Origin of the sequence: Dialister sp., from assembly GCF_051885895.1 — a bacterium.
GTDB lineage: Bacteria > Bacillota > Negativicutes > Veillonellales > Dialisteraceae > Dialister.
Genome location: NZ_JBJEXP010000034.1, coordinates 115,343 through 165,971 on the forward strand (window position 1 = coordinate 115,343; position 50,629 = coordinate 165,971).

The window sequence follows — 50,629 nt, forward strand, 5'->3', positions numbered from 1 at the left end:
TCAGAATCCTCACGGCTGTCCAGTTTCCGTTCACATCTTTTTCCATAAGTACCTGCCAGGTAAAGTCTCTATCCAGTTTCTTGTCATGGACTTTGACACGGACCACAGCCTTTCCGTCTGTTTCTTTCACGTCCAGTATATCCGTCAGGGAAAGGGCAGCTGACCCAAGGGAGGCTGACATGATTTTTCCGGCTCTGCCGGCATTATCTTTTTCGCTGCCTTCCGTAAAACGGATTTCCGTCTGCCGCACCATTTCATCCACTGCCTGTTTTTTCAGCATTTTCAGAATGGAGGACGCCAGTGCATGCTCCGGCCTGCCGTCGGAAGCAAGGTAGGAAGCAGTGTCATCCACGGCAGAGGAGTAGACCTTGTCCATGTCTACTCTTTCCTTAAAAAGCTGCAGATCTTTTTTCCTGACTGCCTGCTGGATTTCCGCGGCTGCATAGGCTGGTGTTTTTGACCAGTAAAGAAAGTACCAGCCGCCGGCAGCGGCCAGGATCAGAATAAGAATGATGGCGATTTTCTTTAAGATGGAATGATTCATAGCTCCTCCTTTTTTATATTATATCGAAAAAAGAAGGAACAGGAAACCTGTCAGCAGCAGGAAATACCGGGCAGAAGATGCCTTGTGGGCATTTATTTTCCTGAGTCGAAGAGGGCTTTCTGCTGAGTAAACTCAATCATCCCATAAATGCCGCCTTCGCGGCCCAGCCCGCTTTCCTTATAGCCGCCGAAAGGAGCTTCCGTATCCCTGGGGCTGGCATTGATATATACATTGCCTGCCTGAATCCTGTGGGCCAGGGCGATAGCCTTTTCCTTGGGACCGAATACGCCTGCATTCAGTCCGTAGCGTACGTCATTGGCAATCCGGACGGCATCATCTTCATCCTTGTACGGAATGACGCAGAGCACCGGCCCGAAAATTTCGTCCTGGGCAATGGTCATATCATTTTTCACGTCGGTAAAGATTGTGGGAGCAATATAATACCCCTTGTCCGGTGACTGGGGCAGGCCGCCGAGGAGAAGACGGGCACCTTCATCCATGCCCTTTTGAATGTATTCGGAAATCTTTTTATACTGCTGCAGGGAAGATACAGGTCCCAGCTTTACGGTATGGTCTGTGGGATCACCTACGGTATATTCGGCGGCAATTTTTACCAGCTGCTTTTCTATGGTCTCTTTTTCGTTTTCCGGAACGAGGAGACGGGAGAAGGCGGTGCAGGTCTGCCCGGAATTCAGGAAGATACTGTTGAAGCAGATATGAATAGGATCGGTGTAGTCATGACTGGCAGCCGGTAGAATGACATAGGGGGATTTGCCGCCCAGTTCCAGGCTGATGTGCTTGACCGATTCCAGTGCCCTTTTACCTACGGTAATACCGCCGGAGGTGGATCCGGTAAAGGAAATCATGTCCACCAGAGGATGGGAAGACAAAGCATCTCCCACTTCACCGCCTCTTCCGGTAACCAGGTTGAATACTCCTTTAGGAAAATCTGCTTTTTCAAAGGCGTCAGCCAGGTAATAGGAAGAAAGAGGAGTATGCTGGCTTGGTTTCAGGATGACTGTATTTCCCATCAGCAGGGCCGGTATGATTTTCTGAATAACCTGGCCAAGGGGATAGTTCCAGGGGGTAATGCAGCCGATAACGCCTACCGGTTCCCTGTAGGTAGTGGAGCAGGCCATTTTTTCTACCATAGGAACCTTCGGTGCCAGATCAATGTAAGAACGGGTACGTACGTACTGATATTCCACCTGGGAAGATTTTGTAAAAGAATAGGGGGAGCCCAGTTCTTTTATGGTAATGTCAATCAGGTCATCTTCCTGGCTTTTGAAAATAGTCAGAAATTTTTCCATCAGAGCAATCCGCTGTGCAAGGGGAAGGGCAGACCATGCAGGAAGCGCTTTGTGAGCTGCTTTGGCTGCCTTATCTACATCCTCTGCATTTCCTCGGGGAACCCGGGCAAAGATTCGGCGTTCAGCCGGATTTTCTACCTCAATAAACTGGCCTGATGCACCGGGAACCCACTGTCCATCAATATACAGTTTTTCAAAATCCACTGGTAAAACCTCCTTTACCTGCTGCAAAGAGAAAAGGAACGGCTCCATAGCCTATTCCCGTCTTTGGCTTTATTCAATTCAATTGAATTTTCCTTGGAACACCGGCTGGAAATAGGAAAGATTTTGTAATCTTTTGACAAGCCATACTTCATCAAATGGTGCTTCCTTAGACTATCCTACTCTATTATAATGATTTTCCCTAAAACATACAACGGCGCAGGAAGAGGGCACTGCCTGTCCATTCATGATATAATAAATGTGAATCTGACCTGTTTAGATTTAATAAGAATATAATATAAATATAATCAGGAGGCATGAATGGGTTTACTGGATGAAACACTGAATCAAATTCAACCGCTGGATGAAGATGCTATGGAGCAGGCGGCAGCCCGCTGGAAAGATTTATACCTTGGCATGGGGGACCTTGGAAAGATGGAAGATATGGTCGTCCAGTTTGCCGGTGCCACAGGGGAGGCCATGCCGGCCATTCCGAAATGCTGTACTGTCATCGCCTGCGCGGATCATGGAGTGTATAAGGAAGGTGTTTCCGCCTATCCACAGTCCACAACAGTGGGTATGACCCGGGCTTATGTGGAGACAAAGGGAGCAGCAGCCAATGCCATGGCTTACTACTCTCACTCCGACATGGTAGTAGTGGATATGGGGATCAATGCAGATATGAGCGGCGTGCCGGACCTGCTGGATCGTAAGATTGCCTGGGGAACAAAGGACATTGCAGAGGGACCTGCCATGACAAGAGGAGAGGCTGTCCGTTCCATTGAAACAGGCATAGAGATTGCGGAAGAAAAAGCAAAAGAGGGGTATAAGGTATTTACCATTGGTGAGATGGGGATTTCCAATACCACATCATCTGCCTGCATCCTGGGGGCTTTCAATGGGTGGAATGCACTGGAAGTAACCGGACGGGGAACAAACATTTCTGATGAAAGACTTCGTCATAAAGTGGAAGTAGTGCAGAAAGCCATGGATATAAACCGTCCGGATCCACGGGATGGCCTGGATGTGCTTTCCAAGGTGGGAGGCTTTGAATACGGCTGTATGACCGGGGTTATTCTGGGAGCAGCTGCCAATCATGCACTGACCATTATTGATGGCTTCAATACCACTGCCAGCGCTTTTATTGCAAAAGCGCTCTGCCCTGAGGCCGTGCATTATCTTATGGCATCTCATCTGTCTCTGGAGCAGGCCCATAAAAAATCGCTGGCTGCTCTGGGGCTGACGGAGTATATTGACCTGGATTTCCGTCTGGGTGAAGCCATCGGTGCCGGCATTCAGACCAGAATGCTGGACTATGCTCTTTCCGTATATCGGGAATGCGTTACGAAAGAAGAAGCGGGGGTGAAAGCATGAGTTCTATTCCTTCCCTGAATGAAGAAATGATGAAAGCCTGCCAGCTGTATGTAGATAATCTGATTAAACCCATCCATTCCCTGGGAAAACTGGAGGAAATGGCAGTACGTATGGCGGGAATTACCGGTGTGGTCAAACCGTCCTATCTCAGCAAGGCTGTCGTTATCTTCGGCGGCGATACGGCAGTGGACGGGGGAAACAAAACCAAAGGACAGCTGTCCCATGATGAAATGAAGCTGGTAGCACAGGGAGGCGGCCCGGTGAACAGCATTGCCAGACAGCTGGAAGCTCCGGTATATCTGATTGATGCAGGCCTTGAGAAAGATACATCCGATATCGAAGGGGTTCTTACCAGGAAAATGATCCACGGCACCCATCATGGAAGGCCGGCCATGGATGATGAGGTGGTAGAAAATGCCATTTCCCTGGGTATGTCAGTGGCCAAAACGCTCTACTCCCAGGGCGTGGAAGCGGCAGGACTGGGCAATATAGGCGAGAGATCCCTCCTGTCAGCCTTGGCGGTGACAGCTGCCATTATGAAGGAGGATCTGATGAAGGCCTCTTCTGCAGGCGGACTGAGGCTGTCTCTTTCCGGTGTGGGGCAGTTTGCAAAAGATCCGGTGGGAAATCTGGCAGAAGTAGGGTCTGCGGAAATTGCGGCGCTCTTTGGATTTGTGGTAGAAGCAGCCAGAAAAGGCATGATTGTGGTCTTTGACAATGCGGTGACCGGTGCGGCTGTACTGGCGGCAGTAACCGTATATCCGGAAATCAGGAATTTTGTTTTCCCTTCTGTATACTACAATGAACCGGTCCATCAGATGCAGATGCAGAAACTGCAGATGAAGGCGTTTCTCCATTATGATTTTACCGAGGCGGAAGGCTTTGGATCAGCTCTGGGGCTTTCTCTTCTGGATGCGGCCATTGATATGCTGAACCAGATGAAAACCTTTGGCAGTGCTGATGTGGATGTGGCTATTGACGGCGCAGGAAGTGGAAGGCAGAGAAAGGAGATTAAATAATGAAAGCTCTTTTTATCAGATGCTACGGTAAACTGACAGCGGACATGATGATTGGCGGGCTCATTGATATGGGCGTACCGCCGGTATACCTGAAGGCAAGGCTCAGGGATGCAGGTCTTTCAGAAGAGTTTATTGAAAAACCGAATCCCAAAGCCCGTATTTCAGCTCATTATTTTCATATCCCACCTCAGGGGAAAAAGCCTCTTCTTTTGAAACAGGCGGATATTTTCCGCTTGTGGAAAGATATCTGCTCTAAAGGAGCACCGGAATGGGAAGAAACAGGATGGAAGGTTTTTTCCGTGCTGACAGCCGGCGCATCGGACGCAGTGGATGATATACCGGCCAACATTGTGGATCTGCGGAGAGTAGGCGTGTCAGAGGAAAATCTGGCTTCTCTGTATCTGTTTCTCTCGGCCCTGGATTACCTGGAGGTAGAAACCCTCTTTACATGCCCCTTCTCGATTACGGAGGGACGGACAGAAGCAGGCAGAGCATCGGCAGCTATACTTACCGATGCAGTATCAACTGTAGGCAATCCGGTGGCAGTCGAGGACATTCATCCCTTTGCTGCTGCCATGCTGGAAGGGCTTTCTGCAGCCTTTATGCCTATGGACGGGAGGTTCCTGGCTGACCGCACCGCCTATGGAAGCTCCAGCGCCGAAAAACCGGAGGGAGAAAATACAGTGGCGGAATACCTTGGCTACTTTACCGACCGGGGCGATTCCATTTTCAGCAGGCATATGAAGGTATTCGGTATGGACTCGGGGCTGGACCTGTAGCTCCGGCCGGAAAGAAAAGCATTTATCCTGCAGAACAGGCACGGCAGCTGCCGGTTTCGGAATCATTTCTGACCGGCAGCTTTTTTCTGCATCTGTGCGTTTTGATTCTATGGTAGAAAATATTTTTCAAAAAGTACTTGCGAAAAAAGGTGAGATAGGATATAATCATTTTCGTCGCACGGCGGAAGTCCTGCAGACAGGAAGTCAAATCTTGACTGATTCAAAACTTCCTGTTGACAGAAATATCACAATGTGATAAAGTATAGGACGTGACGTTGAGGGTCAAAACATTGAAGAAAATAAAATTTCAACAGTGACTTGACAAAAGACGAAGTAATGATATAATAATATCGTTGCTAACACATGCGGAAGTAGCTCAGTGGTAGAGCACAACCTTGCCAAGGTTGGGGTCGCGGGTTCGAGTCCCGTTTTCCGCTCCATTGCTAGTATCATCCGAAAGGATGTTGCTATAAATTCCTGAATAGCTCAGCCGGTAGAGCGCGTGACTGTTAATCACGATGTCGCAGGTTCGAACCCTGCTTCAGGAGCCATAGGGGTATCGCCAAGCGGTAAGGCAACGGACTCTGACTCCGTCATGCGTAGGTTCGAATCCTACTACCCCTGCCAAATGATCCATTAGCTCAGTCGGTAGAGCACTTGACTTTTAATCAAGGTGTCCCGCGTTCGAGTCGCGGATGGATCACCATATGTGGCCTGTTCGTCAAGTGGTTAAGACACCGCCCTTTCACGGCGGGTTCGCGAGTTCGAATCTCGCACAGGTCACCAATGTGGGCGATTAGCTCAGCTGGGAGAGCGTCTGCCTTACAAGCAGAATGTCAGCAGTTCGATCCTGTTATCGCCCACCAAACGGCCCGGTGGTGTAGTGGTCTAACATGCCGCCCTGTCACGGCGGAGATCGTCAGTTCAAATCTGATCCGGGTCGCCACAATTTTGCCTCGGTAGCTCAGTTGGTAGAGCAAAGGACTGAAAATCCTTGTGTCAACGGTTCGATTCCGTTCTGAGGCACCATATATGCGGCTGTGGCGGAATGGCAGACGCGCTACTTTGAGGGGGTAGTGATCTTTCGATCGTGTGAGTTCAAGTCTCACCAGCCGCACCACAATCTTTATTCCTACTTGTTGTTTAATTTCATATGCGGTCGTGGCGGAACTGGCAGACGCGCTATCTTCAGGCGGTAGTGGAGTAATCCGTGAGAGTTCAAATCTCTCCGACCGCACCACTCAAAATCAAAGCTTCAGGACAATATCCTGAAGCTTTTTTGTTTTCTGAATGCCAATAGAAAAACAGAAAAGGAAAGTCTTCTCTTTTTCCCTGCTTTATCATACAATTAGGAAAAAAGAAGGGAGCCTTCCATGAATCTATCGGTTTATTTCTTCGCCTTCGGTCATTTGGCGGTAGACTGGTCCCAGGGGGCTATTCCTGCGCTTCTGCCTTATTTTATAGCCCATTATGGCCTGTCCTATAAGGAAGCCGGCCTGCTCGTCTTTGCCAATGTGCTCATTGCATCTGTCATGCAGCCCCTTTTCGGCTATTATTCCGACAGGATTTCCAAGCCCTGGTTCATTTCACTGGGCTGTCTTCTCTGCGGTCTGGCCATTTCCTCTGTAGGCTTTACTTCAAGCTTCGGTGCAGTCTTCGCGGCTGCCCTCTGCTGCGGTGTAGGCAGTGCTCTTTTTCATCCGGAAGCAGCCCTGATGGTGAACCGGATTTCCGGAAATCAGAAGGGCAGGGCCATGGGAATTTTTTCAGTGGGAGGCAATGCAGGCTTTGCGGCAGGCCCGCTGCTGGCAGGCCTCTGCGCATATCAGCTGGGGATACATTCTCTTCTGATTTTCGGTGTGCTCAATACTCTGATTGCGCTGGCTATTTTTCTCCGTATGCCTTCTGTCCTGCGGGATGCGGCGTTGGAAGAGAAGAAGGAATCAGCGGCAGGTGGAAACGGGCCCAAACGCAATGACTGGGTCTCTTTCGGCAAGCTGTCGATTCTGATCCTTGCCAGATCTCTGGGATTTACATTAAGCAATACCTTTATCCCTCTGCTCTGGATCCATGTGCTTGGATCTACGGAGGGAGAAGGAACGATGGCTCTTTCCATTCTCTTTGGACTGGGGGCCTGCTTTACCTATCTTGGCGGCGTGCTGGCAGATAAAATCGGATTTCTTAAAATCATCCGCGCCGCTTTCCTGTGCATGATTCCCGCCTATTTCCTTATGACCCGTACTGAGAGCCTTTCTCTGGCCTATATTCTTCTTATACCGGCTGCTCTTTCCGTCTTTATGCCCTACAGCCCTATTGTTATTCTGGGGCAGACCTATCTTGGGAAAAATGCGGGATTTGCATCCGGAGTCACACTGGGGCTTTCCACTACCCTGGGAGGCATGTTTGCTCCCCTGGTAGGCTGGGCGGCAGATCTGTGGGGACTGCAGGAAGCACTCAGTATCCTTTGGATAGCCGGTATCCTGGGGACGGCGGCAGCTTTTGCGCTGCCTGCGGTGAAAAGACAGGGATGAACGCATTGGCCGGATTCCCGGCTGTGATATAATAAAAGAAATTCTATGCACATTTCGCAGTAACAGGAGGAAATATGAACGCATTCGCAGCACTTGGTGTAGGAGAGTCCCTGATCTCTCTTTTAAAACTGCAGGGAATCAAGGTGCCCACACCTATTCAGCAGGCTTCCATTCCCACTATTTTCAAGGGAAAGGACCTGATTGGCCGCGCCCAGACAGGAACCGGAAAAACACTGGCTTACCTGCTTCCGGTAATTCAGAGAGTAGATAAGGAAAAGGGAGCCACCCAGGTCCTCATTATGACGCCTACCCGGGAACTTTCCAAACAGGTCTTTGACGTTTTCCGGCCCTTTGCCCTGGAACTCGGCATTGACGGAGTGGACATCATCGGCGGGAGAACCATTGAAAATCAGCTCCAGAAACTGAAAAGAGATCCTCAGGTCATTATTGGTACTCCAGGACGGCTTCTTGATCATATTCGAAGAAAAAGCATGGATCTGTCCCAGGTCAAGACGGTGATTCTGGATGAAGCAGACCAGATGCTGGCGAACGGATTCCGGGAAGATATCGAGGCGCTGGTGGATGAAACGCCCAAAAAGAGGCAGCTGCTCCTGTTTTCCGCTACCATGCCCGATGAAGCGGTAAGGCTTGCCAGGAAGTATATGAAACATCCAGCTGTGGTGGATGTGGCAGAAAAGGCAGCAGCTTCCACGGTGGAACAGAGAGTCTATGAAACAACGAAACCCAGAAAATTCAAGCTTCTGGTACGCCACCTGACGGAAATGAACCCCTATATGGCTGTGGTTTTCTGCAATACCAGGGAAGAAGCCCATGAAATTGCAGGAAAGCTGCAGGAAGAAACGGACTTCGTGGTTGATGAAATCCATGGCGATATGAGCCAGGGCCAGAGAAACCAGGTAATCCGGGAATTTGAAAAAGCAAAGATCCAGGTCCTGGTGGCTTCGGACATTGCCGCCCGCGGGCTGGATGTGGAAGGCATCACCCACGTATTCAACTATGACATTCCCAGAAATCTGGAATACTATGTACACCGCATTGGCCGTACAGGAAGGGCAGGCACCAAAGGCATCGCCATTACCTATGCCACACCGGAAGACGGAAGTCTCCTTCGGAAGCTGGAGAAATCTATTTCCGAAACTATTACCCGTTATGATGAAAAGGGAAATGTACGGAGAGTGAGACAGGGAAAACCGAAGAAAAAAACGGTTACTCCCGGTATGTATAAACCTACCAAGAAAAAGGAGCATAAGGCTCTTGGGCATAAAGGAAAGAATATGCGCCAGAAGCGGAAGAAAGAAAAAACAGATAAAAAGGGAAAGAAGAAATAAGGAAAGCCGCCCGGACAGCCGGGCGGCTTTTTAATGGGCCGGCGCACTGGCAGGCCGGCTGGAATCACTATCGGCATGCACCAGAATCCCTCACTTCATTCGGAATAGCGGCAGTAGAGGGAAGGCAGGCACGTAACACTGACTATAATAATCATCAATAATCATCGCCTTAAAGGGGCAATACTACCACCCTCGGCCCGCAGGACCGTCAAACCTAAGAACCTTTCCCACCACCCTCTGAACCTGTCCCTGTTTCCATGCACGGATGTGGTACAATAGAGCCATTGAGGTGATAGAATGCTTAAAAATAAAGATCTGATCAAACAGCTGCTCTGGCTTCTGGCTCTTACCATTCCCTGGGGACTGGGCGGCTTTGTGGTGCATACAGCTTTTTCCCTGTCTGTGGGACTGACAGCCTACTGGGCAGCGGGACTGCTGGTGCCTTTTATTTTTTATCTTCTGCAGAAAAAAGGATGGGGCAGTGAACTGGGACCCTGGAGGGCAGCCGTGCATCTGCCGGTCTGGGTATCTCTGGTAATTGTAGAAATGGTGGTTTTCTGGAATTATCTGCCCCGGATTGACCGGGAATGGAAAACGGTTCCTGCCCTGACGGGAATCGGTGCGTTCCTGATTCTTTCTTTTTTTGTCCTGCTGTCTTTCTTCCTGGATCGAAAGCTGGCACTGCTGTATGATTCCCTGAAACGGAAGGATTCCATGATCAGCCTCTGGCTGGGATGTTCTTTTTTCAGCGGACTCATTCCGGGAACAGCCATGGCTGCTTTCCTCGGCCTTTACTATGCTGGCGGTATGCGGCTGGATCCTTTTACGGCTTCTTTTTTCCTGATGGAGATTTTCGGTATTGTCTTTTATGGGAAAATCTTTCTGGCCATGATGACCTTTGGCATTTTTCTTTTCCTGGCACTCAATGGGCCTAAGGCGCATCGGGCTGTAACCTCTGTTTTCTCTGCCATTTTCTGGCTTTTCCTGCTTTTCATTCCGGTGGTTATTTCTTCCCGTATAACCGGGAGCGGACTGTGGCGGGCCTATCTGGATCCGTCCTATCTTTCCGTATTTCCCTATCTGTCCGATCTGTGGCTTACGGGACTGGCACTGATGGGAGCCATGAAGCTGACCGGATGGATTTTTAAAGAGTAAACTGTTGACAAATAAAATCTGTTCATTATAATAACAGTTGGCAGATAAAGGGGCTCCGCTTTGCCGGTATCAGAAGAAAGGAACCGGACCGCGGGGTGAGTATATCGCTGCATTTACGGCTTATATCTCAAAGAGAGTAAGAACGGAGGTTTCAAAATGGAAAAAGTTAATCATGTACCCCAGGCAAATCACGCATTTTTGAGTATTCGACAGCTTACGGTGTCCGGACTTCTGGCAGGAATTACCATTTTCCTCGGACTCACAGGCTACGGGTTCATTCCCCTGATTGTCATGAATGCCACCATCCTTCACATTCCCACCATTATCGGTGCGCTGGTGGCAGGCCCCAAGGTAGGGGCGCTGGTAGGGTTCCTCTTCGGGCTCTTTTCCTTCATACAGACGCTCAGGGCGCCCAGCCTTCTGCTGCAGTTTGCTCTGCAGTACAATCCCTTTTATGATGCGTTCATCTGCATTGTACCGAGAGTGTGCATCGGACTCTTTGCCTGGTTCCTGTATAAACATATGCCCGGCCGGGAAGGCCTCCGCGTAGGCATAGCAGCCGTCGGCGGTTCCCTCTGCAATACGATCCTTTTCCTTGGCTCCTTCTTCCTTCTGGTGGGCGCTCCCTATGCAGCATCCAAGGGAATTTCCGTGGAAGCCGTAGGCGCTACGATCATGGGTATCGTTGCTATGAACGGTGTACCGGAAGCCATCGTTTCCGCCGTCATCATCGTACCGGTAGTCACCATGCTGAAGAAATCGGGCTGGAAAATGAAATAAGAAATCAGAAGCTGCAGGTGCCAAAGCCTGCAGTTTTTTATTGCCATGACAGGAGTCATATGAAAGTATTGATTGATGGGGACGGCTGTCCTGTGATAAGGGAAACAGAAAGAGCATGCGCTCTGTTTGGAATTGAAGTACTGATTTTATGCGATACCAGTCATCTGATTCATTCGGAGACAAGCCGGGTTATTCTCGTGGATCAGGGACGGGATGCGGCGGATCTGGCTCTGATATCCCGTATCCGGCCGGGGGATGTGGTGATTACCCAGGATTATGGATTGGCAGCGCTGGCGCTCACAGAAAAGGCCTATGCCTTTCATCAGGATGGATGGCAGTATAATGAGGAAAATATAGAAGGCCTCCTCTGGCAGCGGTATGAAGCAGGGAAGGCAAGGCGCTCCTCCAGAAATCACATGAAGGGACCGCCCAAACGGGACAAGAAACAGAATGAACTGTTTTTCCATAAGCTCTGCAGCTTTTTGAAGGAGAAGACAGAGGGCACATAAAAAAACGATGCAGCATTTGGGCTGCATCGTTTTTATTTTCATAAAATCAGGCTTCTTCCTTGCCTCTCAGCCGTTCATCGCATTTGGCAATGAGGGCAGCAGAATCGACTCCTGCGTCACGGCACATGGTGCCGATGGATGTCTTCATGTCGGAGGGCATGGCAATCTTTTCATCCTGGAAAACAGGCAGGAGCTGGGGATACATGGTAAGGATGGTTTCCATAGGCGTATCATCGGTAAGAAGGGGCTTCTTATATTTGTCGGCGATGAATTCGTTCATTTCCCCGATGATTTCAAATACATCCATACCATGGGACTGGGCTGCCTGCCAGAGGTTTTCATCATAGGATACAAAGCAGCCTACGCAGGACATGCCGTATTCCATGAGGAAGGGGCCCATTTCCGGATAGACTTCAATGATCTGCATGATATTGTTTTCCGGGCGGACAAAATCCCCTTCCTTTAACGGCGGTACATCAGGGGAGCCGAAGCCGCCGTAATAGTTGCCGGCATCAGCTTCTGAGGATCCGGGCATGGTATTGCCCAGTACAGCGTCGCGGAAAGCTTCATAGCCCATTTTATCAATAAATTCTTCCATGGACTGGTAATTTTCGTGTTCCAGATAATAGGTGCAGGCCTTTGTCATGATGGAGAGGGCATCGGACGGGAACTGGGCAAAAGCAAAGAATGTCTTTTTGCCGGTGTAAATATCCCAGCCGTCGGACATACCTACGGAACGGATGGGAAGAGGCGTGGTCATGGTGCAGGTCAGAATGCAGGAAGGCCAGGAACCGAAAGCCAGGAGGCCCAGGTCTTTCAGCGTATCTTCCACATCATCCTTAACCAGACCGGAAATAATGGGACGGCCTTTGGGATCAAGAATATAGGTGCCGTCGTGTTTGTCGGCCACCTGTTTCATCTTGGCCTTGAGTTCGTCGCGTCCTTCTGTAATATCGGGGATGAAATCAATTTCAAGAGAAAACGTAAGATTATCGGCTGTCATAAAAAAACTCCTTTCAAGAGGTGGGATTCACTTCACATATTTATACTTTTCTATTATATCAAATAGACGCAAATAAATCGAGAGAAATCGAATGAAAACTACAGGGAAAGGCAGCCCATATGACAGGAAAGCAGGCACAAGTTTTCTAAACATGGTACAATATATCAAATCAGTGGGTATCATTGATCAGGAGGCAGAAATATGAAGGGATGGAAGAAAAAAATAGCCGCTGCCATGCTGGCTGCGGTTTGTCTCACGGGAGCGGCCGCTCCGGTTACGGTAGAAGCGGCAACGACGACCCAGAAAATTCTGTATGGGGCGGCAGCACTCCTTTTCGTTTCCAGTTATTATTCCCGCATGGATGATCATGACGGATTAAAGCTTTTGGATCAGTGCCAGCAGCAGACCGGCGTGTATGAATCAGCGGAAGCGGATAACCGGGTCCAGTCCATTTATGAAAATATCCGGAATACCGGTGCGGTGGAGCGCAATTACAATGTCTATGTATCGCCTAATGAGGAGATCAATGCATTCATGAGCCTTGGCGGCGTGCTCTGCGTCAATAAGGGCTCCCTGGATGCCTTTGACGATGATGAGCTGGCTTACGTCATGGCCCATGAAATTTCCCATGGAGAGAAAAGGCACAGCGTGAGCGGCGTGAAGAAGAGAGTGGGCCTCATTACGGCTCTGGATGTGTACCTGGGCGGCAGTGCTACCTACGGAGAGTACATTCTTGGCAATATTGCGGCCAACTATGTATCCAATGCCTTCTTTACAAAAGATCAGGAAAAAGAAGCGGATGCGCTGGGCTTCCAGTATCTGGTAGAAGCGGGCTATAATCCCGGCGGCGGAGCAGCTTCCATGCAGGTGCTGAAGGATAAATACGGAGAAAGCTCTCCCTCCGGCATCAAGGCGGTGCTGGCACCGGGAAACCATCCGAAAACGAGCGACCGCATCAATAAAAACCTGAAATGGATGAAACAGTATTCCGGTGGACATGTGGATGTAAAAGACGGATGGATTATGGTCAACGGAGAAAAGACTTTCCAGCCCATTGCTGCCGGACGGTATACGGACAAGGAAAGAACTTTCCTTACGGCCGGAAAGCTGGATAAGCTTTACCATGCAGGCAATGTACCTGATGCAGTAATAGAAGATGATACCATTTACTGCGGAAATACAGCCGTTTACAATCTTTCTTCCTCGGAAAACGGGAAACTCTATGTGGAAAACCTGAACAAGGGTATAGCAAAGGACCGCGGCGAAGCGGTGAAGAGCGATTTCGAGATTGATTCCCGCAGGGAGAAACTGGAAAAGAAAGCAAAAGCGGCGGAGAAGGATAACGGAAACGGTGCGGAGACGGAGACAGGCGCCATTCCGGAAGCCTGATTTCTCTCCCGCATAGAAATAGAAAGGAATGAATTCATCAGATTATGAAAAAATTATTGGCTCTCCTTGTACTGGCGGTTGTATTTGCGGGCATAGCTTTTGGCATTCTGGCACTCATCACTCCTGAGCCGCCGAAGAAACCGGAGCTTCCGCCTCCTCCGCCATCGGGAGCCGTATCGGCAGCCCTGCTGGATGGAAATACCGGGGACATTCTGGCGGAAAAGGAAGGTACTCTGAAGGTCTATCCGGCCAGCACCACCAAGATTCTTACCTGCATCATTGCACTGGAGGAAGGAAAGGATAAGCTGGAACAGAATGCAGTCATTACACCACGGGCCATGAAGCAGGACGGCACGAATCTGGGCATTCGTCCTGATATGCCTCTTTCCCTTCACCAGATGCTTTACGGCATGATGCTCATTTCCGGAAATGATGCCGCCGTATCGACAGCAGAAACGGTGGGAGGCTCCTATGACCGTTTCATAGAGATGATGAATGAAAAGGCTGCGGCCATTGGTGCAAAAAATTCCCATTTTGCCAACCCTAATGGTCTGACAAATCCGAACCACTACACCACAGCTGAAGATATGGCCAGGATTGCGGCCTATGCCATGAAGAATCCGGATTTCAGAGATATCGTGAAGAGAAAGACCTATCCCATGACCTACAGGAACGGCATTTACAGAAATGTGGAAAACCGCAATGAATTCCTTTCCAGCGGCTATGCCGGCGCCAACGGCATAAAGACCGGCATGACGGAAGCTGCGGGAGACTGTCTTGTGGCATCGGCGGAAAGGGACGGCCGCCTTATGATTGCCGCTTTCTATAATGATCCCAAACGGTGGGTTGATGTAAAGAGCTGGCTCGATTACGGATTTGCAGCTGCTAAAGCGGAAGAGGAGTATCAGGCGCAGCTGGCGGCAGAACCGGCTATTTATAAATTTATGAACCGGATGCTGGGAAAGGAGCCGAAAGAAGTGCATGCGTAAAAAAAGAAAACCTCCCTTTCTGAAGCGTCTTTTTCCCACCAGTCCCATGCTGCGGATCATCTTTGTGGTGGTGACCCTGATTACGGCCTTTGTGGTCGTGCAGAATGTATATCATTTTGTCCAGGTCAAGGAGCAGGAGGCAGAGCTTTTTCAGGAGAGAGACCGGCTGGAAAAGGAAAAAGAGGAACTGGAAACCAAGAAGGAAGATCTGGAAGATCCGGCCAAGCTGGAAAAGAAGGCTCGGGATGATCTGGGGCTGGTGAAACCGGGAGAAGTGCCTTACGTACGCTGAGAAGGCAGTGCTTTCTTGAAATGGCAGCATCCAACTGCATAGGTATTGGAATTCCATATTTTTTCGTGGGATTCTTAAAAAGCTGAAAATGCCTTCCCGAAAGGGAAGGCATTTTCAGAAAAGCAGGGATTCACCGGCTGTATTACAGTTTATAATTTTAATGTGCCGTTTTTTTCCGCAGGGAGCGGAGTGCATCCATAAGTCTTTCCGCATGGCTGATGGAAAGATCAGTGACCCGGTTCCTGTCTTCTTCACTGCTGACGCCGGGAATATAGGCCATTCCAAAGCTGTAAACGGGCTTTTCATACTTCATCTGGCATAAGGAGGCCATCTGCTCGAAGCTGTAAAGGAATTCTTCTATGGGATGACGGTTCTGTCCGTCTTTTCTGTAGTGATCGGCACCGCCGCCTACGGTAAACGAGAGAAGGAGATGCTTTCCCTTCAGCGCATTTCCGGTGGATCCGTAAGCAAATCCATGGGCGAAAACCTTTTCAACCCAGTTTTTGATGATGGCAGGGAAGGAGTACCAGTAAAGGGGAAACTGGAATACGATTATATCCGCCTGCTTTACATATTCCTGCTCCCGGGCGATGTCGAAGTCCCAGCCCAGAAGGTCCATACGGCGGAGGGTGAAGGGAAGATCGGATTCTTCCATTTTAGTAAGAATGGTTTTATTTGCTAAAGAGTGGTTTAAATCCGGGTGTCCGGATACAAGTAAAATATTGGCCATAATGGGCTCCTTTCTTAAGACAATGCGGAGAACAGAACACTCTGCTTCATGCCGCTTTTTCCCTCTTCATACCGGGGAATGGATATATCATAGTGTATAACTGCATCTTGTGAAAGAATGCACTTTAAAGACACTCCATTACCTTTAGGAAAGCATGGGGCATGGAATGGGCAGCCTTATCAAGCGGTTCGGCATTCAGTCTGTATCTCTTTGGTCCTGATCTTTTGAAGAACTGTCATGCTATAGAAAAAGTAAGTGACTCACTTGAAAGTACATTCTTACATGAAAGCCGGTTTTAGCTTACAATGTATCTGGTAAGAAAAAGGAGAGTAACTCCGGAAAGGAAAATTTCTATGGATGAAATATGGAATAGAGTCAGTGTCCGCCGGTTTGAAAAAAGACCGGTGGAAAAAGAAAAAATAGAAAAAGTGCTTCGGGCAGCCATGCAGGCTCCTTCGGCAGGAGATGAAGAAGCCTGGCGCTTTTATGTTATAGAGGATAAGGAGCTTTTGAAAAAGCTTGCCCGGGTCAGCCCCTATGCTTCACCGGCGGCTATGGCTCCCGCCGTGCTGGCAGTTTCTTACGACAGAAAAGCTCTTCGCTTTCCTGAATTCGGCGAGATTGACTGTGCCATTGCTTCGGAAAATGTCCTGCTTGAGCTGGAAAGTCTGGGGCTTGGCGGCGTGATGCTGGGTATTGCACCCATCCGGGAAAGAATGGATGCCGTGCATTCCCTGCTGCAGCTTCCCGAAGAGGAAGAGGCTTTTACGCTCATTCCTTTCGGCTATCCCCTGGGGAAAGGCAGCAGCCGGGACCGCTTTGACAGCCAGAAGGTTCATTACAGATAAAGGAAAGGATTTTCTATGGATGAAAAGAAAGTTTTTAACTGCCCGGTGGAAGCTACCCTTTCCATTATCGGCGGTAAATACAAATGCGTGATTCTTTACCATTTGTCTCATGAAGTGCTGCGGTTCAGTCAGCTGCAGCGGATGATTCCCAATGTGACCGCAAAAATGCTGTCCCAGCAGCTCCATGATCTGGAAAATTTCGGGCTGATTCATAAAACCATCTATCCTGTGGTGCCGCCGAAGACAGAATACAGGCTGACAGATTTCGGGAAAACCCTTTCTCCCATTGTGACGGCCATGTGTGACTGGGGAAATGAATATATGGGAGACCGTATCCTTCACCGGGGTGAAGGGCACCCTTCCCATGAAGAGTAATAAAAAAGAGAGACTTGCGAACTGTTTCATAGGTCTCTCTTTTTGTTTTTCCGGAAAGGGAAGCATTCGCTACCCTTTTGGTAACTATATGACTTTAAAGTGCATTCTTACGAAAAAGCAGGTACTGCGCTATAATACATCCATCATTGAGAACCGGTTCATGGGAAGGACGCTTCCCGGAGTTTGCAGTTTGGATAGAAAATCAATCATTACAAAAGGAGTTTTATCATGTTAAACGAAATCAACTGGCCGGAAGAATACCTGCCCGGCTTTACAGACAATTTTGCTTCCAATGAAATTATTGTTCCCGGCATTACTGCGGAAGAAGTATTTGCCAATCTGCTGGATACATCCATCTGGCCAAGCTACTATGACAATGTGGCAGATGTGTACTTCTATAACCATGACGGTCCCATGCTGAAAAAGGACACCCGCTTCCGTTTCAAAACCTTCGGGTTCCCCATTGAAGCTGAAGTCATTGAACTGGAAAAGCCCTCCCAGGGCAAGCCGGGTAGACTGGCCTGGCATGGGTGGGCCGAAGGGGATGCAGACCATCGCCTTGACGTGGTCCATGCCTGGCTGATTGAAGATATGCCAAAAGGAAGAGTGCGCATCCTGACCCAGGAATCTCAAAAAGGCAAGCCGGCGAAGGATCTGTTTAATACCCATCCGGATACCATGAACATGGGCCATCAGGACTGGGTCAAAGGACTGGCACAGACCGTGCTGAAATCCCATAAAAAATAAGGAGGTTATTCCATGAAAAAAGCATTTGCATTTCTGTTCATGATTATTTCTGCACTGCTGGGCATGGTTCCTGCTCAGGCTGCAGAGACAAAGGGAAAAATTCTTGTTATCGCATCCGGTGAAGATACGATGACACTGAAAAACGGTTCTACCATGAATGTGGGTTTCTTTCTGAATGAATTTGCCGTTCCTTCCCAGTATCTGGCAGGAGAAGGCTATGAAATCGTGCTGGCTACACCGGAAGGAAAGAAACCGGTGATGGATAAGAGTTCCAATGATAAGAATTTCTTTAATGGCAGTGAAGAAAGAAGAGCTTCTGCGGAAGCTTTCATCAACGGTCTTTCTCCCATTTCCTTCAAGGAAGCTCTTCGCCATCTGGATGAATACAAAGCAATCTTTATCCCCGGCGGCCATGCACCTATGACTGATCTGATGCAGAGCCGGGATCTGGGGGAAATGCTCCGCTATTTCCATGAATCCGGAAAACCAACAGCCATGATCTGCCATGGCCCGGTAGCTTCTCTGGCAGCTCTTCCTCAGGCAGAAGCCTACAGGAAGGCACTGGTGGACGGCGATTTCGCCAAAGCCCAGGAAGCTTCTCAGAACTGGATTTATAAAGGATATCATATGACCGTTCTTTCCGATGCGGAAGAATGGCCCGGTGAACTGAAGAAGGGCACGGAAATGCCTTTCCATGTAGAACAGGCACTTCAGATCGCAGGCGGCTATATGGAAGAGGGAGCCCTTTACCAGAGCCATGTAGTCAAAGATCATGAACTGATTACAGGACAGAACCCTGCTTCTGATATTGCGCTGGCTCAGGCACTGGCAGCAGCCATTGAAGGCCGGTAATCTCTGAAGGCGGCTTATGAATCCGGGGCAGGGATGCCCGTAAAATCAGATGCTGTCATGGCGTCAGCAGGTTCTATAGCAGAAAGAGCGCCGGGTGATGATCATCATCACCCGGCGCTCTTTTTTATTATGCAGGACAGCCTCTGCTGCGGCATGGATTTCCCTGCTTCAGAAACGGCACACAGTCTGTGTCAGGCCTGTTTTTCTTACCATTCCGCTTCGTGATCCAGAAGCCATCCGCCGGCTGTGCAGGCGGGGCAGATGCAGTATTTTACGCCCTTTTCCTTAGCTGCATGGGCAGCGGCTGCAAGGCTTTTTGCCGTATCGGCACCCAGTAATTTAGCGCCTTCTTCCGATTCAAAAAAGGGAATGACATTGTCCAGGGAGTTTACATCTGCCTTCAGCTCTTCCTTCAGAGCAGCGGCAGCGCCTTTTTCCTCTTCTGTGCCCAGCGCCTTCAGATAGACTTCACAGACTTTTTTCAGGCCTTCATAGCAGCTGGGGGCATTCATAACTTCCTTTACCTTTTCAATGATTTCTTCCTTTGCCATTTGAATCATCCTTTCTATAAAAAATCAATGATTTCCCTGCTCAAACATCATATGGGATGTGGCTTCGGCAGCCACTGAGCCATCCTCGTGAAGCACTTTGGCTTCAATCACCGACAGGGGACCTTTCCGCTTCAATTCATGGCAGATGATCTTCACCGTTTCCCCGATGAGGACGGGAGAGCGGAAACGGGATTCCATTTTACCTGTATAGGCGGGAATGCCTGTATTTAAAAAGAGATAATTGCCCATGACCTCGTCCATGAGAGTCATGATAAGGCCGCCGTGCATGCGGTCGTTATAGCTCTGGTGCTCATGGGAGGGGGTAAAGAAGGCAAGGCAGCCGTCAGGAATGGAAAAGAAATGGAGATGAAGCCCTATGGGATTTTCATCTCCGCAGGCAAAACACATGCTGTAGGCCGGTCCGCCTGCCAGTTCCTGCAGCGGGTGACCCAGCTTTTCCTCTTCCCGGTGGAGAAGCTCTTTCTCTTTTGGGTTTAACGGGTACTTTTCCTGCTTTTTCATATAAGGCCTCCTTGGGAGAAGACAGCATCTTCTCCTTTTTATTATAACATGATGAAAAAGGGAAAATAAAAAAAGCTGCGGGATTTCGCAGCTTCATCATCTGTTAGAAACGATCCAGCAGATGGTATCCTTTTCCTTTCAGGAAAGTCTCCGTTTCCGATTCTGTGGTGGAGAATACGGCAATCGGGGAGCCGCTCTGACGGTCAAAGGAAATATAAAGATAGCGGATCATTACATTGGCGTTCTGCAGGTCGGACAGAATGTGGTCCAGGGTGCCGGGCTTATCGGATTTCATATCCACTGCCAGTACCAGATCCACCCGGCACTGATAGCCTGCCTTTTCCAGCGCCTGCATGGCTTCTTCCGATTTGTCCACGATAAGACGGACGATACCGAATTCAGCACTGTCTGTAGCCAGCATGGTGTAAATATTAATGTCATTTTTTGCCAGAATAGCCGTCATTTTGCTTAATGCGCCCTTTGTATTGGCGGTGAAAATAGAAACCTGGTGTAACATAGTGTCCTCCTTCGTCAGAGACTTCCGCTCTGTGTATTACAGTGATTTTAACATAAATCAGGGGAAAAGGTAAATATAGGAGCGCATAAGCGGTGCAGGATTGTATTTCCTGCAGGCTGACGCGAGGCTTTACAAATTTATTTCAAAAATCCTATTGACTTTTTTCATCAAGGCAGTATAATATCAACCATAACACGAAAGAACGAATGGCAAGGATCGGGATATGCATTCCACGAAGCGTGCAGAGAGCTGACGGCTGGTGCGAGTCGGCGGTGGAGAGAATGCAGGCTCACCCGGGAGTTTCGAAAGTGAACCGAGTAGTTTTCGACGCAGCCTGCGTTACGGGCATGAAAAGCAATGAACGGGACAAGGGATATATTGGTCCATGGCATAGAGAGCCGGCGGATGGTGCAAGCCGGTGCATTCCAGTATTGACTATCACCTGCGAGCCCCGCTGTTGAACCTAGTAAACGGCGGCGCCTATCCACGTTACGGATGATGAGCATAGAGTATAATGTAGGGTGGTACCGCGCATGTCGCCCCTATTTCCGAAAGGAAATAGGGGCGTTTTTTATGGGACGATCCCGCAGATGCTTCATGTTCTTTGAGTGATAAATACAGGGTGGTACCGCGGATTCCAATTCGCCCCTGCTGCAATGACGCCAGATTGCAGCAGGGGCGTTTTTAATGCCATTTGTTCTTTCATAGAAAGGAAGGCATCAGCCTTCGTATTTTGGAAAGGGGATTGAAGATCGTGTTTTTTCAACAGCTTGTCAACGGTTTAACGCTGGGAAGCGCCTATGCGGTCATTGCCATCGGCTATACGCTGGTATTCGGCGTATTGAACATCGTCAACATGGCACATGGCGGCATCTTTATGATCGGCGCTTACATCGGCCTGCTTCTCGTTACGGAAGCGGGACTGGGCATTTTCCCGGCACTCATCGGCGCCATGATCGGCGGTGCGGTATTAGGTTATGGACTGGAAATCTTTGCACTCCGTCCGCTCCGCCGCCGCAAAGTAACTCATCTGGCACCACTCATCAGTACTATCGGCGTGTCCACATTCCTTGAAAGTGTGGCACTTATGGTCTGGGGTCCTCAGACCCGTTCTTTCCCGTCCACTTTCGGGAACGGACTCATGGACTTCGGCGTTTTTAAGATTTCCGGTATCCAGATTATTTCTCTGGGTACGGCCGTAGTTCTCATGGCTCTTCTGACAGTCATGCTGAACCGGACAAAAATCGGCAAGGCAGTCAGAGCTACTTCTGAAAATGCAGAAACTGCCGGCCTCCTCGGTATCAACACCAGCCGTATCATTACCTTTACCGTTATGCTGGCTTCCGCTTTAGGTGCTGCAGCCGGCGTTCTCATCGGTCTTTCCTTTAATGCCATTGAACCAACCATGGGTACATCCATGGGCCTCAAAGGTCTGGCCGTACTGATCATGGGCGGCCTGGGCAACGTGGAAGGCGCTATGGCCGGCGGCTTTATTCTGGGTATTGCTGAAGTATTCGCTGTGGCTTACGGTTCTTCCACCTACCGTGACGCAGTGGCATTCGGTATCATTATTCTGATTCTCTTTATTCGCCCTGAAGGCTTGTTCTCCAAGGCCGGGAAAGGAGGCAGACCGTAATGGATGAACTTTTAAATGGCTACTTCCTGCAGGTTTTCACTTTCGTATGCATTAATATTCTTCTGGCTCTCACGGTTTATATGACTGTGTGCACCGGTATTCTTTCCCTGGGCAATGCAGGCTTCATGAGTCTGGGGGCTTATACTTCCGCTATTGTTACAACCCAGTATGGCGTGCCTATGCCCGCAGGCATTGTGCTGGGCGGTCTCTTTGCTACTTTGATTGCTTTGATTATCGGCATGCCGACCATTCGTCTCCGGGGACTTTATCTGGCTATTGCCACCATGGGCTTTGGCGAAGTGGTCCGCGTTATTGCACTGAACCTGGATATCACCCACGGTGCCCTGGGCTTTTCCGGCATTCCGTCCATGGCCAGCGTTCTTTCTGACTATGCCAGCGACATGGGCCTTCTGGATGCTCTGGAAATCGACTCCCAGACCGGAGGCCAGCTGATAATGAACATCGTTCTTCTCATCATTGTGATTGCAGTCGTTACTTTCTGGTACCGCCTGGAACATTCCCGTATCGGCCGTGCATGGGCTGCTATCAAAGCCGATGAATACGCTGCATCCCTCACCGGTATCAACGTAGTAGAATACAAAATGATGGCATTCCTCTTCAGTGCCTTCTTTGCCGGAGTAGCCGGTGCGCTCTATGCTCATGCTACTTTCTTCATCAGCCCCACCGACTTCTCCTGGAACAAGGTGGTAGATATCCTGGTTTACACCGTTTTCGGCGGCAGCAACGTGCTCTGGGGTTCCATCCTGGGCGCTACCGTTCTTACCGTTATTCCGGAATCTCTCCGTGCTATGGCGGAATACAGAGATATTATCTACGGCCTCATGCTGGTAGCCCTCATGGCCTTCCGTCCTGACGGCATTCTTTCCTACGACGCAGTAAAATGGATTTCCCGTAAATTCAGCAAAAAGCAGAAGGCTTCTGCAGAAGGAGGAAATCAGTAATGCTTCTTGAAATGAAAAACGTAGTGAAACAGTTCGGCGGCCTCACCGCTGTTTCCAATATGTCCTTCTCCGTAGAAAAAGGAGAAATCTTCGGCGTCATCGGACCAAACGGCGCCGGTAAAACCACCATTTTCAACCTGATCACCGGCGTATACCAGGTGACGGAAGGGGATATCCTCTTTGACGGACAGTCCATCGAAGGGAAGAAACCCTATCAGATCATCAATATGGGCATTGCCCGTACCTTCCAGAATATCCGCCTGTTCTCCGGCATGACCGTGCTGGAAAACATCCTGGTGGGCCATCATGACCGGCTGAAATCGGGCCTGCTGGCCAGCTTCCTCCATACTCCTTCCCAGAAAAAGGAAGAAAAGGAAGCCCGCGACCAGGCTATGGAACTGCTGTCCTTTGTAGGACTGTCGGAAGATGCTGACCGTCTGGCAACAGAACTTCCTTACGGCAAGCAGAGAAAGCTGGAAATCGCCAGAGCCCTGGCTACCCAGCCGAAACTGATTCTTCTGGATGAACCGGCAGCCGGCATGAACGACAGTGAAACCGCTGCCCTGACTGAACTCATTCACAATATTCGTGAAAAATTCGGAACCACCATTATTCTTATTGAACACGACATGCACCTGGTCATGAGCCTCTGCGACCATGTCATGGTAGTCAACTTCGGTAAGAAACTGGCTGAAGGGGTGCCGGAAGAAGTACAGAACAACCCCAAAGTTATTGAAGCCTACCTCGGAAAGGAGGATGAATGATGCTTCTTGAACTGAAAAATGTAGAAGCTGCCTATGGCAACATTAAAGCTTTGAAAGGCATCAACCTCTCCGTACCGGAAGGCAAGATTGTCACCCTTATCGGCGCCAACGGTGCCGGTAAGTCCACCACCATGAAAACCATTATGGGTATCATGAAGCCTATTGCCGGCGATGTTCTCTTCAAGGGAGAATCCATTGCAGGCATGAAGACGCATAATATTGTGAAAAAAGGCGTGGTTCTCGTTCCGGAAGGCCGGCAGATTCTCCAGAATATGTCCGTCCGTGAAAATCTGGAAATGGGAGCCTATCAGAGAAAAGATCCGGAAGGAATCAAGGAAGACCTGTCCAAGGTCTTTGAACGGTTCCCCCGTCTCTTTGAAAGACAGAATCAGTTCGGAGGCACCCTTTCCGGCGGCGAACAGCAGATGCTGGCCATTGGCCGTGCAGTCATGGCCAAACCGGAAGTCATGCTTCTGGATGAACCATCCATGGGCCTTGCACCCCTGGTGGTACAGCAGATCTTTGATGTAATCAAAGACATTAACAAAATGGGTACTACTGTTCTTCTTGTAGAGCAGAATGCGCGTAAAGCCCTCCAGATTGCCGATTATGCCTACGTTATGGAAACCGGCAGAATCGTCATGGAAGGCCCGGCGCAGGAAGTTGCCAGCAACCCGGATGTCATGGCGGCATATCTGGGCGGCAAGAAGAAACAGTGACCAATATAACAGCCGTTCAGGTTGTAACACGATCCGGGAAAAAGGACAGAGAAATCTGTCCTTTTTCTCTTGGAAAAAACAGCGGGATAAAAGGATAAAGGAAATCCGGCCCGCCGAGTAGAAATTATCAGTAAGCTGGCAGACTGATGAGACAGCAGGGGGCAATTCCTGCCGGGCACCGGGATTCTTTACTCCTGCTCGGAATGGCTGTGCCGTGCGGAAAGAACAGCATGGTGCTGCCTATGAAAAATGGCGGCGCTCCTCTGTACCCGGAGACAGGGAACCTTCTGAACCCTTTATATAAATATGATATAATAAGAAGCGATATTATTCGAATTTCCTGCTTTTCTTCGGAAAAGCGAATGAGACTGATTTCTGCCCTGCTGCAGGGCGGAAGGAGGATATATGAAGAAAAAACTGGTGATTATTGATGGAAGCAGTCTTTTATATCGTGCTTTTTACGCACTGCCGCCTACCATGACTTCTCCTGACGGGATTCCCACCAATGCGGTGTATGGATTTCTCCGCATGCTTCTGGGGCTTTATCGGGACCTGGATCCGGAGTACATGGCTGTTACCTTTGATAAGGACCGCCACACGTTCCGTACGGATATGTATGAAGGGTACAAGGCGACCAGAAAACCGGCACCGCCGGAACTGATTCCCCAGTTTGACCTGATTCTGGATGTTCTGCGGGTCATGGGGGTAGCCGTGTACAGCATTCCCGGCTATGAAGGGGATGATATTCTGGGAACCCTGTCTGCCCGCTATGAAAACGAGCTGCCTGTGGATATTGTTACCGGCGATCGGGATGCCCTTCAGCTTTCCAGCAGCCATACCACCGTCCTTCTGACGCAGAAGGGAATTACCAGCATGGCCGCCATGACACCGGAAGCTATTTTTGAAAAGTATCATATTACTCCTTCCCAGGTCATTGACATGAAGGCCCTCATGGGTGATACGGCCGATAATATTCCCGGCGTGCCGGGCATCGGAGAGAAAACGGCTCTTGGACTTCTGACGGAATATCAGAATCTGGATAATCTGTATGCCCATGTGGATGAAATCAAAGGGGCCAGAGGAAAGAAGCTGACCGCAAACAAAGAGCTGGCCTACCTGTCCTACAAACTGGCCACCATTAAGAGGGATGTGCCCATTGAGGCTCCTCTGTCGGACATGAACCAGCCGGTGCATGAAGCGGAAATGAAGGAACTTTTCGGGCGGCTGGGCATCAACCTTCTGAAACAGTTTGCCGAACTTCCCCGTTTCCGGGAACTGTCCCAGGTCAAGAAGGAAGAAAATGAAAAGTCCCTGCCCACGGTGGAAGACTGGAATCCTTCGATTTCCCTGCAGGGAAAGGTTGCCGGCCTCTGGGCGCACCTTACAGGCAAAGCACCCTTCTTCCAGGCAGAGGAAGTGATCCTTTCTTCCGAAGGACATGCCTGGCTGGTGACAAAGGAAAACTATGGCAGGGCGGCTGCTGCGCTGAAAGAGGCGGCGGCTGTGGTGGTGGAAGACAGCAAGGTCCTTCTGGAATCCGACTTCCCTGCAGAGGATCTTCCTTTCTTTGATGTTTCCCTGGCGGCCTATCTTCTGGATTCTGCCCGGGTGACCTATCCTTTGTCCTATATTGCCGGCCTTTTCGGAAAACCGGTGATTTATCCCGATGATCTGGACGATATCAGGGAAAAGGGCTGCTGCATTACTCTTTTCCTGGCTTCTCTCTATGATGAGGCGGAAAAGAAACTGAAAGAGAATGGTGTGAGCCGGCTGTTTCATGAGGTGGAACAGCCGCTGGCAGCGGTTCTGGCGGCCATGGAAAAGGCCGGTATTGCTACGGATCAGGAAAAGTGGAAAACGGTGAAGGAGGAAATGGAAAAGGAAGAACGCCTTCTGGTAAAGGACATTTATACGGAAGCAGGAGAAGCGTTCAACATCAATTCCCCGAAACAGCTGGGCCATATCCTCTTTGAAAAAATGGGGATGCCTGCCGGAAAGAAAACGAAAACCGGTTATTCCACGGCTGCAGATGTGCTGGAGGAACTGGCCGTATCGTATCCCATGGTGAAAAATATTCTCCGCTACCGAAGCCTTTCCAAACTGATTTCCACATATCTGGAAGCGCTTCCTCAGCTGATTCATAAAGATACGGGAAGAATCCATACGTCCTTCAACCAGACCGTTACGGCCACGGGACGGCTTTCCAGCTCGGATCCCAATCTGCAGAATATTCCGGTACGTACAGAGGAAGGGAGAAAAATACGGTCTCTCTTCATACCGGGAGAGGGATATGACTGCTTTATTTCTTCCGATTATTCCCAGGTAGAGCTCCGTGTGCTGGCCCATATGTCCGGAGACGAAAGCCTTATCCGTGCTTTCATCAACAAGGAAGACATCCATAGAAGAACAGCGGCGGAGGTACTGGGGATTCCCTTTGAAGATGTCACACCGGAGCAGCGCTCTCATGCGAAAGCCGTGAATTTCGGCATTATCTACGGGATCAGTGATTTTGGCCTGGCACGGCAGCTGGGCATTACCAGAAAACAGGCGGCAGATTATATCGAGGCCTATTTCCAGCGATATCCCAGCATCCATGATTTCATGCATTCCATGGTGGAAAAAGCAAAGGAAACGGGCCGGGCCGTGACACTGTTCGGCAGGTACAGAGAGCTCCCGGATATCAACAGCAAGAATTTCAACCGCCGCTCCTTTGCGGAACGGACCGCCATGAATACCCCGATCCAGGGAACGGCAGCGGATATTATGAAAATGGCCATGATCGAAGTGTACCGGCGCATGAAGAAGGGCGGCTACAAGAGCCGCGTGCTTCTCCAGGTGCACGATGAACTGGTGGCGGAAGCGGTGAATGAAGAAAAAGAAGAAATCGCCGGTCTGCTGAAAGATGCCATGGAATCGGTGGTTACACTCAAGGTTCCTCTGGTGGCGGATGTGAATGAAGGGAAAAACTGGGCGGAAACAAAATAGTGAGCCGGCGGATCAGCTCACTATCCCCCGTATTTATTTCATAAAAAGGAAGTACCATGTATCGTATTGGATTGACAGGAGGCGTAGGCAGTGGCAAGAGCACTGTTTCCTCCTATATGCATGAATTGGGAATTCCCGTGATTGACGGAGATAAACTGGCCAGGGAGGCAGTGATTCCCGGAAGCCGGGCCATGTACCAGGTGAGGGAGGCCTTCGGCCCCGGCGTATTTCTTCCCGACGGAAGCCTGGACAGGCTGAAAATGGGAGAAATCGTTTTTAATGATGAAAAGAAAAGGCAGAAGCTGAACGGCATTATCCATCCCTTTATCTGGTACCGTACCAGGGAGGAACTGATCCGGGCCCAGAATGAAGGCCATCCGGTGGTGGTGCTGGATATGCCGCTCCTGCTGGAAATCAGCTGGCAGCTCCGGGTGGAAGAAGTATGGATTGTGGAGGTTCCGCTGGAAGTCCAGATTGCCCGCGTCATTTCCCGGGATGGATTTACCAGGGCTCAGGTGCTGGAACGGATAGGAAAGCAGATGCCCACCATGAATAAAATGAATTATGCGGATGTGATCATTGACAACAGCCGATCGGTGGAAGATACGAGACGACAGGTACGGGATGCACTGAAGCATGTACCGGGATTTCAATTTCCCAAAGGAATGGAAGAAGCAGAATGAGAGTCGCATTGAAACGCAGAAAAAAAGAGGTACAGAGGCACCAGGGAAACACCGGCGCTATGGTGTTTACTCTTTTTGCTGCGCTTCTTTGCGTGCTTTTCCTGCTCCTTGCGGGCAATCTCAGGTTCCTGAAGCCCAGCGAGCAGGTATCTCATATTATTGTCCAGTGTGCGGCGGAAGAACAGATTTCTCCAAGCCTGCTGGAGGCGGTGATTCTGACCGAGAGCAAATTTGATGAAAAGGCCGTTTCTCATGTAGGGGCAGTGGGCATGATGCAGCTTATGCCGGATACAGCCCACTGGATTTCCGAACAGAGCGGACTTCCTTCCGACAATCTGGCCAGCCCGGAGCAGAATATTCCTCTGGGGGCCTGGTATCTGAACTACCTTCTGGAAAAGTATCACAACAACGAAGTCCTGGCGCTGGCGGCCTATAATGCCGGGCGGGGCAATGTGGATGAATGGGTGGAAAAGAACCATTGGCCGGAAGGCTTTTCCGAAATAGAAAAAATTCCATTCCCGGAAACCAGGGAATTTGTGAAATCCGTTGTTTCTGCCAGGGATCGACTGGAAGCGGAAAAGAAGGGGAAATAAATGGGAAAAGAAGATCAACTGGAACAGGAAAGAGCAGAAAGACGCCAGAAATTTTTGGACTGGCCCATTGAAAAAGAACTGCCCACGGATATAGGCGGATACAGGCTGAAACGGCTGGACCGCCAGGAAGGGCGGATTTATTTCGCTTTCTGCTGGGAAAATGAATCCAACGGCTGGCAGGTGAGGGCCCTGTTTGATGAAGAAACCATGGACTATATGGTCAAAACTGATGTCCGCATGATGACTCTGACGGAAATTGAATTAATCACCGGGGACTTTGAGGAGTTTAAAAGAAATGTGAAGCTCCTGACGCCGAAGTATATTGAAAAGGAGCTGATTCATCGGGAAAATGTTTCCGTCCTGGTACGGGGAAAGGGATTCATGGTCTGGGATTACAGCTCATTCTTTCCGCCTGTGCTGGGACATTACGAGAGGATTATCGAACCGTCCCGTCCTCTTCTGGGACTGAACGGTTCCTATATCATCGCTTCCTATGAATGCAGGGAAAAAGATACGGGCATTCTGTTTTTCTATAACGTATACAGAGATGAATACTATGGAGAACTTCGTGCCAAGGGCATTCCTGGCATCATTCACCAGTATGATGCCAAGACTATACCGGAACTGGAAGACAGGATCAGGGAGCATCTGGAGAAGGATCTGGAAGACCTGTATCAGAATCCGGAGATTCCGGATTAAGGAAGCGGAGGCTGCGCAGGGAATTTCAACCTTATAAGGGTCATAAGGCTGAAATTCCCGGGTTCACAGAAGGAAGAGGGGATAGGCAATGCGGATTTTGGTATTCGGCATGGGCGGTATCGGTGGATTTGCAGGCGGTGCCCTGGCCAGGGCAGGAGCGGATGTGTATTTTTATGCCCGGGGAAAACAGCTTGAAGCCATTTCTCAAAAGGGGCTTCATGTTTCATCTGCCGTTCTGGGAGACTTTACCGTCCGCCCGAAGGGAATCAGCCATGACGGGAAACAGCTGGGCAAAATGGATGTGATTCTTCTGGCCTGCAAAGGAAACGGACTGGAAGATGCCCTGCGGGATATGGCTCCCATGATTCAGAACCGGACCATAGTGATTCCTCTTTTGAACGGCGTACTTGTATCAGAACTGATGGAGCCCCTCCTTCCGCCCTGCCGGATAGCGGACGGCACCATCCGTGTATTCAGCCATCTGGAAAAACCGGGATACGTGGTACAGACAGCAGGCAGCGGGAAAATCGTCATGGGAATGAAGGAAGGAGAAAATCCTCCTGCTCTCTATGAGCTGGCGGCGCTTTTCCGAAAAGGAGGCATTCCGGCGGAAGTCACCGAAAACATTGCGCTGGACAGCTGGGAGAAATACGCTCTTATGGGAAGCAACAGCGCTCTTTTCTGCCAGTTTGACGGCCCGGCAGGAAAGGTGAGAAACTCGGCAGAAGGCCTGAAAAAGATTCACAGCACCGTGCGGGAAGTGATTCAGGTGGCAGCTGCCAAAGGCGTCCGGCTTCCGAAAGAGTATGAGGATAATTTTGTCAAGCTCTTTACCTCCCTGCCGGAGGATACAGTGACTTCCCTCTACCGTGACCTTCGAAGCGGAAAGAAAGCGGAAGACACAGAAACAGAAATGATTCTGGGCCGTATGGTCAGAATGGGAGAGGAAACAGGCGTGAACGTTCCCTGCTTCCGGGAAGCCTATGAAAAAGCGGTAAGGTATAATTCCTGAATCATGCAGACAGCAGCGCCCTTTCATCGGGGCGCTTTTTTGTATGGTGATTTCTGCACTTTTTGAAAGAAATTGAGTCACCATCGGGGCTGGGAAAGCGGTATTTCCCGCTGCAGATTGATCAGAATGGCTGTGCCCGGCAGGAAAAACAGCCTGGCATGCTGCATGCAGCATCTGCGGCGGAGCTGCTGACGCTATTTTTCATCCTTCGCTTTTGTTCAGCACCTGCTGAATCTTTTCCTGCATATTCGCAGACTGCAGAGCCGGCAGGTGCTGACGGGATATTCCCATTTACCGATTTACCCAATTCTGCAAACGTGGTACCATAAATAAAAAACAGAAAATAAAAAGGGCATGTCTTTTCTGAAGGACATGTCTGCAGTATTAAGGGAGAGATGGGCATGACACTGGATGAACTTCCTCAGGGGAAGTCGGCACGGCTTACGGCAGTAGGCGGGGAAGGACCGCTGCGTCAGCATTTTCTGGATATGGGACTGATTCCCGGGGCGGAGGTTACATTTATCAAACTGGCGCCTTTGGGAGATCCCATGGAGCTTATGGTACAGGGGTACGAACTGACCCTCCGGATAGAAGATGCAAAGAAAATCCAAATCGATCAGGTGCGGGAAAGGGTAGAAGAACCGAAGAAAAGCCCGCTGCCTGTATTTACGGACCATCCGGGACTGGGGGAACCGGGCCGGTTTCATGAGCTGTCCTCCTACCACGATGCGAAACCGGTAAAAGGAAAACTTGTTTTTGCTCTGGCAGGAAACCAGAACTGCGGGAAAACCACTCTTTTCAACCAGCTTACCGGATCCAACCAGCATGTGGGCAATTTCCCCGGCGTCACGGTAGACCGGAAGAGCGGATATATCAAAGGCCACCCGGACTGCGAGGTGGTGGACCTTCCGGGCATTTATTCCCTGTCGCCCTATACCAGCGAAGAAGTGGTATCGCGCCGGTTTATTCTGGAAGAAAAGCCCAGTGCCATTATCAACATTGTGGATGCGACCAATCTGGAACGAAATCTGTACCTCACCATGCAGCTCATGGAGCTGGATGTTCCCATGGTACTGGCATTGAATATGATGGACGAGGTGGAAAAGAACGGAGGCTCTATTTTAATTAATGAAATGGAGAATATCCTCCAGATCCCGGTAATTCCCATTTCCGCTGCCAAGAATCAGGGGGTCCAGGAACTGGTGCGCCATGCGGTGCATGTGGCCCGATACAGGGAAAAACCGGGCATCCGGGATTTCTGCAGCCCTGAAGACCATCACGGTGCGGTGCATCGTGCCCTTCACGGCATTATGCATCTGATCCAGGATCATGCAGAGGCCGCCCATATTCCGGTACGCTTTGCCGCCAGCAAACTGGCGGAAGGGGACCACATGGTGGAAGAGGCCCTTCATCTGGAAGAAAATGAAAAGGAAATGATCGGCCATATTATCCGGCAGATGGAAGAGGAACGAGGATTGGACCAAGCAGCGGCCATGGCGGATATGCGGTTCCTTTTTATCCGCCGTCTCTGTGAAAAGACAGTCATCAAACCGAAAGAAAGCAGGGAGCATGCCAGAAGCCGGCAGATAGACCGGCTCCTGACAGGGCGGTATACGGCCATTCCCATTTTTATAGCCATTATGGGCCTGGTGTTTTACCTGACCTTCAATGTGATCGGTGCGTTTTTCCAGGATCTTCTGGCCAGCGGCATCGAAAAGCTGACAGAGGCTGTGGATGTGGGGCTCACGGCGGCAGGTGTGAATGCGGCGGTGAAGTCTCTTCTGGTGGATGGCGTCATGACCGGCGTGGGCAGTGTGTTAAGCTTTATTCCGGTTATTATGGTTCTCTTTTTCTTCCTGTCCATTCTGGAGGATGGGGGATATATGGCCCGGGTGGCCTTTGTCATGGATAAGCTTCTGCGGAAAATCGGCCTGTCGGGACGAAGCATCGTACCTATGCTGATCGGCTTTGGCTGTTCTGTGCCGGCAGTCATGTCGACCCGCACCCTGCCTTCTCTCCGGGACCGGCGGATGACCATTATGCTGATTCCGTTCATGAGCTGCTCCGCCAAGGTGCCTATTTATGCATTTTTTACCGCCGCCTTTTTCCCTCATACCGGAGGACTGGTGATGACGGGCCTGTACCTTATCGGTGTGTGCATGGCGGTTATTGTGGCGCTTCTGTCTAAAAATACGTTCTTCAAGGGAGAAGCAGTGCCTTTCGTTATGGAACTCCCCAATTACCGCATGCCCGGAGCGAAAAATGTGTGCCGCCTCATGTGGGACAAGGGGAAGGATTTTCTGCAGCGTGCCTTTACGGTCATTTTTGTGGGAACCATTATCGTGTGGTTCCTGCAGAGCTTTGATCCCACCCTTAACATGGTGGATGACAGCCGGGACAGCATCCTGGCCCTCCTGGGCGGATGGATTGCGCCGCTGTTTACCCCTCTGGGATTTGGAGACTGGAAAATGTCCACTGCTCTTATCTGCGGCTTTATGGCCAAGGAAAGCGTAGTGGCCACCCTTTCGGTTCTCTATGGCAGCGTGGGGGCCCTGCAGGGAGCCCTGACTTCTCTGTCCGCTTTTTCTTTCCTGGTGTTCTGTCTCCTCTATACACCCTGCATTGCGGCGATTGCTTCTGTGCGCCGGGAGAACGGCAGCCGCTGGGCCTGGGAAATGGTACTGTTCCAGTGCGTGGTGGCATGGATCGTATCCTTTATTGTGTGGCAGGTCGGAAGAATTTTGATTGGAAACTGACAGGAGAAATTCATGAAAAAAATCTGGATCACGGCCATGATGGCCCTTCTGCCGGTGACAGCGGGGGCAGAGGTGTATACCCTTCCCGGTGTGGTGGTGACGGCGGAAAAGCACAGGGAAAAGCAGGAGGATTTCCTTTCCGGGGACGTTATTACAGGCAAAGATATGGAACGCATGGGAGCGTCCAATGTGGCGGAAGCGCTGGGAATGACCCAGGGGCTTGAACTGACATCAGGGCTTCAGTCTGCCATGGGCGGTCATCAGCTCATGCTCCGGGGTATGAACAGCAATCAGACCTTACTTCTTGTAGATGGGCACCGCCTGGCCGATGAGGATACATCTGCCACAAGAAATATGATGATTTTAAACCGGCTGAATCTATCCGGCGTGGATTCCATTGCTGTTACCCGGGGAGCAGACAGTGCCCTTTATGGCTCTTCCGCCATGGGCGGCGTCATAGATATACAGACTAAAAAGCCGGGAAGCGGAGAGAGCCTGGCAGGATTTCTGACGGGAAGCCGGGAGAACAGTCTTTATTTCCGCACGGATTCAGGGAAGGAAGGCCGCTTTCATCTGGCAGTGGATGGAAGAATTACAAAAGATCGGGCCCGCTCTTTTTATCGGGACAGCTGGCTTAACGGAGTCCATGACCTGGGATGGGATATTCCCTCCTACGGTATTCGCAGATATGCAGGCCTGGACGGACTTTACGATTTTGAAAATTCTTCAAAGAATACCCTGCGCATGAAGCTCAATTATTTTGATGAAGACCAGACCACCCGGTTTGCCGATGCCTTCACCTCCTATGCTGTGCTGGAAGATAATGCAAGCAGGACAAGCCGCAGACTTTGGGACACATCCCTTACCTATGAGGGAGAAACAGAACGGAATCAATATAACGGGCAGGTGTACTACAGCCGGCTGAGAAAAAAATATAATGATACCTGGATGGTTCTTCCCATGAGGGCAGCTGCCAGTGACAGAGACCGGGCTCTTTATGAAACCTGGGGCGCGGAAGGGAAGGATATCCTTACCCTTGGCAGCCACCAGATGACCTGGGGAGGAGAATGGCGCAAAGATACCTATACCGGTACCAGACTGACTCTTTCCGATGATTCCGACAGAAAAGAAACCGGGCGTGAGCAGCACAGCGGAGCCTTTTATGCTTCGGATAAGTGGAGAATCAATTCCCGCCTTTCCTTCCTGTCCTCCATGCGTTTTGATAGAGAAAGCAGCTATGGATTCATTGGTATTCCGGCGGCAGGTCTGGTTTATCAGGTGAATGACCATATGAAGTGGAAAATCAATTATGGCAAGGGGTTCAGGGCGCCTTCCCTCAGTGAAAGGTATATCCACATGAAGTACAGCAGTCGCATGCAGATTGACGGCAATCCTGATTTGAATGCGGAAACCTCTCATAACCTGGACACCGGCCTGGAATGGCAGACCGGGAAGACAGGATGGAAACTTTCCTGGTTTGACCAGAAAGTAAAGAACCTGATTGATTATGAAGAGATAGGCAGAAACAGCGGAAGGTATATCTATGTGAACCGCAGCCGGGCAGAAATAAAGGGAATAGAAGGAGAAATCACTCATACACTCTCCCCGCACTGGAACATTAAAGGAACCTACACCTATCTGGATGGCAGGGATGTATCGGAAAACGACCGGCTTTCCAACCGCAGCCGCCATACGGTTTCACTGGGCCTGTCCTATGAAGAGGAAAATCCCTACGGCTATACGGGCATGCTCTGGTCCACTTTCAAAAAAGACTTTTATTTTGAAGACAAAAATTATACCTGGAATGAAATTAATGTTTCTCTGCAGAAACACTGGGGAAAAGAATATACCCTTACCCTGGGTCTCTATAACCTTCTTGACCGCCGGGTGAATGAACTTTATGTAGACGGACGGGCCTGGTTTACCGGGCTGGAAATACACTGGTGAGAAGAAGCCGTTACGGAGAAAAGATGCATTTATGAAGGCTCGGCAGGTCATGGTTTTTCCTGTGATCGGATGAATGAACCGGCATCATAATTTGACTGCAGGCGGGACAGACAGCCCGCAGCGGTGTCTGTAAAACACTGCGTCTGCAGGGCGCTGCCGGTGACTTTCAGAAAAACTGGAAAATGGAAACTATCCTCTATGGGCGGTTTTCCGCATATTTTCCTTCTATGTAAAACACTTGCCCGAAAATAAAGTATAGAGTATAGTAAAATCAAATATAAAAATTATATGGACAGGCAGAAGAAGGCAGTGCATTGATTTTCTTGCTGCCTTCTTCCTGTACTTCCGGAAAGGCATGAAGGGGATGGGCTCATGGGACTTCTTTGGGTGGACTATGGTGAGGAATTTCAGAATCTGGTAGACACCAGCTGGCAGCTGCAGAGCAGCGCAGAAAAGGACTATTTTGACCGGCTTCCGGACCGCGTGAAGAAAATTATCTATCGGGATACCCGGTACAATGTGGATTTCCTGTATACAGCCTATGTGCTGAAAGAGGACCGGGTGATGACCGATTATGCCCGCTGGCTGTACCGCCTGATGGAAGGGGTAGTACCGAAAACGCTGGTGAATCACAAAATGGAACAGTATGTCATCGGCCATTTTGCATTTATGAAAAAGGCGGCGCTTCTCACAGCAGGAGAAGATAAAAAGGAAGAGCTGCTCCGCCTTCTGACACTGGCACAGGAAAGCGTAAAGCAGGAAGCGGCATCCAGGGAAACGGAAGAAAAGACATCGGATTATGAAGGAAATATTCATTCCTATCTGGAATCCCTCCTGGATCATGATATGCGCCGCTGCCTTTTCCTGGTAGATCAGTTCATGAGGGAAAACATCCCGGTGGACCGTATTTATGTGGACATTCTGGGGGAGAGCATGCGCCGGGTGGGTGAGCTCTGGCATCACGGGAAGATTTCCGTAGCGGCGGAGCATTACTGCACATCTGTTACCCAGACGGCCATGTCCCGTATGTACCCCGCTATTTTTTCCGTACCACGGAAAAAGAAATCCATCCTCTGCGCCTGCCCGGGGCGGGAGCTGCATGATATGGGGCTCCGGATTGTGGCGGATGTATTTGAAAATCACGGATGGGACAGCTGCTATCTGGGAGAAGCGGTGCCGCCGGAATACATTCTGCAGTCCATTCGGGAAACCAAGCCCGACCTCGTTGCACTGGCAGTGACCATGCCCCAGTATCTCATGGACTGCCGCCAGCTGGCAGAGGATATCCGGAAGGAATTTCCCCATATCCTGATTGCGGTAGGAGGAAGGGCATTTACTCATACCGAGGCTATCTGGAAAAAATGGCCCGTTAATTTTTATGGTTCCGATGCTCTTGACCTGCTGCAGCAGGTTAAGGAATAGTGCTTCTATTTATTTTCTATTTCCTGTAAAATGGGGCGGCTTTCATAACTCGTGCACAGGCGCTTTTTTATGGATGAAAGGGTGCAGGAAATATCATGAGCTGCAGTATCTTTTTATGTGACAGGGACTGGAATATCCGAAAGGTTTTCTATGAGTCAGGCAGTCTGCTGAAGGAGGGAGACTCTCTTGCTTTCATGATCCCTGAGGCACAGAAGAACAAGGAAAAACTGGCAGGCGAAAACAGCGGACAGGTTCTGCTGTTTTTGTGCTGCCCGGGCAGGGAAAAAGAGCCCTGTTTCCTGTACCTGTATCCGGAGTATGCGGTAGCTGTGATTGGATGTGCCGACGGCAGCGGAGAATTCGTCCGCTTTGAGCAGGCGCTGGTAGAGAGCCTTGACTGGGCGGACAGCCACCTGCGTGTACCCTTTGAAGATGATTTCTATGAAATCCAGCGGATGAACAACCGCCTGGTCAATGCAGGCAGGAGCCTTATGAAGACCAATCAGCAGCTCACGGAGCTTCTGGCAGAGGTGCACAGGGCCCATAATACCATTGCCGTGCTGGAAAGAGATGAACTGACCCAGCTGTACGGCCTGTCAGCCTTCCGGCAGGCCTGCAGCCGCAGGCTGGCTGAAGAACCGTCAGCAGTGTATCAGATGATCTGTGTCGATGTATCGGGACTGCATCATATCAATGAAATCTTCGGAGAAAAAGCAGGGGATCGGCTGATCCGGGATATTGCTCTGTTCATGACCGGTCTTTCCGGCGGAGAGAGGGCCCTGTTCTGCCGTCAGGAGGCGGCTTCCTTTGTGGTGATGGCGCCCGGGGAGGCCATGTTTTCTCAGCAGCTTTTCCGGAACCTGCCCCGTTTTTTCGATTACTATCCCCTTCCCGGCCATCTGAAAGCCAGAATCGGGGTGGCGGAAACCAGACCGGGAGAGGCTGTTTCTGCAGCGGCTTTATGCGACCAGGCCCGTGTTGCCATGGACCGGGGGCCTTCGGACCGGAAAATTTCCATGACCTTCTTTGATGATGCTTTGAAAAAGAAGCTGAAGGAAGAATATGATATTCTGGAAATGGTGCCACGGGCTTTGCGGCGGCAGGAATTCAAGCTGTATCTCCAGAATAAGGTGGATATGGAAAGCGGAGAAGTCATTGGCGCCGAAGGACTGGTGCGGTGGATGCATCCGGAAAAGGGCATGATTTCCCCGGGCCTTTTCATTCCTCTTCTGGAAAGGGAAGAAGAAGTCTACCAGGTGGATCTGTACATTTGGGAAGAAGCCTGCCGGGTCCTTCAGCAAAGGATGAAAGCGGGCAGGAAAGCCCGGCCCATATCAGTGAATCTGGCCCGCAGCGACCTATATCGGCCGGACCTGCCCGGCACTCTGAAGGCGCTGGTTCACCGCTATGGCATTTCTCCCTCCCTGCTTCATCTGGAGGTACTGGAAAGGGTCTATGTCCATGATGCGCCCTCCCTTCTGCCGGTACTGCTCCAATTAAGGCAGATGGGATTTATAATAGAAATCGACGATTTCGGCACTGGAGAATCTTCTCTCTTCATGCTGGCGGAAATGCCGGTAGATGTTTTAAAGCTGGACAGAAGCTTCGTCCATGAGGTAGAAGAAAATATCCGCTGTGCTTCCGTGGTTCAAAGCATTGCAGCCATGGCCCGCTCTCTTCACCTTTCTCTCATTGTGGAAGGGGTGGAAACCAGAGAGCAGGCGGAACAGCTCCAGAATCTGGGCTGCCGTTATGTGCAGGGCTTCTATTACAGCCGCCCGGCACCGGCAGAAGAATTCCTGAAGCTGCCGTAGAGGGATAGTTTCCTGTCTTATATGCACTCTGTACAGGGATTCTCCGACGGCGTTCAGAATAATGCGTCCGGCGGGAAAGCAGACACGTAATATTTCTTCTTGAAGAAGACTGGAAAACTGCGGTGCCAGCAGGCAGAGGCGGCTGGCAAACCTGAGGGATCTCAGGCCCAGGGCCTGTCAGTCTTAAGAACTCTTTCCCCGATCCTCTGCAGTTTGCGAACCTTTTGAACCCCATTTTCCAAATTTTCTTGTAAAAAGGGCTTGACAGAGAGAAAAACGAGGGGTATTATATACACATCTTCAGACAACCAAACGAACTGAAACAAGCTATGAACGAGACAAAAGGTTTGTTGTTTAATCTTCAGAGAGCCGGTGTATGGTGCGAACCGGTAGATGGCAGCATTCATACTATCCCTCGAGAGCTCTTACACCGAAATCAGTAGGTGCAGGCGTTCATTCACGTTACGAATAGGACTACAGAGTATAATGTAGGGTGGTACCGCGATTTCGCCCCTATCTTCAATGGAAGATAGGGGCTTTTTTATTCGAGTACCGGTATATCTGCAGTCCGTAAGTGATAAGTGGGAGTGGTACCGCGCATGAAGCGCCTCCGCTGATGGGAAACCGTCAGCGGAGGCTTTTATTTTTCGTTTCATTCACGTTTGGGCAGATTATTTTTTTGAAAGAGGGATAAACTATGCAGAACAAATGGTTAAAAGGAATGGCAGCAGCTGCTGCAGCAGCAGTATTGGCAGGAGCATTTGCAGGATGCGGCGGACAGAAATCCGGAAGCGGCGACGCTAAAGGACAGCAGACCGTAAAATTCGGATTCGTTACCGCTTACACCGGCCCAGGCGCAGCTTATGGCACGGCTATGAAGGAAGGCGTAGATCTGGCTGTAGAAGAAATCAATAAAGATCCGAACACCAAGATGAAGATTGATCTCAAGACCTACGATACCAAGCTGGTCAAGGCAGAAGCCATCAACGCATTCAAGAAATGCATTGAACAGGATAAGGTTCTCGCTATTGAAGGTCCTATGACTTCCGGTGAAATGTTCGCTGCAGGCCCCATTGCCCAGCAGTCCAAGATCGTCGCTTTCGGTACCGGCACCACCGCTCCCGGAATCACTGATATCGGCGACTACATCTTCAGAAATGCTATCCCCGGCAAGATGGCTATTCCGATCACTGTAAAGAAAGCACAGGAAAAACTGGGCTTCAAGAAAGTCGCTATCCTGTACTCCAACAACAATGACCAGATGGTCGGTGAAAACAAGATTTATCAGGAACTCTTCAAGGAAATGGGCATTGATGTAGTAGCTACCGAAACCTTCGCTGATAAAGATACAGACTTCGCTGCACAGCTCACCAAGATTCAGGCTGCTAACCCGGATGTCATCGCCGTAGCCGGCCTCTACCAGGAAGGCGCCCTCATCGTGAAGAAAGCTCGTGAAATGGGCATGAACCAGCCGATTCTGGCAAACAACGGCTTCAACAGCCCGGCATACATCCAGCAGGCCGGCGACGCTGCCAACGGCACCCTCGTAGCAACCCCGTGGAATGCTGAAAGCAAGTCCGAAAAGGCTCAGGCTTTCCGCAAAGCCTTTGTTGCCAAGTATGGTCATGAACCGGATCAGTTCGCTGCTCAGGCTTATGATGCTATGTACGTTATGCACCAGGCTGCTGAAAAGTCCGGCTCCACCACCGACAGAAAGAAATTCCGCGATGCTCTGGCACAGATCAAAGACTTTGAAGGCGCAACCGGCAAATTCCAGTTCGATGATCACCGTGATCCGAAGATGGACCTCTCCATCATGGAAGCTAAAGACGGCAAATGGGTTCCTTTCGCTTAATCGGTTGAAACAGAGCGCATAGTCTATCCCTGAAACAGGCGGGGAAATCAACATAATAACTTCAGGATTTTCTTTACGGGAAATCTGTGGATAGAACAGGACAGAATCAAGCACCTGACGCTTGCCTTCTGGGTCTATCCACCGGATAGTTTTTCCCGTGCAGAACCGCAGTGCATCCCTACGCACTGCGGTTTTGTATTGGGATTTTTTATTTTCGGAGGACAGGGAAATAGTGAGTCAGTGAACTGATTGGAATTGCTGCCGGCATATATTTCTTCAGAAATACAGATGTCCTGTTCTATTGTCAGTTGGGCAGACTCGTGCATTCTATGCAGAATGCGCGCAGATGGGGCGGGAAGGGTAGTGTGTAATGCTGACGGCAGCGTTCATCTGCAAAGCGGCTGTCCTCTTTTACTGTTCCATTTTCTAATCCTGTGTTCCATTGTACTTATCGAACAGTCATTCTATAATAATCACAGAACATTTATTTCACAAAAATAAGTTTGATGGAGGGGCTATGAAAGAACAGGTCTATATATGCATAGATTTAAAAAGTTTCTATGCTTCCGTGGAATGTGCGGCCAGGGGGCTGGATCCCTTTCAGACAGATCTGGTGGTGGCCGATCCCACCAGAGGGCCGGGGGCGCTGTGCCTAGCAGTGAGTCCGGCTTTGAAGGACAAAGGCGTTAAAAACCGGTGCCGGATTTTCGAGATTCCCCCTTCGCTGCACTATATCATTGCGCCGCCGCATATGAGGCTGTACATGAGAGTGTCTGCCGATATTTACAAAACCTATCTGCGGTTCTTTGCCCGGGAAGATGTGTATGCCTATTCTATTGATGAGTGCTTCATCAATGCGGCGCCCTATCTTTCCCTGTACGGAAAAAACGGTATGGACATAGCATCCATGATCATGAAGGCAGTGTATGAAAGAACGGGAATATGCGCCACTGCCGGCGTAGGGACCAACCTTTTCCTGGCTAAAGTCGGCATGGATATTGTAGCCAAGCATGTGCCGGAGCATATAGCCTACCTGGATGAAGCTCTTTTCAGAGAAAAACTGTGGCACCACCGTCCGATTACGGACATATGGAACATAGGAAAAGGCATCGCCCGCAGGCTGGAAAAATACGGCGTCTACGACCTGTATGGCGTGACCCTTCTTCCGGAAAAGACACTGTATAGGGAGTTTGGCGTCAATGCCCGGTACCTCATCGATCATGCTCACGGCAGGGAACCCTGTACCCTGAAGGATATTCAGTCCTATCGGCCGGAAAATCGGTCCATCAGCACCGGGCAGGTGCTCTTTGAGGACTATACCTATGAAGATGCCCTTCTTCTGGTGTATGAAATGGCGGAAATCCTGATTCAGCAGCTGCTGGAAGAAAAGCTGGCTGCCCGGGGGATTTCCCTCTATGCCGGGTATTCCGGGAAAGATAGGAGGGGAAGCAGCGGGACGAGAAAACTGGACGGCTATACGGATGTGCCGGAAGATATATGGCAGGCCTTTCATGACCTCTACAGGAAAAAGGTTCTGCGGGGCATGGGAATCCGTACACTGCGTCTCAGTCTGGAGGAGGTGGTTCCGGCATCGGAGGTGCCCCATCATTTTTCCCTCTTTCGTTCTCCTCTGGAAGAGGAAAAGCAGAAAAAGGTGGAAATGGTGATGGTGGAAGTGAAGAAGAAATTTGGTAAAAATGCGCTGCTCCGGGGCATCGACTACTACCCCAAAGCAACCCTGCGGACCAGAAACGGTCTGATTGGAGGACATCATGAGTGACAGGATGAGAGCCCGTCAGTTTCTTCCCTTCGACGGACTCAGAGGATATGGAGATCTTCTGCAGGAAGCAGAAAGAGAACGGGAAGAAAAAAGAACCCTGTCCGAGGATCGGGCCAAAGTGCTCAATGCGATCATGAGCCGGGTCAGGAGGAAGGACCGCCTGCAGGTGGTCTTTTACGATGAAGACAGCTACTGCACCCTGGAAGGGACAGTGGAAACGGTGGATATTCCGGGCCGCAGGCTCTGCCTGCAGGGAAGAGACATTCCTTTTGAAGACCTGTGGGAAATCAGGGAGCTTGGAAAAGACAGAAAAAGCTGACCGCCCGTAACGCTCACTGTCGAATTCAGCGCCTGCATTGCTTACAGGCACCGTCATCCCTCTCCTGTACCCTCTGCACCTTCTCCTTCCTTTTCCCTGAAATATCCATGGTATAATAAGGAGAAGATTCTGCGTGAAGCGGAAAGGAGGGAAGAGAGTCCGTGAACAGCCGCTTTTTTATTGTTTTTGCCGATATACTGCTGCCCCTTATTCTGGGCATGGCGCTCAGGCGGTGGGGCCTGTCCAGGGACATTCTCCGTCTGGTCATCAAGGCCAATGTGGTGGCCGTGGCTACTTTCCTGTCCGTAGTGTCCTTCTGGTCGGTACATGTGACAAAGGAGCTTCTCTGGCTTCCCATTTCCATCCTGCCCATCTGCTTTATTCCGGTGCTCGTTTTCTACGGCTGGCAGAAAAAGCGGTTCCAGAGTCCTCTGGACCAGGGAAGTTATATGATTTCCATGATGCTGGGAAATATCGGCACGCTGGCAGGTCTCTGCGCCTATGTGCTGTATGGGGAAAAGGGCTTCGCCTATGTGCAGCTGATCGCCGTGCCACAGATTCTGATTATCGTGCTGTTCTGCTTTCCCATGGCCCGGCGATTTTATGAAGCCTGGGCCTCTACAGGAAAGAAGGAAGAACAGAAAACAAGCTTCCTGCGCCTTCTCCTGACGCCGAATCAGCTTCCGGCCCTGGGGGTTCTGGCAGGACTTCTTTTGTCCGGCTTCCATGTAGAGCGGCCTGCAGCCGTAGGGACCCTTTTCACTATCCTGATCCATGTCAGTGCCTGGATGGGCATGATGCCTGTGGGCTACGATCTGAAGCTGGGAAGCGTAGGAACCTACGCTCTGAAGCTGTGGCCGATTTTCCCGGTGAAGTTCATTCTTCTTCCCGCTGTCCTCTACGGGCTGACATCCCTTTTCGTATCGGATCCTGCCATGATGACCTGTGTGGTGCTCTCTGCTGGTGCGCCGACAGCCATCTTCGCCGTGGCTGCCGCCCAGCTTTACGGGCTCAATGTGGACCTGGCTGAATCCTCCTTTGTGACGACGACACTGGCTTTTCTGTTTATCCTTTATCCGCTGGTGTACTGGTGGGAAACTTAGAGGGACGGGAGAAAACTTTTCGTTCGCAGTCCGTGAGGGAAGAGTGTATAATAAAAGCACTATTTCATTGAAATACAGGAAGCAGGGGAGAGAAAAGGTCACTTTTCGGGAGGATATATGAAGGAAGAAGCGGCACAGGCCAAACTCCAGTTTATTTTAGCCATGATGATCTTCGGGACATTAGGCATTTTCATCCGGCATATCCCCCTGCCTTCCACAGTGATAGCGGAAGTGCGGGGCATTACGGGCACCCTGTTTCTGCTGGCTGTGGTTTTTCTCCGGCATTCTTCTATTTCAAAGGAAGCGGTCAGAAGAAATTTCAAAATTCTGTTCCTATCCGGTGCGGCCATTGGGGTAAACTGGATCCTTCTCTTTGAGTCTTACCGATATACCACCGTTTCTACAGCCACCCTGTCCTACTACATGGCGCCGGTCTTTGTCATTCTGGCGTCCCCACTGGTGGTGAAGGAAAAGCTGACTGCGGTTAAATGCCTCTGCGCTCTGGCTGCCTTTGCCGGTATGATTCTGATTTCCGGCGTCCTTACGGAACCGGGAGAAGGAGTGACTTTCAAGGGCATCGGTTTTGGACTCGGCGCAGCTGCCTTCTATGCCTCCGTTATGCTGCTGAACCAGTTTTTAAAGGATATCAGCGCCTATGACATGACTATTACCCAGCTGGGCATGGCATCGCTGGTGCTTCTGCCCTATACCCTGGTTATGGAAGACCTGACAGCCCTTAATTGGACTGTGGAAACGACGGTTTTCCTTTTGATCGTAGGCATCGTTCACACCGGAATGACCTATACGCTGTATTTTGGCAGCATGCATAGGCTTCATGCCCAGACAGCTGCCCTTTTCAGCTATATTGACCCCATCGTGGCCATTATCCTCTCCGCCTGCTGGCTGGGAGAACCTCTGGGCAGCGCCGGCCTGGCCGGTGCTGTTCTCATTCTGGGCTCCACAGTGGTGAGCTCCCGGTTTGCGTAAAAAGAGAAAATCAGAACTGCCGCCATTCTCCATCTATCCACCATCCTTCAACCCTTTTATATTTTAAAGAAAGTGAAACCATGCTCTTAGTATCCATGATTTTGTTAGGCGCTGTTATCGGCTTTGTGGGAGCCGGCGGCGCCGGTGTCACCATTACTCTTCTCACTGTAGGCTTTGGCGTGCCCATCCATACGGCCCTGGCCGTAGCCCTGGCATCTATGACTTTTACCATGATTTCCGGTGCCTACAGCCATTTCCGGGAGCATGAAGTGGTGGTCAGGACAGGAGCGGTTATCGGTGCCGGAGGCATTATCGGCGCCCTTCTGGGCGAAGCGGTATCAAACCGCATGCCCTCTAATGATTTAAGCTTCATGACGGGCCTTATGATTCTTTCCAGCGCCCTCATTCTTTACATCAAACTGTATCATGCCGACTGGCTGAACAATCATCTTCCCGTGCGTCAGACTTTGCTGACAGGGAAAAAATTGTATCTTTACGGTATTCCCACCGGCATCGTCTCCGGCTTTCTGGCAGGAGCCTTCGGCATCGGCGCGGCAGCCTATATACAGATTGCCCTCATGGTCATCTTCGGCGTACCCCTCCTTCAATCCATCGGCACATGCATGATGATTATTTTTCCCATCTCTGCTTCCGGCGGCCTGGGATACCTGGCCAGCGGCCATCTGGATCTCTGGATCTTCCTGCAGACCCTGGCAGGCCTCACAAGCGGCGCATGGATCGGCGCGAAAATGACTCATCTGGCACCTCTTTCCGTACTGAAAGCATCCATTGTGGCCCTTCCTACCATAGGCGGGGGCATTATGCTGCTGTTCCATTGATAGTGGACCGGTGAGTCGGTGGCTTTCGGCCGGGATCTATGAAAATCAGGGCAGAGTATCACGTCCATAAGAGCTATTGGCCCGCATGGGCGTGGATGAATGCCCGTGTGTTATTGAATCAATTGGTTTTGAATATAAGACTGAACCGCTGACAGTGAATTTTCGCTTACGGTTGCTACAAAGTAACTCTGTGACCAGAAATATGGCTTTCAGTACCATTGCTTCAACAGGGTATCCTTATACAGCTTTCGAATATATCTTGATGTTTGTGTTTTAATCATGTTTGCCAGCTCTCCGGGCGAAGTGAACGGGTCTGCTTCGTAGAGGATATGCACATGGTCTGTCCCTCCGTTGCATTCAAGGATATGGAGATTGCGCTCATTGAACAGATAGGCAATTCTTTTATAGAGGGTTTCTTTTAATTTTCCCGCGATTACCGGGTGCCGATATTTAGTTACCAATACCATGTGATACTGCAGGAGAAAACAGCTGTGCCTGTTTGTATAATAAGGATTCCCTTGTTTTTTCTCGTACATGTTTTGACCTTTCTTCCTTTACAACCTATTATATTTATAGTATATCTATAGTAGATTCTATGGTATTTTTCAAGTGGAGCAGCCATGTGTACACCGTCAGGCAGATTATTATAAAAAAGACAAATGCTGATATATATAATTATTGTCAGCGGAGAGCCGAGTTAGCCTATCGGCTTTATAATGCTGCCCTGTTTCGCATCCGCCAGATTTTTACTGGTTTTAACCGTGAGAGCCTGAATGATAACCAGAAGCAGGTTTTTGCCGAGGTTAAAGCTCTCAGCAAAGCCCGTCCTGATTTGACGGTTAAACAGTTTATCGGCTATCGGCAGCTCGAGAAGATGATGCGTATTACCGGGAATCCTGATTTCTTTGCCGGGCTTCCAGCTCAAACTTCCCAGGCCATGGTTAGACATGCTCGCCAGGATTTTAACAACTGGCTGTCCGCTTTGAAAGATTTCAAAAAGAATCCTTCCAAATACCTTGGCAAGCCCAAGATGCCTCATTACAAGAAGGTTCCCTGCTACTTTACTATTACTAATCAGGACGCTGTTATTTATAGAGATAAGCTTAAACTTCCTGGTACAAAGTTTCGGGTCCATATCGGTGATGTAAGCGGCAGCGGGCCTCTTAAAGAGGTTAAGGTAATTCCCTATTATGGCAGGTTCATCCTGTCTTTAACCTTCAAATCGGCTGATCAGCCATTGCTTTCTTCCGGTAAGCAGGCAGCCGGCATTGATTTCGGAATAGACAACTTTGCAGCTATCGTAGCAACGGACGGTTCGTCCAGGCTCTACAAGGGCGGAGCTGTCCTTTCCGAAAACAGGATGTTTGCTAAAAAGAGAGCTAAGGCTGTCAGCCTGATTACTAGGGGCAGAAATCATGTCCATGCTTCTTCCAGGTATCTGCAGAACCTGTCTTACCATCATGCCAATTTCAATCGGGATCAGCTTCATAAAATCAGCCGAAGTATTGTTGGCTTCTGCATAAAGCATGAGGTGGGTACTCTGGTCCTTGGAGAAAACAAGCTCTGGAAGCAGGAATCCAATATGGGTAAGATAAACAACCAGAAGTTCGTGCAGATGCCTATCGGACTTTTAAAGCAGATGATTGAATATAAGGCGGCTCAGGCTGGTATCAGGATTATTTCTCAGGAAGAAAGCTATACTTCCAAGGCTTCTTTCTTGAATAATGACAGGGTTCCCGTGTATGGCAAAAATGATGCCAAGGCTTTATTTTCAGGAAAACGGATTTCCAGGGGATTATATCGCTCTAAGGATGGAACTGTTATTAATGCCGATTTAAATGGAGCTGCCAACATCCTGAAAAAAGCAATAACAGGCGTATGGGAAAAATCAGGACTTACGGATTTTAAATTCCTGAATACCCCCGAAGTGTATGGATTTCACAAATTAAATCCTTAAGGTATCCCGGCAACGGGTAGAAGCTGCGTGAACAGGCTTTGAAAGTACGGCAGGAAGCCTCATGCTGAATGTCGCAACTACTGGATACCACTTCCATTAGCTTCGGCTAATGGGAGTGGTAGTTCATGAAAATTTTATAAAAAAATTTTTCACACAGGTTCACATATTTCATTTTCAGGGTATATATATAGTAGAGGGGCATGAAAAGGCCCGCGGTTTTGAAAGAAACCGCTCCATATATTTCTGAGTTGCGCATAAGAGATGAAAGTATGGAGCAGCAGACATCAAAAAAGGTACCGCCTTCCTGCCCCGCCATTTCCGGAAAATGGTTGAAATCAGTGAAAACTGAAAAAACAGCAGAGAAATCCAGGACTCAAAGCATTTCGCAGCTGCAGAAATGACGGGAGACTCATGCCTGGCGCGCGCCGTCGTACTTCGTACAGCAGCGGCCGTAGACCATGCAGACACCGAACTCATTGGGCAGGAAAGAAAGCAGGAGACACCGGGTTTCTTTGTAGTGCTTTTGATTGAAATTTACTGGTATTGCAGACGAATCCGCTGAATTTCTGATTTCATTTTTAGTTTCCGGCTCCTGATTTCTTGTTCCGGATAGGCAGTTTTTTCTTTTTATGTATTGGACGGTCTGAAGCGGGTTCTTCCTCGTTATTTTGAGCGCAGCGAAGCAGAGTGGAGAAATTTTTTTCTTTTAAAAGGCTGTTCTATTTTGGAATGAAAAAGGATTGAGAAGAGGAATCATAGAAGACGAACAATATTTATTATAAAAGCTTTATTATAAAAGTATAGAAAGTGGATATATACTCGCTTTACCGGATATCCGGTAAAGCGAGTGTTTTTTTGCATGCTATGTTTATCAATGATCAATTCAAAATATAATGTGCCTGTATATCTAAAAGAATGGTATATAGATATACTTGAAGAAGCTTCTATGATCAATTTTCGCAGAAAAATTAAGAAGTGAATCAGGATTAAGGGTGTATATAGTTCTAAAAGTATGGAATATTAGAGCCAAGATAAAATTTGAAATAGCCAGGAATACAATGTATTCATTGTCTGTGCCAAGTAAGAAAATTCGTTATGCCCATCTCTTTTTTGTTAGGAGTAAGTAATAAATAATATCAATATCAAATATATCAATATATTAATGGGAAAGGAATGTTTTTGCGGCAGTTTCTGATTCTATGATTATATACATAAAGGAAAAAATGCTGGAGATCTGTCATATGTTTTGTTTATGTGGATACACGGATTAGAGGATAGATGGAGAGAAGGCCAGGGGTACTTGACTGAGTGAAATACGATATGAAATGACAATGGATAAAATAGCAGTACGGTAATTTGTAATTTATCAGAAAAATCTTTCGGAAGCACCAGGGAAGCACTGATTCATTCATAGAGTTTACTTTCATAAGAAATTTTATGCACTGCTTCGTCATGAGATTCCTTCAATAGCTCGCTGTTCGCATCATCCCATTCCTGGCATTGCATAAAATCTCAGGAATGAAAGCAAACATGGATTTAATCAGCGCTTCCCTGGATAGTTGGAATTTTTAAATTTATAGATCACTTTCTTTAAAATAAAGTGTATGTCAAAATAAGTACAATATTTATTTTCCCAATCCCATAAAAATATGCGATTAATGCAATTATTTTTATAAAATATGGATAATTTATAATTTTAAAGCATAATAGTTACCTAAATTTTAAATTGTGGTTTGACAATCATTGCGGGGGGGGTTATGCTTAATGCAACTAGAATTTCTGATCTTATCAAAGGTTCCATTTACGGTATGGAGGCAGCGTCAGGAAATCAGGTCATTCCCTCTTACCATAAAGGAGCTTGAAATAAGACGGAATCTAATTTCATTTTCAGTTGGAGGGATATTTTATGATCAAAGGTAAAAAATTATCTAGCCTCGTAGTGGCTTCCCTGCTCTTGGCAGGCGGCAGTCTTTTGGGAGTGCAGACTGTCAGCGCGGAAGTTACGGACCAGCAGTTCAATGAGGTGGTACAGGGAGTAAATGCGAATACCCAAAAGATCAATAACATTGAAAGTCAGTTAAGTGCTTCGAAGGATTATTCTTCTGACATTGCTGCCAATAATCAGGCCATAGCTGATGAAACCTCAGCCCGCCAGAAAGATGTTTCCAACCTGCAGACCAATATCAATAATGAACAAGGAGCTCGCGTTGAGGCAGACAAGAATCTGCAGAACAACCTCAATAAAGCTGTAAATGAACAGGCAGGTATTAATGATACACTGACTAAAGCGGTAACAAATAATTCCAATGCAATTGTTGCTAATTCCAAAGCTATTGCTACTAATGCAGAGGCTGCTAAGAACCTGGAGAAGCATCTTACTGAAACCGATGGCAGGGTAGATAAGGCAAATGCTGAAATTCATACCAATGCCGGAAATATTGCCCAGAGCCAGAAGGATATTGCTGCCAATAAACAGGCCATAGCTGATGAAACCTCAGCCCGCCAGAAAGATGTTTCCAACCTGCAGACCAATATCAATAATGAACAAGGAGCTCGCGTTGAGGCAGACAAGAATCTGCAGAACAACCTCAATAAAGCTGTAAATGAACAGGCAGGTATTAATGATACACTGACTAAAGCGGTAACAAATAATTCCAATGCAATTGTTGCTAATTCCAAAGCTATTGCTACTAATGCAGAGGCTGCTAAGAACCTGGAGAAGCATCTTACTGAAACCGATGGCAGGGTAGATAAGGCAAATGCTGAAATTCATACCAATGCCGGAAATATTGCCCAAAATAAACAGGATATTTCGGATATCAAAGACGTTTTGAATAGTTCAGGTGCTGTTGCTTCAGCGGATGCTACTAAAGCTGCCAAGGAAGCTGCAGAGAAAGCAAACACTGTTGCTAAGAATATAACGGACCGCGTAAATTTGATTTCCAATAATCAGAACGTTACTTCTGAAAGCGACCTGATTAAGAAAGACCAGTCCATCGGACAGAACGTTACCAATGTAGATACGGCACTTCATAAGGAAATCGCTGCCCGCATCGGTGCCGACGCTGCACAGGATAAACGCATCAATGAAACGGCAGACAATCTTAGTACGTTAAATCAGAACGTGGCTGATGGTTTCAACGCATTAAATCAGGCTGATGCCAACGAAGCAGCTGCCCGTGAAGCTGGCGATCAGAAGCTTGATGACCGTATCACTAATGTAAAAACTTACCTGCAGGATGAAACGGAAAAGAACTATGTCAGCAAGGGCATGTATAACAGAGAAACCGGCGTTGCTGATGGTGCCTTTGTGAAGGCAGGTCAGACCGTAGGCCAGAACCTGAATGCAGTGGATAAAGGACTCAACGACGAAATTGCTGCCCGCATCGGTGCCGACGCTGCACAGGATAAACGCATCAATGAAACGGCAG

43 protein-coding genes, 10 tRNA genes, 2 pseudogenes and 2 other annotated features (1 of these 57 only partly in view) are annotated in these 50,629 nt (G+C 49.3%); of the genes and pseudogenes, 47 read left to right on the forward strand and 8 right to left on the reverse strand.

Going from position 1 to position 50,629, the window contains the following annotated elements:
- Together ACI4N7_RS03275 and ACI4N7_RS03280 are read right to left on the reverse strand one after the other, a co-directional pair.
- Window positions 1–544 carry the 5' portion of a DUF2939 domain-containing protein gene (locus tag ACI4N7_RS03275; RefSeq protein WP_439731942.1) on the reverse strand. 35 nt of this gene lie to the left of the window's left edge, so only the first 544 of its 579 coding nucleotides appear in the window; the start codon lies at window positions 542–544; the stop codon falls past the left edge of the window.
- 92 nt (window positions 545–636) lie between these two features.
- Window positions 637–2,058 carry an aldehyde dehydrogenase family protein gene (locus ACI4N7_RS03280; protein ID WP_439731943.1) on the reverse strand — a complete coding sequence of 474 codons (1,422 nt, stop codon included), beginning with the start codon at window positions 2,056–2,058 and terminating at the stop codon, window positions 637–639.
- Window positions 2,059–2,376: 318 nt separating this feature from the next.
- Here ACI4N7_RS03280 and cobT point away from each other — a divergent pair, with 318 nt between their 5' ends.
- The 18 genes from cobT to ACI4N7_RS03370 all read left to right on the forward strand — a co-directional run bounded on the left by cobT (window position 2,377) and on the right by ACI4N7_RS03370 (window position 11,551).
- The gene (cobT, locus tag ACI4N7_RS03285) at window positions 2,377–3,429 is read left to right on the forward strand and encodes a nicotinate-nucleotide--dimethylbenzimidazole phosphoribosyltransferase (RefSeq protein ID WP_439731944.1); all 1,053 of its coding nucleotides are present in this window, start codon (window positions 2,377–2,379) and stop codon (window positions 3,427–3,429) included.
- A complete protein-coding gene (locus ACI4N7_RS03290) occupies window positions 3,426–4,448 on the forward strand; it encodes a nicotinate-nucleotide--dimethylbenzimidazole phosphoribosyltransferase (protein ID WP_439731945.1) in 1,023 nt (340 codons plus the stop codon). The genes cobT and ACI4N7_RS03290 overlap by 4 nt, the downstream gene beginning before the upstream one ends.
- Window positions 4,448–5,227, forward strand: coding sequence for a nickel insertion protein (gene larC, locus ACI4N7_RS03295; RefSeq protein ID WP_439731946.1), 780 nt, complete (start codon window positions 4,448–4,450; stop codon window positions 5,225–5,227). The genes ACI4N7_RS03290 and larC overlap by 1 nt, the downstream gene beginning before the upstream one ends.
- Window positions 5,228–5,592: 365 nt before the next feature.
- A tRNA-Gly gene (locus ACI4N7_RS03300) sits at window positions 5,593–5,667 on the forward strand.
- A 35-nt stretch (window positions 5,668–5,702) separates the two neighbouring features.
- A tRNA-Asn gene (locus ACI4N7_RS03305) sits at window positions 5,703–5,778 on the forward strand.
- A 1-nt stretch (window position 5,779) separates the two neighbouring features.
- Window positions 5,780–5,854, forward strand: a tRNA-Gln gene (locus ACI4N7_RS03310).
- A gap of 3 nt (window positions 5,855–5,857) precedes the next feature.
- Window positions 5,858–5,933: transfer RNA gene (locus ACI4N7_RS03315), tRNA-Lys, on the forward strand.
- Between the two features lie 5 nt (window positions 5,934–5,938).
- Window positions 5,939–6,013, forward strand: a tRNA-Glu gene (locus ACI4N7_RS03320).
- Between the two features lie 4 nt (window positions 6,014–6,017).
- Window positions 6,018–6,093 (forward strand) — tRNA-Val (locus ACI4N7_RS03325).
- A gap of 3 nt (window positions 6,094–6,096) precedes the next feature.
- A tRNA-Asp gene (locus ACI4N7_RS03330) sits at window positions 6,097–6,173 on the forward strand.
- Between the two features lie 7 nt (window positions 6,174–6,180).
- Window positions 6,181–6,256, forward strand: a tRNA-Phe gene (locus tag ACI4N7_RS03335).
- A gap of 5 nt (window positions 6,257–6,261) precedes the next feature.
- Window positions 6,262–6,347: transfer RNA gene (locus ACI4N7_RS03340), tRNA-Leu, on the forward strand.
- A gap of 35 nt (window positions 6,348–6,382) precedes the next feature.
- Window positions 6,383–6,467: transfer RNA gene (locus tag ACI4N7_RS03345), tRNA-Leu, on the forward strand.
- Between the two features lie 133 nt (window positions 6,468–6,600).
- On the forward strand, window positions 6,601–7,758 hold the full coding sequence (locus tag ACI4N7_RS03350; RefSeq protein WP_439731947.1) for an MFS transporter: 1,158 nt from the start codon (window positions 6,601–6,603) through the stop codon (window positions 7,756–7,758).
- A 74-nt stretch (window positions 7,759–7,832) separates the two neighbouring features.
- Entirely contained in the window at window positions 7,833–9,107 is a 1,275-nt protein-coding gene (locus ACI4N7_RS03355; RefSeq protein ID WP_439731948.1) for a DEAD/DEAH box helicase, read from the forward strand.
- Between the two features lie 297 nt (window positions 9,108–9,404).
- Complete coding sequence (locus ACI4N7_RS03360) at window positions 9,405–10,262, forward strand: hypothetical protein (protein ID WP_439731949.1); 858 nt, start codon at window positions 9,405–9,407, stop codon at window positions 10,260–10,262.
- Window positions 10,263–10,418: 156 nt separating this feature from the next.
- Complete coding sequence (locus tag ACI4N7_RS03365; RefSeq protein WP_439731950.1) at window positions 10,419–11,042, forward strand: ECF transporter S component; 624 nt, start codon at window positions 10,419–10,421, stop codon at window positions 11,040–11,042.
- A 59-nt stretch (window positions 11,043–11,101) separates the two neighbouring features.
- Entirely contained in the window at window positions 11,102–11,551 is a 450-nt protein-coding gene (locus ACI4N7_RS03370; RefSeq protein WP_439731951.1) for a YaiI/YqxD family protein, read from the forward strand.
- Window positions 11,552–11,597: 46 nt separating this feature from the next.
- On the opposite strand, the gene ACI4N7_RS03375 is transcribed toward ACI4N7_RS03370, so the two are convergent.
- Window positions 11,598–12,554 (reverse strand): DUF1858 domain-containing protein, encoded by a 957-nt coding sequence (locus ACI4N7_RS03375; protein WP_439731952.1) that lies wholly within the window; start codon window positions 12,552–12,554, stop codon window positions 11,598–11,600.
- A gap of 201 nt (window positions 12,555–12,755) precedes the next feature.
- Here ACI4N7_RS03375 and ACI4N7_RS03380 point away from each other — a divergent pair, with 201 nt between their 5' ends.
- Genes ACI4N7_RS03380 through ACI4N7_RS03390 form a run of 3 tightly spaced genes read left to right on the forward strand, consistent with a single transcriptional unit; the run spans window position 12,756 to window position 15,224 of the window.
- Window positions 12,756–13,943, forward strand: a complete 1,188-nt coding sequence (locus tag ACI4N7_RS03380; RefSeq protein WP_439731953.1) for a M48 family metalloprotease — start codon at window positions 12,756–12,758, stop codon at window positions 13,941–13,943.
- Window positions 13,944–13,987: 44 nt separating this feature from the next.
- Entirely contained in the window at window positions 13,988–14,932 is a 945-nt protein-coding gene (locus ACI4N7_RS03385; RefSeq protein ID WP_439731954.1) for a D-alanyl-D-alanine carboxypeptidase family protein, read from the forward strand.
- A complete protein-coding gene (locus tag ACI4N7_RS03390) occupies window positions 14,925–15,224 on the forward strand; it encodes an FtsB family cell division protein (RefSeq protein WP_439731955.1) in 300 nt (99 codons plus the stop codon). Before ACI4N7_RS03385 ends, ACI4N7_RS03390 begins: the two co-directional genes overlap by 8 nt.
- Window positions 15,225–15,381: 157 nt before the next feature.
- Here the strand turns inward: ACI4N7_RS03390 and ACI4N7_RS03395 are convergent, their stop codons facing one another.
- The gene (locus ACI4N7_RS03395; protein WP_439731956.1) at window positions 15,382–15,954 is read right to left on the reverse strand and encodes an NAD(P)H-dependent oxidoreductase; all 573 of its coding nucleotides are present in this window, start codon (window positions 15,952–15,954) and stop codon (window positions 15,382–15,384) included.
- A 353-nt stretch (window positions 15,955–16,307) separates the two neighbouring features.
- Here ACI4N7_RS03395 and ACI4N7_RS03400 point away from each other — a divergent pair, with 353 nt between their 5' ends.
- From ACI4N7_RS03400 to ACI4N7_RS03415, 4 genes are all read left to right on the forward strand, one after another.
- Entirely contained in the window at window positions 16,308–16,802 is a 495-nt protein-coding gene (locus tag ACI4N7_RS03400) for a nitroreductase family protein (protein ID WP_439731957.1), read from the forward strand.
- A 15-nt stretch (window positions 16,803–16,817) separates the two neighbouring features.
- Entirely contained in the window at window positions 16,818–17,177 is a 360-nt protein-coding gene (locus ACI4N7_RS03405) for a winged helix-turn-helix transcriptional regulator (protein ID WP_439731958.1), read from the forward strand.
- A gap of 228 nt (window positions 17,178–17,405) precedes the next feature.
- Window positions 17,406–17,924, forward strand: coding sequence for an SRPBCC domain-containing protein (locus ACI4N7_RS03410; RefSeq protein ID WP_439731959.1), 519 nt, complete (start codon window positions 17,406–17,408; stop codon window positions 17,922–17,924).
- A 12-nt stretch (window positions 17,925–17,936) separates the two neighbouring features.
- Complete coding sequence (locus ACI4N7_RS03415) at window positions 17,937–18,776, forward strand: type 1 glutamine amidotransferase domain-containing protein (RefSeq protein ID WP_439731960.1); 840 nt, start codon at window positions 17,937–17,939, stop codon at window positions 18,774–18,776.
- Window positions 18,777–18,982: 206 nt separating this feature from the next.
- Here ACI4N7_RS03415 and ACI4N7_RS03420 read toward each other — a convergent pair whose 3' ends face one another.
- From ACI4N7_RS03420 to ACI4N7_RS03430, 3 genes are all read right to left on the reverse strand, one after another.
- A complete protein-coding gene (locus ACI4N7_RS03420; protein ID WP_439731961.1) occupies window positions 18,983–19,327 on the reverse strand; it encodes a heat-shock protein Hsp90 in 345 nt (114 codons plus the stop codon).
- A gap of 24 nt (window positions 19,328–19,351) precedes the next feature.
- The gene (locus tag ACI4N7_RS03425; RefSeq protein ID WP_439731962.1) at window positions 19,352–19,849 is read right to left on the reverse strand and encodes a PaaI family thioesterase; all 498 of its coding nucleotides are present in this window, start codon (window positions 19,847–19,849) and stop codon (window positions 19,352–19,354) included.
- 103 nt (window positions 19,850–19,952) lie between these two features.
- On the reverse strand, window positions 19,953–20,366 hold the full coding sequence (locus ACI4N7_RS03430; protein ID WP_439731963.1) for an amino acid-binding protein: 414 nt from the start codon (window positions 20,364–20,366) through the stop codon (window positions 19,953–19,955).
- A gap of 348 nt (window positions 20,367–20,714) precedes the next feature.
- Window positions 20,715–20,913 (forward strand) — a binding site (T-box leader).
- 207 nt (window positions 20,914–21,120) lie between these two features.
- Between ACI4N7_RS03430 and ACI4N7_RS03435 the strand changes: the two genes are divergently transcribed.
- The 20 genes from ACI4N7_RS03435 to ACI4N7_RS03530 all read left to right on the forward strand — a co-directional run bounded on the left by ACI4N7_RS03435 (window position 21,121) and on the right by ACI4N7_RS03530 (window position 45,241).
- The gene (locus ACI4N7_RS03435) at window positions 21,121–22,002 is read left to right on the forward strand and encodes a branched-chain amino acid ABC transporter permease (protein ID WP_439731964.1); all 882 of its coding nucleotides are present in this window, start codon (window positions 21,121–21,123) and stop codon (window positions 22,000–22,002) included.
- The gene (locus ACI4N7_RS03440) at window positions 22,002–22,964 is read left to right on the forward strand and encodes a branched-chain amino acid ABC transporter permease (RefSeq protein WP_439731965.1); all 963 of its coding nucleotides are present in this window, start codon (window positions 22,002–22,004) and stop codon (window positions 22,962–22,964) included. The genes ACI4N7_RS03435 and ACI4N7_RS03440 overlap by 1 nt, the downstream gene beginning before the upstream one ends.
- A complete protein-coding gene (locus ACI4N7_RS03445) occupies window positions 22,964–23,728 on the forward strand; it encodes an ABC transporter ATP-binding protein (RefSeq protein WP_439731966.1) in 765 nt (254 codons plus the stop codon). Before ACI4N7_RS03440 ends, ACI4N7_RS03445 begins: the two co-directional genes overlap by 1 nt.
- Window positions 23,725–24,447 carry an ABC transporter ATP-binding protein gene (locus ACI4N7_RS03450; protein ID WP_439731967.1) on the forward strand — a complete coding sequence of 241 codons (723 nt, stop codon included), beginning with the start codon at window positions 23,725–23,727 and terminating at the stop codon, window positions 24,445–24,447. The genes ACI4N7_RS03445 and ACI4N7_RS03450 overlap by 4 nt, the downstream gene beginning before the upstream one ends.
- A 405-nt stretch (window positions 24,448–24,852) precedes the next feature.
- Window positions 24,853–27,432 (forward strand): DNA polymerase I, encoded by a 2,580-nt coding sequence (gene polA / locus ACI4N7_RS03455; RefSeq protein ID WP_439731968.1) that lies wholly within the window; start codon window positions 24,853–24,855, stop codon window positions 27,430–27,432.
- Window positions 27,433–27,488: 56 nt separating this feature from the next.
- Window positions 27,489–28,115 carry a dephospho-CoA kinase gene (coaE, locus tag ACI4N7_RS03460; protein WP_439731969.1) on the forward strand — a complete coding sequence of 209 codons (627 nt, stop codon included), beginning with the start codon at window positions 27,489–27,491 and terminating at the stop codon, window positions 28,113–28,115.
- A gap of 8 nt (window positions 28,116–28,123) precedes the next feature.
- Window positions 28,124–28,708, forward strand: coding sequence for a lytic transglycosylase domain-containing protein (locus ACI4N7_RS03465; RefSeq protein WP_439731970.1), 585 nt, complete (start codon window positions 28,124–28,126; stop codon window positions 28,706–28,708).
- Window positions 28,709–29,407: a hypothetical protein gene (locus tag ACI4N7_RS03470; protein WP_439731971.1), complete on the forward strand. Its 699-nt coding sequence runs from the start codon at window positions 28,709–28,711 to the stop codon at window positions 29,405–29,407.
- Window positions 29,408–29,495: 88 nt separating this feature from the next.
- Window positions 29,496–30,419 carry a ketopantoate reductase family protein gene (locus ACI4N7_RS03475; protein ID WP_439731972.1) on the forward strand — a complete coding sequence of 308 codons (924 nt, stop codon included), beginning with the start codon at window positions 29,496–29,498 and terminating at the stop codon, window positions 30,417–30,419.
- 62 nt (window positions 30,420–30,481) lie between these two features.
- Complete coding sequence (locus tag ACI4N7_RS03480) at window positions 30,482–30,748, forward strand: hypothetical protein (RefSeq protein WP_439731973.1); 267 nt, start codon at window positions 30,482–30,484, stop codon at window positions 30,746–30,748.
- Window positions 30,749–30,820: 72 nt separating this feature from the next.
- On the forward strand, window positions 30,821–33,175 hold the full coding sequence (gene feoB, locus ACI4N7_RS03485; protein WP_439731974.1) for a ferrous iron transport protein B: 2,355 nt from the start codon (window positions 30,821–30,823) through the stop codon (window positions 33,173–33,175).
- A 12-nt stretch (window positions 33,176–33,187) separates the two neighbouring features.
- A complete protein-coding gene (locus tag ACI4N7_RS03490; RefSeq protein WP_439731975.1) occupies window positions 33,188–35,122 on the forward strand; it encodes a TonB-dependent receptor plug domain-containing protein in 1,935 nt (644 codons plus the stop codon).
- A 372-nt stretch (window positions 35,123–35,494) separates the two neighbouring features.
- Window positions 35,495–36,544 carry a cobalamin B12-binding domain-containing protein gene (locus tag ACI4N7_RS03495; protein WP_439731976.1) on the forward strand — a complete coding sequence of 350 codons (1,050 nt, stop codon included), beginning with the start codon at window positions 35,495–35,497 and terminating at the stop codon, window positions 36,542–36,544.
- Window positions 36,545–36,639: 95 nt separating this feature from the next.
- Complete coding sequence (locus ACI4N7_RS03500; protein WP_439731977.1) at window positions 36,640–38,358, forward strand: putative bifunctional diguanylate cyclase/phosphodiesterase; 1,719 nt, start codon at window positions 36,640–36,642, stop codon at window positions 38,356–38,358.
- Window positions 38,359–38,678: 320 nt separating this feature from the next.
- Window positions 38,679–38,876 (forward strand) — a binding site (T-box leader).
- A 179-nt stretch (window positions 38,877–39,055) separates the two neighbouring features.
- Window positions 39,056–40,213 (forward strand): ABC transporter substrate-binding protein, encoded by a 1,158-nt coding sequence (locus ACI4N7_RS03505; RefSeq protein WP_439731978.1) that lies wholly within the window; start codon window positions 39,056–39,058, stop codon window positions 40,211–40,213.
- 517 nt (window positions 40,214–40,730) lie between these two features.
- Window positions 40,731–41,993: a DinB/UmuC family translesion DNA polymerase gene (locus ACI4N7_RS03510; protein ID WP_439731979.1), complete on the forward strand. Its 1,263-nt coding sequence runs from the start codon at window positions 40,731–40,733 to the stop codon at window positions 41,991–41,993.
- On the forward strand, window positions 41,986–42,312 hold the full coding sequence (locus ACI4N7_RS03515; RefSeq protein WP_439731980.1) for a hypothetical protein: 327 nt from the start codon (window positions 41,986–41,988) through the stop codon (window positions 42,310–42,312). Before ACI4N7_RS03510 ends, ACI4N7_RS03515 begins: the two co-directional genes overlap by 8 nt.
- Before the next feature lie 161 nt (window positions 42,313–42,473).
- Complete coding sequence (locus ACI4N7_RS03520; RefSeq protein WP_439731981.1) at window positions 42,474–43,415, forward strand: AEC family transporter; 942 nt, start codon at window positions 42,474–42,476, stop codon at window positions 43,413–43,415.
- A gap of 117 nt (window positions 43,416–43,532) precedes the next feature.
- Entirely contained in the window at window positions 43,533–44,402 is an 870-nt protein-coding gene (locus tag ACI4N7_RS03525; protein ID WP_439731982.1) for a DMT family transporter, read from the forward strand.
- Between the two features lie 80 nt (window positions 44,403–44,482).
- Window positions 44,483–45,241 (forward strand): sulfite exporter TauE/SafE family protein, encoded by a 759-nt coding sequence (locus ACI4N7_RS03530; protein WP_439731983.1) that lies wholly within the window; start codon window positions 44,483–44,485, stop codon window positions 45,239–45,241.
- A gap of 110 nt (window positions 45,242–45,351) precedes the next feature.
- Here ACI4N7_RS03530 and tnpA read toward each other — a convergent pair.
- Window positions 45,352–45,777: pseudogene (tnpA, locus tag ACI4N7_RS03535) on the reverse strand (IS200/IS605 family transposase).
- Here tnpA and ACI4N7_RS03540 point away from each other — a divergent pair.
- Both ACI4N7_RS03540 and ACI4N7_RS03545 read left to right on the forward strand, forming a co-directional pair.
- Window positions 45,741–47,198 (forward strand): RNA-guided endonuclease InsQ/TnpB family protein, encoded by a 1,458-nt coding sequence (locus tag ACI4N7_RS03540; protein WP_439731984.1) that lies wholly within the window; start codon window positions 45,741–45,743, stop codon window positions 47,196–47,198. The pseudogene tnpA and the gene ACI4N7_RS03540 overlap by 37 nt on opposite strands.
- 1,906 nt (window positions 47,199–49,104) lie before the next feature.
- Window positions 49,105–50,629: pseudogene (locus tag ACI4N7_RS03545) on the forward strand (hypothetical protein); the annotation flags it as partial.

Excerpts from the sequence above, each read along its gene's own strand:
- cobT (WP_439731944.1), top strand. The coding sequence starts at position 2,377 with ATGGGTTTACTGGATGAAACACTGAATCAAATTCAACCGCTGGATGAA.
- ACI4N7_RS03290 (WP_439731945.1), top strand. The coding sequence starts at position 3,426 with ATGAGTTCTATTCCTTCCCTGAATGAAGAAATGATGAAAGCCTGCCAG.
- larC (WP_439731946.1), top strand. The coding sequence starts at position 4,448 with ATGAAAGCTCTTTTTATCAGATGCTACGGTAAACTGACAGCGGACATG.
- ACI4N7_RS03350 (WP_439731947.1), top strand. The coding sequence starts at position 6,601 with ATGAATCTATCGGTTTATTTCTTCGCCTTCGGTCATTTGGCGGTAGAC.
- ACI4N7_RS03355 (WP_439731948.1), top strand. The coding sequence starts at position 7,833 with ATGAACGCATTCGCAGCACTTGGTGTAGGAGAGTCCCTGATCTCTCTT.
- ACI4N7_RS03360 (WP_439731949.1), top strand. The coding sequence starts at position 9,405 with ATGCTTAAAAATAAAGATCTGATCAAACAGCTGCTCTGGCTTCTGGCT.
- ACI4N7_RS03365 (WP_439731950.1), top strand. The coding sequence starts at position 10,419 with ATGGAAAAAGTTAATCATGTACCCCAGGCAAATCACGCATTTTTGAGT.
- ACI4N7_RS03370 (WP_439731951.1), top strand. The coding sequence starts at position 11,102 with ATGAAAGTATTGATTGATGGGGACGGCTGTCCTGTGATAAGGGAAACA.
- ACI4N7_RS03375 (WP_439731952.1), bottom strand. The coding sequence starts at position 12,554 with ATGACAGCCGATAATCTTACGTTTTCTCTTGAAATTGATTTCATCCCC.
- ACI4N7_RS03380 (WP_439731953.1), top strand. The coding sequence starts at position 12,756 with ATGAAGGGATGGAAGAAAAAAATAGCCGCTGCCATGCTGGCTGCGGTT.
- ACI4N7_RS03385 (WP_439731954.1), top strand. The coding sequence starts at position 13,988 with ATGAAAAAATTATTGGCTCTCCTTGTACTGGCGGTTGTATTTGCGGGC.
- ACI4N7_RS03390 (WP_439731955.1), top strand. The coding sequence starts at position 14,925 with ATGCGTAAAAAAAGAAAACCTCCCTTTCTGAAGCGTCTTTTTCCCACC.
- ACI4N7_RS03395 (WP_439731956.1), bottom strand. The coding sequence starts at position 15,954 with ATGGCCAATATTTTACTTGTATCCGGACACCCGGATTTAAACCACTCT.
- ACI4N7_RS03400 (WP_439731957.1), top strand. The coding sequence starts at position 16,308 with ATGGATGAAATATGGAATAGAGTCAGTGTCCGCCGGTTTGAAAAAAGA.
- ACI4N7_RS03405 (WP_439731958.1), top strand. The coding sequence starts at position 16,818 with ATGGATGAAAAGAAAGTTTTTAACTGCCCGGTGGAAGCTACCCTTTCC.
- ACI4N7_RS03410 (WP_439731959.1), top strand. The coding sequence starts at position 17,406 with ATGTTAAACGAAATCAACTGGCCGGAAGAATACCTGCCCGGCTTTACA.
- ACI4N7_RS03415 (WP_439731960.1), top strand. The coding sequence starts at position 17,937 with ATGAAAAAAGCATTTGCATTTCTGTTCATGATTATTTCTGCACTGCTG.
- ACI4N7_RS03420 (WP_439731961.1), bottom strand. The coding sequence starts at position 19,327 with ATGGCAAAGGAAGAAATCATTGAAAAGGTAAAGGAAGTTATGAATGCC.
- ACI4N7_RS03425 (WP_439731962.1), bottom strand. The coding sequence starts at position 19,849 with ATGAAAAAGCAGGAAAAGTACCCGTTAAACCCAAAAGAGAAAGAGCTT.
- ACI4N7_RS03430 (WP_439731963.1), bottom strand. The coding sequence starts at position 20,366 with ATGTTACACCAGGTTTCTATTTTCACCGCCAATACAAAGGGCGCATTA.
- ACI4N7_RS03440 (WP_439731965.1), top strand. The coding sequence starts at position 22,002 with ATGGATGAACTTTTAAATGGCTACTTCCTGCAGGTTTTCACTTTCGTA.
- ACI4N7_RS03445 (WP_439731966.1), top strand. The coding sequence starts at position 22,964 with ATGCTTCTTGAAATGAAAAACGTAGTGAAACAGTTCGGCGGCCTCACC.
- ACI4N7_RS03450 (WP_439731967.1), top strand. The coding sequence starts at position 23,725 with ATGATGCTTCTTGAACTGAAAAATGTAGAAGCTGCCTATGGCAACATT.
- polA (WP_439731968.1), top strand. The coding sequence starts at position 24,853 with ATGAAGAAAAAACTGGTGATTATTGATGGAAGCAGTCTTTTATATCGT.
- coaE (WP_439731969.1), top strand. The coding sequence starts at position 27,489 with ATGTATCGTATTGGATTGACAGGAGGCGTAGGCAGTGGCAAGAGCACT.
- ACI4N7_RS03470 (WP_439731971.1), top strand. The coding sequence starts at position 28,709 with ATGGGAAAAGAAGATCAACTGGAACAGGAAAGAGCAGAAAGACGCCAG.
- ACI4N7_RS03475 (WP_439731972.1), top strand. The coding sequence starts at position 29,496 with ATGCGGATTTTGGTATTCGGCATGGGCGGTATCGGTGGATTTGCAGGC.
- feoB (WP_439731974.1), top strand. The coding sequence starts at position 30,821 with ATGACACTGGATGAACTTCCTCAGGGGAAGTCGGCACGGCTTACGGCA.
- ACI4N7_RS03490 (WP_439731975.1), top strand. The coding sequence starts at position 33,188 with ATGAAAAAAATCTGGATCACGGCCATGATGGCCCTTCTGCCGGTGACA.
- ACI4N7_RS03495 (WP_439731976.1), top strand. The coding sequence starts at position 35,495 with ATGGGACTTCTTTGGGTGGACTATGGTGAGGAATTTCAGAATCTGGTA.
- ACI4N7_RS03500 (WP_439731977.1), top strand. The coding sequence starts at position 36,640 with ATGAGCTGCAGTATCTTTTTATGTGACAGGGACTGGAATATCCGAAAG.
- ACI4N7_RS03505 (WP_439731978.1), top strand. The coding sequence starts at position 39,056 with ATGCAGAACAAATGGTTAAAAGGAATGGCAGCAGCTGCTGCAGCAGCA.
- ACI4N7_RS03510 (WP_439731979.1), top strand. The coding sequence starts at position 40,731 with ATGAAAGAACAGGTCTATATATGCATAGATTTAAAAAGTTTCTATGCT.
- ACI4N7_RS03515 (WP_439731980.1), top strand. The coding sequence starts at position 41,986 with ATGAGTGACAGGATGAGAGCCCGTCAGTTTCTTCCCTTCGACGGACTC.
- ACI4N7_RS03525 (WP_439731982.1), top strand. The coding sequence starts at position 43,533 with ATGAAGGAAGAAGCGGCACAGGCCAAACTCCAGTTTATTTTAGCCATG.
- ACI4N7_RS03530 (WP_439731983.1), top strand. The coding sequence starts at position 44,483 with ATGCTCTTAGTATCCATGATTTTGTTAGGCGCTGTTATCGGCTTTGTG.